Genomic DNA, 56,819 nt, shown 5'->3' with positions numbered 1-56,819 from the left:
CCCGTCCAGCCCGGGCATCCTGATGTCGAGCAGACACACGTCGGGCCGCAGCCGGCGCGCGAACTCGACCGCTTCGAGACCGTCGGCCGCCTGACCGACCACCTCGATACCGGGCTGGGCATCGAGAATCATGGCGAGTCCGGTCCGGACGAGATCCTGGTCGTCGGCGACGAGTACCCGAATCGTCATCGGCCGCCCGCCGTTCGCGGAAGCACCACGTCGACAGACCAGCCCCGGTCCGGGTCAGGACCCGCCGAGAGCGTGCCGCCGAGCAGCGTCGCGCGTTCGGTCATCCCCACCAGACCGTACCCGCCCGGGTTCCGCGAGGTCGCTTCCCCGTCGTCGCGGACGGTCAGTTGGACGGAGTCGTCGTACGACGCCAACCGGACGTCGATGCGCGTCGCCTGCCGGGCGTGCCGTACGGCGTTCGTGATCGACTCCTGCGCGATGCGATAGATCGCTGCGCCGACCGCGCGGTCGAGATCACCGAGGTCACCCGATACCTCGACGTCGACCCGCGGATGGTCCCCGGCGCGGCGGGCGAGCTGTTCCAGGTCTGCCACTCCGGGTTGTGGGGCGAGCTCCGCCGTACCGTCGTCACGCAGTACGCCGACCATCGCCCGCATCTCGGCCAGGGTCCGCGTGCCCTCCGCCTCGATGATGGCGAGGGCGTCGACCGCGGCTTCCGGGCGGGTGGCCGCGACGGCTCGGCCGGCCTGGGCGCGGATGACGATGGCCGAGACATGATGAGCGACCGTGTCGTGCAACTCGCGGGCCAGCAGCTCGCGCTCCCGGAGTCGTACCTGGCCCAGTTCGCGGTTCCGGGCGGTCCACCGATAGCGGACTGCGAGCCCGAGCGTCGCGGGGAAGAGCAGGAACATGGTGCCGCCCACCACTTCGCCCCACCCGGTGAAGTCACTGGCGAATCCCAGCACCATCGCCACGATGATCAACGCCAGCCCGCAGAGGATCTCGCGGCCGGATCCCCAGCGGGCGAGTGAGTACGGCAGCAGCACCACGCAGATCATCGAGTAGAGGCCGAAGGCCGCCTCTCCACTGATCAGGGTCGCGAGGTTGATCAGGATCAGGCCACCGAACACGGCGGCCACCACCGCGAACGGGCGGGTACGACGCCACAGCAGCGCACACGCGACCGCGACGGCGATCACGAGCGCGAAGGGCCTCCAGACGACGTCCTCGCGAAGTACGCCTTCGAGAACGGCCGCCGTCAGCAGGCCGGCGACGAGCACCCAGTCGCGCCACACCCGTTTGGGTGCGTCGAGTGCCCGAGGCTCGGCCAGCACCGAGCGGACCGCGTTTCTCAGCATGACCACAGCGTAGGGACTCCGGGCGCGGATCGGATCGGCTCAAAGTACGGGACGCGACCCAGCTGTTCGGCCGAGGGAAGTCCGGCTCATCGCCCGAGGTGGGGACCGCCTGCTCGACCACACCATGAGTCCAACTCTTGCTGAAAGGGACTCACTATGAGGTCGACTCTGTACAGAATGGGCCGGTACGCCGCGCGTCGGCCCTGGGTGGTGATCGGGGCCTGGCTGGTGATCGCAGCGCTCGTGGTCGCAGCATCCGGCGCCTTCGGAAAGAAGCTCGAGGAATCGTTCGGAGCGCCCGGCGTGGATTCGCAGTACGCGACCGACCTGCTGTCGGCCGCGGGCGCGGATCAGGCTGGGCTGACCGCGAAGGTGGTCGTGACCCCGCTCGATGAGAAGGCGACGCTCAACTCGCCCGAACTGCAGGCCGCGCTGACGCAACTACGCTCGGACGCGGCCACCCTGCCGCACGTGCTGGAAGCCGGCGAGCCAGTGATCTCGCCGGACGGCCGCGTGGGGCTGATCCGGCTTCAATATCCAGTGCTGGACGAACTGGAGCCGAGTGACCTCGAGCAGCTCAAGACCTTGTCCGCGGTGGAATCGCCGCTGCGGATCGAGTTGGGCGGGGATCTGTTCTACGCGTTCGAGGAAGCGACGACCGGGCTCGGCGAGGCGGTCGGGCTGCTCGCCGCGATGGTCATCCTGCTGCTCGCGTTCGGATCGATCATCGCGATGGGGCTGCCGATCGGGATGGCGGTGTTCGGCCTCGCGCTGGCGATCAGCTCCCTGTCCCTGGTCACGTACCTCATCGACCTGCCCAGTTGGGCGCCCGTCCTCGGCAGCATGGTCGGGCTCGGTGTGGGCATCGACTACGCGCTGATCATCGTCACCCGGCACCGCGAGTACCTGGCCCGCGGACTGGCGGTCGAGGATTCGGTCGGGCGTGCCGTCGCCACAGCGGGCCGGGCTGTGCTCTTCGCCGGCGGCACGGTGGTGATCGCGATCCTCGGGCTGGCGGTGGCCGGCGTACCGTTCATGACGGCCGGCGGGATCGCCATCTCGCTGATCGTGCTGACGATGGTGCTCGCTTCCATCACTTTGCTGCCCGCGTTCCTGGGTCTGGCCGGGCACTGGATCAACCGGCTTCAGGTACGTCGGGTGCGGGCCTCTCATGGTTTGGGCTGGGCGCGGTGGGCGGGTCACGTGTCCAAGCACGCCGTCGCGTACGCCGTCGGCGCCACCGTCCTCCTGCTGGCGCTGGCCGCACCCGTGCTCGCTCTCCGTGTCGGCACGCCCGACGACGGCGTGCTACCCCAGCAGCGCACCGAGCGCCGTGCGTACGACCTGGTGGCCGCGGGGTTCGGTGCCGGTAGCAACGGTCCGCTGGTGATCGCCGTCGACATCTCGCGCGATCCTGCCGTCGTACAACCGCTGTTCGAGGCCGTCCGCGCCGATCGGGGCATCGCGTCGGTCGCACCTCCGTCGGTGAACACCGCGGCCGGTGTCGCGTCGCTGATCGCCGTACCGACGACGGGACCACAGGACGCCGCGACGATGACGACGGTCGAACGGCTCCGCTCGGAGGTCTTTCCCTCGGTACTGCGGGACAGTCCGGCGAAGGCACATGTCGGGGGTCAGACGGCGACGCTCGCGGATGTGGGCGCGAAGGTCAACGATCGGCTGGCGTGGTTCATCGGCGCCGTGATCCTGTTGTCCGTGGTGCTTCTCACCGTGGTGTTCCGGTCGGTCGTCGTACCGCTGAAGGCCGCGCTGATGAACCTGCTCAGCATCGGCGCGTCGTTCGGCGTCCTGGTGATGATCTTCCAGTGGGGCTGGGCCGCGGACCTGATCGGGCTGGAGTCGACCGTTCCGATCCTGCCGTTCATCCCGATGTTCATGTTCGCCGTGGTGTTCGGGCTCTCCATGGACTACGAGGTCTTCCTGCTCAGCCGGATCCGCGAGGAGTACGTGCGGACCCGCGACAACACCGCCTCGACCATCCACGGCATCACCACCACCGGCCGCGTGATCACCTCGGCGGCGCTGATCATGATCGCGGTCTTCGTCAGTTTCTCCCTCGCCGACGACCCGACGGCCAAGATGTTCGGCCTCGGCCTGGCCACCGCCGTCTTCGTCGACGCGACGATCGTGCGACTCGTTCTCGTACCCGCCTTGATGAAACTCCTGGGCGACGCGAACTGGTGGACACCTGCCTGGGCCGCCACGAAGGTCCTACCTGAGGTGAGGGTAGACGTCGAGTCTCGTGCCGGTCTCGGCGCTGATGACGGGCTTGTCTCCGAGTGAGGCGGTGAGTGTGACGGTGGCTGGGGTGCTGAGGCCTACGTCCACGCAGGCGCCATCGAACGGGGCATGGCTTCCGCCGATGATCACCATGTCGTCGAGCTCGAGGACGTGGGCTCGCAGGTCGGGGTCGCACTTGCCGTGGTGGAGGTTGACGGTGAGCGTGTTGCCGTCGGCTCGGGTGAGGCTCCCGACCGAGAGCAGGTCGCGGTCCGGGTCGGCGAGCCCCGGCAGTGTGGTGGGCTGGGGCAAAGGCTTGAGCACCGCCGGGGAAACGGCCAGGGCGACGATCGGTCTCGACAATCCCTTGGCGGTGAAGGACCAGGCCGGCACCGTCGCGCGGCCGGCGCTCGTGTCCACCTCAACTGTCTTCAGGGAGCCGCCGGTGATCACGAGTATGCACTTCGCCGCCGGTACCGCCATGTGGCCGCAGTTGTCGTGCGTCGCTCCGATCGCCGCGGTCAGCGCCGGCCGGGGAGCGAGGACGTCGACCGAGACGCTCGGTCCGTCGGTGAAGTCGATGCGAGTCGTGCCGCCGGATCCAAGTTGTACCCCCGGTGCGATCGCGACGTACCCGGCTATCCACGCAACCTTCTGCTCGGTCGTGTCGAAAGCGAGGTCCGGCGTCCGGGTCCCGTACAGGAAGATCCCTTCCGGAGGCTTCGGGAGCCCTGCGGTCCGGACGGCTTGTGCGACAGCCCGCGCTCGGTCGAGAAACAGCGGGGTCGCGGGGCCCTGCGGGATCTGCGTGCCCACCGCGTCGCTAGGCCTCGGGGTGATCGGCGTTGCGCTGCTTGGACTGGAGGTTGGCGCCACCTCGTCCCCACAGGCCGACAGGGTCAGAGCGGCGAGCACGACAGCGGGAACCAAGTACGAGTGCCTCATAGCTGTAAGACGCACCGAGCGTCACGATTCGTCATGCACTCAGAATGCGCTCACTGTCCAGGTGAGGCTAGGGACGGAGTGGACCCACTAGTAGGCGGATTACTAGCGCAGCTAGGAGCAGAGCTACCAGGCCGGTCAGGGCTGTTAGGGAGAGGATGCAGGCGGCGGTTCTGACGATCGTCAGGGGACGGGTGGTCTTGGTGAAGCCGTCAGAGAGGATGGCGACTGCGGCAAGGGTGGTGAAGGCTGCGGCGGCTGTGGCCAGGACGATGTAGTGGTGGCCGCCTAGAGTCGCGGTGGCGGTGAACTTGGAGGCGTGGTCCAGCCACTCGCCCAGCGTGTACATCCAGATCACCGTGGCCAGGTCGGCGGCCATCAGGAACCACAGAACGATCGCGGCGCGTACGTCGGCGCGTCTGCGGACCACTGCGCGGTCTGAGGTGCGTGAGAGCACTGCCGGCACCAGATAGCGCCGGGTACTACGGGTCCGGCCGCGGGTGGGGCCGCGGCCGGCGCGGGGTGTGGTGCGGGTACGGCGGTTGTTGCCGGGGCGGGTGCGGCGGCTGGTGGCTCGAGAGACGACGGTCATGGCTCGCTCCTCGGGAGGTCGATCGGTCGCACGTTCCATTACGCGATGACCTGCGCACACAGGGCGAACATCGATGCCGCGACGGCACCACCTGGGTCAGTGGGGGTCGTACGCGGCGGCCAACTCGGCTACCAAGGGACCTCCGGCCGCAGCCGTGGTGCTGAACCACGGGTGGTTGCTGCCGCCGTTGACGAGGTCAGCGATGTCTTCGCGAGCAGGACCGCCGTGGAAGAGCGGTCCGGTGCTGGGAGCGAGTGCGTCGAGCAAGCGCACGAGCCGGCGGTTGCGGGCCCTCAGACTGCGCGAGAGCCGCGACTCTGCCGCCGTACGTCGCCACTCGCTCAGGACGAGCTGTGCGCGCCGCTGCCGCAGCAGGTCGGTGTCGGAAGCGGCCGGCTCCGCACTGTCGGCGTCGAAGACGTCCGCGCGCAGGTCATCCACCGACGCCCCGCGAAGCGGCACAACCTCAGTGAACACAGGCTTTCCAGCACCGCTCGTCTGGAGCGTCAACAGTGCCGGCACCTGAGCCTCACCGGAACGACGGTCGACGAGGCGCACCATCAGCCGATCGGCGACAACAGGCGACGGCAGCGGCGCGAAAGCGGGCACGACGACGCGTACCGCCGTACCTGTTGGGACCAGTTGTACGTCGCTACCGACGACACGAGCACGCACTCGTCGCGGGTCAACTCCAGAGCTCGCCAGCGCCGGGAGTGCCCCTACAACCGACGCCGCCGACTTCAAAGGCGCCAGAGACACGCGCTCCCAGGCCGTCTGTACCGCGGCCAGCGCCGCGTCCGGCCCGTCGACCTCACGAGCCAGCGACGCATACCCCGCGGCCAGCCGGGACAACCCCGAAGAGAGTGCCTTAGGCAACGATGCGCCGGCGATCCCGTTCAGGTACGTGCTGACCTCACCGGCCGACCGGCGAGCGAGCACAACGGCACGATCGACGAAGGTACGCCGGAGCGCCCCCGAGCGCAGGGATGTCGCGGCACGGGCGCGAACGATCGCGCGTTCCGCATCCAGCAGCCCCTGGTTCAACGGCAGCTGCAACCACCAGTCCAACGCGTCGACGACCGCGAGCCGCCGCCAGACCGTGGCCGGCGCGACCTCGAGCGGTACGCCGGCCTTCGCATCACCCGACGCGAGCAGCCCGGTCACCTCCCGTACCGCGGCCGGCCCGAGCAGCGCCTCGAGCAGATCCCGGTCCGCCGAGGCCCAGCGCCGTACGTCGACCGCATGCCAGCGCGACGGGTCGGCGAGATCGATCTCGACGGCGACCCCGGGCGCCAGCTCCACCGCCCGCACCAGGTCGGCCGGCGTCGATCTCGTCAGCCGTACGTCGGGGCGCCCGACGATTCCCGGGGCAGTCCGGAGGGTCAACATCAGGTCGAACCCCCTTCACGCGCGGCCGGCCGGCGCTCGCCATCGTTGTCGAAGTCAACGATCTCGAACTGCGCACCATCGGATGGAGACGATCTCCAAAGGTTATGACCCAAGTTCCGCCTGGTAAAGGGCACGTAAAGGCGATCAGCCCGCCTGGGCCAGCGTCCAGGCCATCCGCGCACCGGCACGGGCCGGGCAGCTCGCCGGCGCCGGTGAATCGGTCCAGGGCGGCTCCGGCCGCTCCGCCAGTTCCAGTAGGGCCAACCGGCGCAGACCGTGGTACCCGCCGGCTCGGCCCCAAACCGTCTTCGTCATCGTGCCCGCCCGCGGCAACGGCAACTGCCGCAGGTCGGTCGCGCTGCGCAGGAACCCCTCGCGGCGCCGGTCGCGCAGCTCACTGAGCTGCTGCCCGACGAGCGGCCGGGCCTCGTCGGTCGCCAGCTCGGTGAGGCTGGTGCCGAGATCGAGCTCCAGCCAGGACAGGTACTCGACGAAGGCGAGCACCAGGATGTGCCGGTCCTGAGGCATCCCACTCGGCCGGTCGGCAGCGAGGGTCCGCAGGTTGCTGAGTTCGCTCTGTTCCCGCCAGATCAGCCGGATCGTCCGGAAAGCAGGACCGGCATGTTCCGGCGGAAGCGCCAGCCGTACGACGTCGGATTTCACCATCGGAACGCCCGGCTGGTGGCGAGCAATACCGGCCGCGGCGACACCCAGCGTCTCCCAGGCCCGCCCGTGCTCACCGGCCGCGCGGAACGCCATCGCCCGCGCCACGGTCCGCAGATTCGTCCCGAGATACGCGTCCACGACCCGGCCCGCACCGAGCACCCGCAGGGCGGCTCGCCAGTTCCCCGACTCCAATGCGCCGATCGCCTCGAGATCGCCTGCCGCGATCGTCGGTGTGGCTGATGATCTGCGCATCGGGCACCTGCTCAGGTTGGTACGAACACCCCGTCCGGATCCTCGGGATCTCCTTATCTCCGCGCGTCGCGTGGTTTCAGTTGGCTTCAGGTCGACTTCAGTATTACGGTAGATCCACGGTGTAACTGCGGTCAATCGTCAGTTTGTCAGGAGCAATGGCGATCCAAGCCGTATAAGAGAGCCCTCCTTCGTAGGACAGCAGGTCGGCCGGGTGACCCCCGGCGGAGCGCGGTACAGCAGGGCTCGGTGAAGTCGGGTAGAGCGGGGTGTAGGATCAGCCGATCCGCCGCACCCGCAAGTTGGTCGACCATTTACGGGAGTGAGAGTGGCCCCTTCTCCAGAGGCCGTACGACTCGCCAGGCGACTCCGGGATCTTCGTGAGACCGAGCGACTGACCCAGAAGGACCTGTCGCACGCCCTCAGCACCGGCGACGCCCGCGTCGCGGTGGCGACCATCAGCTCGTGGGAATCGCAAACCAACCCCAAACTCCCACCGGAAGAGCGACTGCGCTCGTACGCACTGCTCTTCGCGATGTCCGACATACCGGACCGGCTGCCACGCGAGGGCGATCTGACCGGAGCCGAGCGCGAGCGCTTCGACGGCCTGCACCGTGAGTTGGTCAGGCTGCGGGACGACATCCGTCAACAGCAGACCGGCTCGCCGGCGTCCAGCAGCTCGTACACCTTCGATTTCGAATCCGGGCGAATCACTCTCATCTGTCCGGAAGTCCCGGAAGGGGGACGCTCTCCGCTCGCGGACGAGAAGAACCCGAACCACACCAAGCTCTACAAGTACGCCGACCTCGACGCGTTGATCGAGATGTGGGGTCACGTCCGCGCCTCCAACCCGGAGCTTCGCGTGCGGCACCGGCTCCCGACGGAGGTGAGCGCGGACCACCTGTCCGGCCATCTGATCCTGATCGGCGGTATCGCCTGGAACCGGGTCACCAGCCGGCTGTTGCGGGTTCTCGACAACTTGCCGATCCGGCAGATGTCGGTGCCGGATCTTGCCGACGGCGAGATCTTCCGCTCCCGCGACGGTCAGGAGTACCGGCCAGTCTGGGAGGAGAGCAAAGAACCCGTCTCCGAGGACGAGGCTCCGTCGCAGGAAGAGCTGGAGGCTGAACAGGCCCAGGACGCATGGCGCGACGAAACCCCTCGGGAGCTCGTCGAGGACGTCGCGCTGTTCGCACGACTGCCCAATCCCTTCAATCACAGCCGCACCATCACGATCTGCAACGGTGTCTACAGCCGGGGCGTGCTCGGCGCGGTTCGGATGCTGACCGACGACGCCGTCCGCGAGCGCAACGAGGCCTACCTGGCCAACAGGTTCCCAGGTGGTGTCTTCGGCCTGTTGATGCGGGTTCCGGTGATCAACGGCGAAGCCGTCACGCCGGATCTCGAAATCTCGGAGAACCGTCTCTTCGAATGGTCTCCCGAGGAGGATGGCGAATGAGCCGTCAGATCAGGCACGGTCAGTCGCACGCGGGACTGCTCCGTGACGGCTCCGCTCCAGTAGCAGCCTCTGCGAACACCCGCCTGGACGCGATCGTGGTCCCGGCCGCGCGCCCGGCCTTCGCACTGCAAGAGGTCATCAGCCTGTCCGCTGCGTTGTCCGTGCCGCTCGTCATTCTGTGCAGCCGGCAGGCGCAGGTCGAGCAGGTCGCGCGCCGCGTGGAGAAGACCTTGGGTGCGCAGGCGCTGGTCGTCGAGGTGCCCACGAACTACCGGCCTCCGTGTGACGCGCCGCTGACGTCGGGCGAGGACTTCCAGGCGGCTTCGGCCAATCGATCCAGTGATCTCAGCGCGAAGCGCAACATCGGTCTGCTGCTCGGCCGGATGTGCGGATGGAACAAGATCCTGTTCGTCGACGACGACATCAGGGGGTTCAGCCCGCGCGACGTTCGGCGTCTGGCCGGCTACCTCGACCGGCACCCGGTGGCGTCGATGGTCAGCCGGTACTTCCCCGACAACTCGGTGGTCTGCCACGCGCGGCGGCTCGCAGGCTTCAGGCAGGACGTGTTCGTCAGCGGCGCAACTCTCGGGGTGAACCTGCAGCACCCGGATCTGTCGTTCTTCGCCGATGTCTACAACGAGGACTGGTTCTTCTTCGCCCGGCATGCCGCGGAGCGGTCGTTGATGAAGATCGGCGAGGTCAGCCAACTGGAGTACCGGCCGTTCGCGGATCCGCAACGCGCGGCCCGGGAAGAGTTCGGCGACCTGCTCGCCGAGGGGCTGTACGCGGCCTTCGACCGCCGGTCAGGACTGTGCTTCGAGGAGCAATTGGCCATCGCGACTCGGGCGAGCTACTGGCAGCACTTCAAGGGCATCCGGCTCAAGACGATCGCCGAAACGATCGAAGCCCTTCCGCGCGCCCAGCTCAGCGAGGCGGACTACAGCGGTGCGAACAAGTCGCTGAAGATCGCGCAGGATCGGGCCGACAGCATCTCGCCGGACCTGTGTGCGGACTTCATCGTGAACTGGCAGGAGGACGAGCGTCGGTGGCAGAAGATGCTCGGCCATTTCCCGCAGGTCCGGAGGGACCGGGACGCACTGGCCGAGCTCCAGCTGCCGAGATGGATCTCCTGTGGCTACGGTCTACCCACCGAATCGGAGACGAATTTCGCGACGGCCGGAGCCGTCGGGTAGGAGTTGGCATTCTCCGGTGGCGTAGAAGCCCAGCCGTTCGTAGACGTGGCGGGCGATCGTGTTGGTGTCCAGGACCCAGACGCGCCACTCGGTGACGTCGGGTTCGACCGTTGCCAGGTGGCCGAGGACCGCTCGGAGTACGCCGTTGCGCCGGTATCTCGGGTCTACCCAGACCGACTCGATGTGGCGTTCGTACGGCGGGCGGGCGGCGACGCGGACCGAGCTTGCCAGGCCGATGATCCGGGTCTCGTCCCGGGCTACGGCCCACTGCATGCGGGTGAAACGTTCGCGCCAGCCGTCCTCACCGACGGCCACCTCGTCCTCGTAGTCGGCGATGTACGCCGTCGGCGAGTCCTTCAGGGCCCGGAGACGGACGTCCCGGGCGATCGGCCAGTCGTCGGCACCGAGCATGGCGAGTTCCAAGGTCCCGGACCCCTTCGGGAGATGGCAACAAGGCATCCATACCAGTGTCGCCGTTTCCCTCGATCACCAAACCGCCGAGCGGACAATGTCACATCCGGTGACCGGTTTCAGCGACAGATTGCCTGGTCCACGAAGGCGTCGACGGACTTGTCCGGGTTGTCCGGGAGGTGCGGGGTGACGGCGACGGTGACCTGCCGCCGGGCGTCCTCCGTGGAGAACGAGTAGGCCTGGTACGCGAGCGCGTCGCCGTCGTTGCCGTACACCCGGATCTTGCACGTGGTGTCGTGCCACGACAGCCCGAGGCCGTACGCCTTGTCCGGCGTACCCGGCGTCTTCATCGCGTCGAGCAGCCGGGCCGGGAGCAGGTGCCCGCCGAGCAGGGCCGCGAAGAAGCGGTTCAGGTCGCGGGTCGTGGAGATCACGTCGCCGCCCGCGCCGAACAGCGTCGGGTTCATCTCGGTGTAGTCGAGTTGCCCGCCGTCCTTCGGGATGTACCCGTGCGCGTGCGGTCCCTTGATGTACGGCGACGTACCGGGAAGCGTCGTACCGTGCAGCTTGAGCGGGCGGATCAGGCGGCGTTCGATCTGCTCGGCGTACGTCCGGCCGGTCGCCTTCTCGATGATCTCGCCGAGGAGCAGGTAATTGGTGTTCGAGTAGTCGTAGCGCGAACCCGGCGTGTCGAACACCGGCGGATGCGCGAGGGCGCGCTCGATCTGCTCCGCGGCGGTCCACGTGCGGTAGCGCAGCGCGTAGAACTCCGGGCTCGGCGGCATCGGCAACGTGTCCTTGAAGTCGTACAAACCGCTGGTGTGGTTGAGCAATTGGCGCACGGTGATGTTCGCGCCGTTCGGCACGACGCCCGGCAACCAGCGTTCCACCGAGTCTTCGAGACCTATCCGCTTCTCGGCGACGAGTTGCAGTACGACGGTGGCGACAAACGTCTTGGTGATACTGCCGATCCGGAACCGCCCGGCCACCGGAACCTTCCGCGAACTGCCGAGTTCCGCAACACCGCTGCTACCCCGCCACACCGCCCGACCGTCCCGCACCTCGGCAACGGCCCCGATCCCCACCACGCCATCGAGCTTCTCCTGCAACGGAGAAGCCACCCCCGGCGTCAACCCGACAACCGCCGCCGTCACCAATGCCACCAGCATCCCGATCTCCTCTTGTCCGTTCCGTTGCCTCAACCCTTCCGGCAGCGGACAGCACAAACATCGGGGATCGCCCCGGGTTTCACCCCGTCAGACGACTGGTCAGCGCCTTCAATTGCTCAGTGGTCACCCCTGAATTCAACAGATACTGCCGCGTCCCGCCGTACCTCTTCCGCACATGGGAAAGCAGACGCAGCATCGTGGCTGCGTCGACGTCGGAGTAGTCGGTGGCGATCAGGTCCTGCGGTACGCCGGCCAGGTCCAGGGTCAAGGCGATGACGACTCCCGTCCGGTCCTTGCCTGCGTGGCAGTTCACCACCACGGCACCGGGCGGTGCATCGGCGATGGCGATCACGGCGGACGCGACGCGAGCGTTGTAGTCGTCGATCAGGATTCGGTACATCTCGAACAGGTCCAGGTCCGACACGTCCGGGTCGCTCGGATCCCAGAGCGGAACGTTCCGCCACCGGGCGTCGTCGGCGTACGGGGACGGCCACGTCTCGCATTCCCAAGCGCTGCGGAGGTCCACGAATCTGCTGATGGCGAGGGATTCGACAGCGGCGCGTCCGGTGGGGTGAGTTGGTCGAGGTTGTCGCTGCGGATCAGGCGGCCCGGCTGAAGTTCGCCGGTTGTGGTCGGGAGGCCGGCCAGGTCTCGGACGTTGCGGCAGTCCGGCCAGATCAGAGGGGGCACGGCAACCACTCTAGATCGGCCGGACGTTGCCGCAGGCAACTTATGCTGCGGCGGTGGCTTCGGTGAGTTGTTCCGCTGTGGGCTGGAGTTGCGGGGTGGCGAAGGTCAGCAGGACGTTGGCTACGGCGAACGCTGCCGCTGCGAGCAGGCCGCGCTCGTACCCGGCCTGGAGAGCCTGGAGCTGGGTCGCGCCGTGGGTGAGTTCGTTGGTGGTGTGGGTGATGGACAGCGTCGTGACGATCGCCAGACCCAGCGCGCCGCCGACCTGGTACATCGCATTGACGACACCCGACGCCGCACCGGCCTCGGCGGGACGGACCTCGGAGACAGCGTTGATCTGACCGGGTACGCCGACGCCGATGATGCCGAATCCGAAGACGATCAGACCGGGAAGCAACTGCGAACTGTAGCTACCGGTGGCATCCGCCTGCGACAGCAACAGCAGCCCGGCCACACTGAGAACCGCACCCGCGAGCTGAACCGTCCGCGTCCCGAACCGCTGGACCAACTGTGATGCGAGGACCGCGCCGACGATCGCCGCGCCGCCCATCGGCAGGAAGTGGATGCCGGCGTCGAGCGCGCTGTCGCCGCGAACCTGCTGCAAGTAGATCGCCGTCAGGAAGAACATCGACAGGAACCCGGCACCGTTCAGCGCGAGCGATGCACCGGACACGCTCAACGCCCGCGACCGGAACAACCGCAACGGGACGAGCGGGGCCGCCGACCGGGTCTCGACCAGGACGAACGCCGCGAGCAGGACGACCCCTGCGGCCAGTACGCCGACGACCTCGAACGATCCCCATCCGGACGGCTCCGACCGCACGACGCCGTACACGACGGCCATCAATCCCGTCGTACCGAGCACCGCTCCGAGCGTGTCGAAGGTACGGCGACCTGTCGCGTGCCGTACGTCGGGCACGAACACCGGGATCAGTGCGACGAGTGCGAGCACGATCGGCACGTTGACGAAGAACACCCACTGCCAGCTCAGCGAGTCGACGAGTACGCCGCCCGCGACGACACCGAGCGTGCCGCCGAGGCCGGCCAGACCGCCCCAGACGCCCATCGCGATGTTGCGTTCCCGTCCGTGCGCGAAGGTCATGGTCAGGATCGCCAGCGCGGCCGGTGACAGCAGCGCGCCGCCGAGGCCCTGGACGGCCCGGGCGCCGATCAGGAACTCGGGCGAGTTCGACAGCCCCGCGACCAGCGAGGTGAGACCGAACAGCAGCAGGCCGGCGGTGAACACCCGGCGCGGCCCGAGCAGGTCGGCCATCCGCCCGCCGAGCAGCAGGAAGCCGCCGAAGAGCAGCGTGTACGCGTTGATCACCCATTGCAGGGAGTCGGCGGAGAAGTTCAGGTCCGCCTGGATGTGGGGCAGCGCGACGTTCACGATCGTCACGTCCAGCACCACGATGAACTGCGCGAGAGCCAGCACCGCCAGGGTGGCCCAGGGACTGCGTCGCATCGCCGTACCTCATTCGGAAGTCTTGGGTCTACGCCGTATGTATACGGTGTAAGCTTACGGAGTAGACACTAGGTGTACGGTGTAGACTTGTCAACGTGATCACCAAAGAGACCTCGCGCCGCCTCGACCCGGAGAAGGTCGTCGACACCGCGCTGACGATCGCCGACGACGAGGGACCGGCCGCGGTCTCGTTCCGGAAGCTGGCCGCGCAGCACGACGTCACGCCGATGGCGCTGTACCGGCACTTCAAGGACAAGGACGATCTGCTCGCGGCGCTGGGCGACCGCTTGCTCGCGAACGTCGTACTCCCGGAGCCGACCGACGAGCCGTGGGACGTGCAGCTGCAGGCGCTGCTGGGCGCGTTCCTCAGCGCTTTGCGCGCGCATCCGCGGCTGGCGGACCTGACGCTGTCCCGGATCCTGGTCACCGAGTCCGGACTCGCGCTGTCCGAGCGGGCGCTGGGACTGCTGATCGAGGGCGGGTTCTCCGCCGACGACGCCGCCGAGGTCGGCCGGCAGTCGATCTGCTCGCTGATCGCGCTGGTCACCACCGACCCGATCGTCCGCGAGGTGAGCGACCCCGAGGCCCGCGAGGCGTCGCTGCGACGCAAGCGCGCCTCGCTCGGCGCCCTCTCCCCCGAGCGCTACCCGCTGATCACGTCCGCGGCGAGCGCGCTGATCTGCCCGTCGTCCCGCGACCGGTACTACGACCTCGGCCTCGAACTCGTCGTCGCCGGCATCCGCGGCGTCGCCAAGTCGTAGGTCCTTGGGGCGTGTGCGGGCGGCGGAGGCGTCCGGAGAGGACTACGCTCCGAAGCGGAGCGATACCACTCTCTATGGAGGTACACCGATGGCGGGGAAGTTCGAGCTGTACAAGGACAAGTCCGGCGAGTTCCGGTTTCGTCTGAAGGCCGGCAACGGCGAGGTGATCGCGACCAGCAGCGAGAGCTACACGACCAAGGCCGCGGCCGAGAACGGCATCGAGTCGATCAAGAAGAACGCCGCCGACGCGAAGGTCGACGACCAGACCGACTGAAACCCCTGCAATCCCCTGTCGACCTGTAGGACCTCGAAAACCTCGTAAAACAAGGAGGGTTTCTCCACGAGTCCGTGGAGAAACCCTCCTTCGTCGTCTCAGAGACCGTCCGCGAACTCGACCCCGCGGACCTCGACACCCAGCCCCTCGATCCCGGCGTCCGGAATCATCGCGGCCAGCTCGCAGGCGCGCTCCCGGGAGGCCACGTCGACCAGGTAGTAGCCGCCGAGGAACTCCTTCGACTCCACGAACGGCCCGTCGGTGACGGCCGGGAGCCCGTCGCGGACCTTGACCACCGCGGACTCCGCCGGCTGCTGCAGCGCGACCGTGCTGTGGAACTCGCCCGACGCCTTGATCGTGTCCATGAACTTCTGATGTCCACTGCCGATCGCCTGCTGCTCCGCCTCGGGCAGTGCGGCGATCACGTCGGGGTTGACGTTCAGGACCAGTAGGTACTTCACGATGACTCCTTCTCGTACGGCGTCCGGTGGTGGGCGCCTCTCATCCATCAGTACGGAGCGGCCCCACGCACTTTGACATCGCCCGCGGATAACGTCGGATCGTGCTGAGTCTCACAGATGTCCAGGCCGCCGCAGAGCGCCTGAAGGGTGTCGCACACCGTACGCCGGTCCTCACCTCGCGGACGCTCGACGAGCGCGTCGGGGCGCAGGTGTTCCTCAAGGCGGAGAACTTCCAGCGGATCGGCGCGTTCAAGTTCCGCGGGGCGTACAACGCGATCAGCCGCCTCGGCCCGGAGCAGCTCGCCGCGGGCGTGGCGGCGTACTCGTCGGGGAATCACGCGCAGGCCGTCGCGCTGGCGGCACGCCTCGCCGGGACCTCGGTGGTGAACCTGATGCCGGAGGACTCGCCTCCGACGAAGCTGGCCGCGACCCGTGGGTACGGCGCTGAGGTGGTGACGTACGACCGGTACACGCAGGACCGGACCGCGCTGGCCCAGGAGCTGGCCACGGAGCGCGGGCGGACGCTGATTCCGCCGTACGACCACGAGGACGTGATGGCCGGGCAGGGGACGGTGGCGCTCGAGCTGATCGAGGAGGTCGGGCACCTGGGCGCGCTGATCGTCCCGGTCGGCGGTGGCGGGCTGATGGCCGGCTGTGCGACCGCGGCGACGATGCTGTCGCCCGGGATCCGGATGATCGGCGTCGAGCCGGCCGCGGGCGACGACCACGCCCGGTCGCTGGCGGCGGGTGAGCGGGTGGAGATCGCCATACCGCGGACGATCGCGGACGGGCAGGCGATCTCGACGCCGGGCGAGCTGACGTTCGCGGTGAACCAGCGGCTGGTGGAGTCGTTCGAGCTGGTCAGTGACGCGGAGATCCTGGAGGCGATGACGTTCGCGTTCGAGCGGCTGAAGATCGTGCTGGAGCCGAGTGGGGCCAGTGCGCTGGCCGCATTGCTGGCCGGACGGATCCACGGGATGCCGGAGCGCGTCGGAGTGGTGCTGTCAGGCGGGAACGTGGGGCTGGAGCGCTTCCTGGAGCTGCTCGGAACTAGCTGAAGACGCAAGGACTTTAGGGTGCCCTGACCACCCTCTGTGCCCGTTGTCACAGAAAGCCACCACCGAATGTGACCGGGGTCACACAGAAGCCCGCATTTGCCGTCCCAGCCCCGCTCAGACGCGCTCAGGACACCTGGTATTCACCACGGCTTACTGACCCGTCAGCGGCCCCCTCAGGGCCATTTGGGAGCGACTTTGTCGATCTGAGGGTTTGCGTCGTGATCGTTCTGTTATACAGTCGTCGGCGGTTCGGTAAACAACACGAACTGCACACGGGTCAACGCCGAGCCCTGCCAGGGCCCATGTGCTCCCCTCGAAAACCATGGCAGGGGTGGGGGACCCAGGAAGTTGGGTCTCGACCGTGAGTGGCCGAGACCCTGGGGTGAAGTCCGCGGGAGCGGACCGGGCTATGAATCCCAGCCCGAACCCGACAGCTAACTTCACAGGCGTCGGGAGACAACCATGCCCGTCACTGCCCGACGGACGTCGCTTCTGCGCGCCGTCAGCCAGACCGCTGAGTCCAGTACGAACCGGCCTACCGGCCGGACTCTGGCGAAGCACCGTAGGTCCACCAGCCGTCCGGGGACTCCCCGGGCTGCCGCCGCCGTCCTGACGGTCGGCCTCGCGGTGGGCGGTGGAGCTGCTCTCACCGTCACCACCACTCCTGCTGCCAACGCGGCGACCACCTCCACCACCGCGACAGCGACGCCGCGTGGGTACTGGAGCGTCGCCAGCAAGCCGCTGCTCCGGTTCCGCGACCGCGGACCGACCGTGAAGTACGTCCAGAAGGCCCTGCACCTGGGTCCGGACGGCTACTTCGGCACCAGCACCGTCCGGGTCCTGAAGAAGTTCCAGACGTCGTGGGGCCTGAAGGCCACCGGCTACATGGACAAGAAGACCTGGGGCCGGCTGACCTGGGCCGCCAAGCACAAGGTGCTCTACGGCAAGTACGGCGCCAGCAGCGGCACCACCACGTTCCGGGCCAAGGTGCTCCGCGAGGCGGCCAAGCTCAAGGGCACGCCGTACCGCTACGGCGGCACGACGACCCGCGGCTTCGACTGCTCCGGCTACACCGGCTACGTGTACAAGAAGGCCGGCAAGAAGCTGCCGCGTACGTCGCGCCAGCAGTACAGCGCGACCAAGCACATCAGCCGCAAGGCCGCCAAGCCGGGTGACCTCGTGTTCTTCCGCAATGGTGGCGGCGGTGTGTACCACGTCGGCATCTACGCCGGTGGCAACATGCTGTGGCACTCCTCGAAGCCGGGCGTTCCGGTGAAGAAGGGCAAGATCTGGACCAGCAGCGTGGCCTTCGGCCGCGTCTGAGTCCTGACCGGCGGCGCCCTTCCCCCCATTGGGCGTCGCCGGTCGTCAGCGTCCTATCCCCCCAGGCACGCTGACTTCGGAACCGGCCCGAACCGTCGCCCCCACCCCTCCGACGGATCGGGCCGGTTTCCTTTTGCCTTCTGTCCTCAGTCGTCGAGCAGACCGGCTTCGTAGGCCAGGATCGCGACCTGGACGCGATTGGTCGCGTCGAGCTTCACCAGGGCGCGGGAGACGTGGGCCTTCACGGTGGCCTCGCTCATGAAGAGCTTTCGGCCGATGTCGGCGTTCTGCAGGCCGCGGCCGACCGCGACCAGCACCTCACGCTCGCGGTCGGTGAGCTTGTTGATCCGCTCCTGAGCGGACCGTTTCCGGTCGGCGCGCGGATCGCCGGCGAAGTGCCCGATCAGCCGGCGCGTCACCGCCGGTGACAGCATCGCGTCCCCGGCCGCGACCACCTTGATCGCCTGCACCAGCTCGCGCGGTGGCGTGTCCTTGAGCAGGAACCCGCTGGCCCCGGCCTGCAACGCCCGGAACACGTAGTCGTCGAGGTCGAACGTCGTCAGGACGACGATCTTCGGCGGATCCGGCAGCGCCTGCACCTCCCGGGTGGCGGCCAGCCCGTCCAGCCGCGGCATCCGGATGTCCATCAGCACGACATCCGGCCGATGCTCCTTCACCATCCGCGCCGCGTCCGCGCCGTCCTCGGCCTCGGCGACGACCTCCAACTCGTCGTCGGACTCGAGGATCATCTTCAGCCCGGCCCGCACCAACGCCTCGTCGTCCACGATCAGCAGCCGAGTCATCGCTCTCCTTCGTCTCCGTGCAACACCGCGTCACCGCGCAACGCCTCGATCTGGTCCGCCACCTGGGTGTCGGAGGACTCGCGGCCGTCCGCCCACGGCAGCCAGGCTTCCACCCGCCAGCCGCCCTCCGTCGTCGGTCCGGTCCAGAGCCGGCCGCCGACCAACTGCACCCGCTCCCGCAGACCGACCAGGCCGGCACCGGCACCAGGCAGCAGTGAACCAGCAGCCACCGGACGAACGTTCGTCACCCTGACCGTCACACCTTCACCCCGTGCGCCATGGACCTGTACGTCGGTCGCGGCGCCGCGCGCGTGTTTGTGCACATTGGTCAGCGACTCCTGCACCAGGCGATAGACGGTCCGCCCGACCGACACCGGTACGTCGTCGGGCAGCGAGACGTCGTACCCCACGGCGACTCCCGCGTCGCGGGAAGCCATGATGAGCCGCTCGAGATCCGAGGCCTTCGGGACAGGGGTCAGGTCCGTCCCGTCGACGCTGACGTCCGACCGCAGTACGCCGAGGACTTCCCGGAGGTCCTCCATCGCCTGCCGTGCGGTCTCGCGGATCAGCCGGGCCGAGCCCTCGACCTTGTCTGGGCCGACGGACGGATTCACCTCGAGACCGCCCGCGTGCAGCGCGATCAGCGAGACCTTGTGGGCGAGGACGTCGTGCATCTCCTGCGCGATCCGGGCGCGCTCGCCCAGCCGGGCCTGCTCGCTGCGCAGTTCGCGTTCGGCCTCGGCACGCTCGGCACGGTCCCGCAACGACGCCATCAGGTCGCGGCGGGCCCCGATATAGGCGCCGATCGCGACGAAGGTCCCGATCAGGAACGGCGCCGTGAACACCGCGACCCAGAACGCGCCGCCGGTGCTCACGGTGTGCACGACGTAGGCGGCGTACGCGGCCACGCTGAGGAAGGCGAGGGCGAGGTCCCGGCGACGGATCGACAACGTCAGCAGGGCGAGTCCCATCGGGACGAAGATGCCCCCGGTCAGCATCGCGACGACGCCGACCGCGGTCACCGTCACCGGGAACCGGCGGCGCCAGAGCAGCGCGACCGAGGCGACGATGCCGGCGCCGAGGACATACCAGTCCTTGGGGCTCCAGCCGCCGCCACCGGACGCGGCCTGCGCGACGATCGTCAGCAGGCTGAAGCCGACGTACAGGATGTCGCGCAGCCGCGGGGCATGCCTGACCCACCAGGCGTACCACCGGCGCAACCGTCGCATTCCGTCACTGTAGTTCGACGGTCGACGCGATCACGTCCCCCTTCCGGGTGGGTTCCGGAGCCGATCTCACGACTTTCGTAGGGGGTGACGGCAGCCGCTCGTCCGATGTGCGACGGGGGTGCCTGACGGTTGACTCGATGTCATGATCACCGTCGAGAACCTGACCAAGCGGTACGGCAGCACCACGGCTGTCCAGGACGTGTCGTTCACCGTGCAGCCCGGCAGCATCACCGGCTTCCTCGGCCCGAACGGCGCCGGCAAGTCCACCACGCTGCGGATGCTCACCGGGCTGACGCCGCCGACCTCCGGCACCGCCACCATCACCGGCAAGCGGTACGCCGACCTGCCGAACCCGGGCCGCGTCGTCGGGGTCATGCTGGACGCCGCCGCGCAGCACCCGGGCCGCACCGGCCGCGAGACGCTGCTGCTGAACGCGAGCCTGCTCGGCGTGCCGAAGACGCGCGCCGACGAGATGCTCGAGGCGGTCGGACTCGGTCACGCCGCGAAGCGCCGCGTCGGTCAGTACTCGCTCGGTATGCGGCAGCGGCTCGGTATCGCCAGTGCGCTGCTCGGCGATCCCGCCGTACTGATCCTCGACGAGCCTGCCAACGGGATGGACCCCGAAGGCATCCGGTGGATGCGCGGGCTGCTGCAGGACTTCGCCTCCCGCGGCGGCACGGTCATCCTGTCCAGCCACCTGCTGGGCGAGGTCCAGGCGACCGTCGACCGGCTGGTCGTGATCGGCGGCGGCCGGATCGTCGCCAACGGCTCGCTGGAGGAGCTGCTGGCCGGATCCGGCACGCTCGTCCGCGGTCTCGACCCGATCGGCCTGAACCAGGCCCTGACCGCCGCCGGCCTGAACCTCGAGCCGCTGCACGACGGCGCGCTGCGCGTCGACGCCACCGCCGAACAGGTCGGGCGGGCTGCCGCCGCGGCCGGTCAGATCCTTCTCGAACTCCGCCAGAGCGACGGCGCCGGCCTGGAGGACCTGTTCTTCCAGCTGACCGCCACGCCTGCCGCCGCCTGACCTACTTCTTCTTCTGGAGACCTTCATGACCACCGTGACCGACGTCGCGCCCGCGACCACCGCCAAGCACCGCAGCGAGGTGGCGACCAGCCTGCCGCCCGCCCGCGGCCAGTCCTTCCTGAAGCTCGTGACCATCGAGCTCCGCAAGTCCGTCAACACCCGCAGCGGCCGGGTCCTGATCGCCGCGATCCTGCTGCTCGCGATCGCCGCGCTGACCTGGCAGATGACTCATCTGCCGAAGGGCGCCGCCGGTGTCGACGGGTTCCTCGGTGCCGCGTCCACCGGCGTGATGCTGCTGCTGCCGGTGATCGGCGTGATGGCGATGACGTCGGAGTGGACCCAGCGGACCGCGCTGACCACCTTCACGCTGTCCCCGCGCCGGGTCCGGGTGCAGCTGGCGAAGTTCGTCTCGGCCGTCGTGCTGAGCGTGGTCGTGATGACCGTGGTCGTCGCGCTGGCGCTCGCGAGCACCGCCCTCGCCGGTGGGATCACCGACCACGCGGCGTCGTACGCCGGGCTCGGCGGGCTGCTCGCCGGGGGCTACCTGACCGTCGCGCTGAACGTCGTGATGGGCGCCGCCTTCGGTGCGGTCATCCCGCAGACCGCGGTCGCGATCCTGGCGTACTTCATCGCGCCGACCGCCTGGTCGCTGGCCGGGCCGGCGCTGTTCAAGGACAACGCGAACTGGCTGGACGTGTTCGGCGCACTCGGCCGGATCGCGGAGCGTGACCTGCACGGGATGGTGCCCGAGACGCTGGTCGCGGTGGGCGTCTGGATCGTTCTTCCGACCGTCCTCGGACTGTGGGCAAGCTCACGTCGCGAGGTCAAGTAACGGGGGCGGAGGCGGCGGGGCGGGCTGGTTTGAGGGGACCGGCCCGCCCCGCCGACGCGGTGATCGGACCTCTGCGGGGTTCGGCCAGGGGGCGGTGCGTGTGTCGATCCGCCGCTCCGGGTATCCTTGAACCACGATTACTGACGACTGATCCGTGGGCGCCACGCAGCGTACCCGGTTGACTTGTGCGAGGGGGTCGACGCTATGGGGCGCGGCCGTGCAAAGGCCAAGCAGACGAAGGTCGCACGCGACCTGAAGTACCGCACCTGGGACACCGACTTGGACCAGCTCAAGCGAGAGCTGTCCGGTGACCAGGGTGGCGACCGTTCTGCAAACGGTGACAACGACGGCGACGGTGACGACGCCGACGACTACCACCCCCGTCGGTAAGCATTAGCCCGGCTGAGCTGCTCAGGTGCCCCTCGCGGGTGGCTGGGCGGTTCACCGTGTGCCGACGTGTTCCATCACATCAGCTCCACCTGTGACGGGACCAGCGATCCAGCCGCCCGAGGCGTCGGACGACTGGACTCCGGAACCGCTCGCAGGTGGTGAGCTGACCTACTTGGCGTAGGTGCCTTCGAGGGCGACCGTGCCGCCAGGCGTCGCGGTGACCTCGCCGCACACCCAGGCGGGGATGTCGCGCGCAGCCAGCTCCTGCACGGCTGCGTCCGCTGCCGACGGGTCCAGTACGGCGACCATGCCGGCGCCCATGTTCAGCGTCTTCTCGAGCTCGGGCAGCGCGACGTCGCCGAGCAGCCCGACGAGTCCGAAGATCGGCGCCGGCGTCCACGTCGAGCGGTCGATCCGCACGGACAGTTCGTCCGGGATCACCCGTGCCAGGTTCGCGGCGAAGCCGCCGCCGGTGATGTGCGACATCGCGTGCAGCGGCTTCTGGTCGCCGTTCAGCGCCTGGATCAGCTCCAGGCAATGCTTGGCGTACACCCGCGTCGGCGTCAGCAGCACCTCACCGAGCGTCGTCCCCAGCTCGGGCACGACCCGGTCCAGCGTCCACTTCGCGCGGTCGAAGAACACGTGCCGCACCAGGCTGTACCCGTTCGAGTGCAGTCCCGACGACGCCATCGCCAGTACGACGTCCCCTGCGCGCACCCGCTCCGCGCCCAGCACCTCGTCCGCCTCGACCACACCGGTCGCCGCACCCGCCACGTCGTACTCGTCCGGCTCCAGCAGCCCCGGGTGCTCCGCGGTCTCGCCGCCGACGAGCGCCGTACCGGCCTCGACACACGCCTCCGCGATGCCCTTCACGATCTGCGCGATCGTCTCCGGCACCACCTTGCCGGTGCAGATGTAGTCGGTCATGAACAACGGCTCCGCGCCGCACACCACCAGGTCGTCGACGACCATCCCGACCAGGTCGAACCCGATCGTGTCGTGCTTGCCCAGCTTCTGCGCGATAGCGACCTTGGTCCCGATCCCGTCCGTCGACGTCGCCAGCAGCGGCCGCCGGTACGACGTCAGCGCGGTCGCGTCGAACAACCCGGCGAAACCGCCCAGCCCGCCGACCACCTCGGGGCGGGTCGCCTTCGCCACCCACTCCTTCATCAGCTCGACGGCCCGGTCACCGGCCTCGATGTCGACGCCGGCAGCGGCGTAACTCGCGCCTTGACTCACGTTTCTGTTCTCCCTACTACGGACGGCTGAGGGCGTCCGCGGCGCCGGCACCGCCGGAGACCGTGGCCAGGCCGTCGACATCGGTGGCCACCGGCAGCTCGAGCAGGTGCTTGCCGAGGTGCTCCGGATCCGGCAGCGCCACCGGGTAGACCCCGTCGAAGCAGGCCCGGCAGAGCCGCTCCTTCGGCACGGTGGTGGCCTCGACCAGGACATCCAGGCTGATGTAACCGAGCGAGTCCGCGCCGAGCGAGCGGCAGATCTCCTCGGTGTTCAGGCCGTTCGCGATCAGTTCGGCGCGGCTGGCGAAGTCGATGCCGTAGAAGCACGGCCACTTCACCGGCGGCGCTGTGATCCGGACGTGGATCTCCTTGGCGCCGGCCTCGCGCAGCATCCGGATCACGGCCCGCTGGGTGTTGCCGCGGACGATCGTGTCGTCGACCACGACCAGGCGTTTGCCCTCGATCACCTCGCGCAGCGGGTTCAGCTTCAGGCGGATGCCCAGCTGGCGGATCGTCTGGCTCGGCTGGATGAACGTGCGGCCGACGTACGCGTTCTTGACCAGGCCCGCCCCGTACGGGATGCCGGACTCTTCGGCGTACCCGATCGCGCCCGGTACGCCGGACTCCGGGGTCGCGATGACCAGGTCCGCCTCGGCGGGGTGCTCGCGCGCCAGCCGCCGGCCGATCTCGACCCGGGTGGAATGGATCCGTTGACCGGAGATCTGGGTGTCCGGGCGGGCCAGGTAGACGAACTCGAACAGACAGCCCTTCGGGTCCGGCTCGGCGAACTTGGTCGACCGGAGACCCTCGGCGTCGATCGCGACGATCTCACCCGGCTCGACCTCGCGGATGAAGCTCGCGCCGACGATGTCCAGGGCGGCGGTCTCGCTCGCGATCACCCAGCCGCGCTCCAGCCGGCCGAGCACCAGCGGGCGGATGCCCTGCGGGTCGCGGGCGCCGTACAGCGTGTTCTCGTCCATGAAGACCAGGCTGAACGCGCCCTTGACCTTCGGGAGGATCTTCGCGGCGGCCTGCTCGATGGTCAGGTCCGGGTACCCGGCGAGCATCGAGGTGAGGATGTCGGTGTCACTCGACGCACCGTGCTTCGCGTTCGCCTTCGCGTGATCGACATCGGCGTCCAGACCGAGATCAAGGTCACCTTCGCCGTTCAGGCTCGCGGCGAGCTCACTGGTGTTGGTCAGGTTCCCGTTGTGACCGAGCGCGATCGACCCGGTCGCGGTGGACCGGAACGTCGGCTGCGCGTTCGCCCAGACACTGGACCCGGTCGTCGAGTACCGGCAGTGGCCGATCGCGATATGCCCGCGGAGCGAAGCCAGAGTGGCCTCGTCGAAGGCCTGGCTGACCAGCCCCATGTCCTTGTAAACGAGAATCTGACTCCCGTTACTGACCGCGATCCCGGCCGACTCCTGCCCGCGGTGCTGCAAGGCATAGAGCCCGAAGTAGGTGAGTTTGGCAACCTCTTCCCCCGGCGCCCAGACCCCGAAGACGCCACAGGCGTCCTGCGGACCCAGATCCTGCGGGTCGAGTTCATGAGTAAGCCGACCATCGCCACGAGCCACACCAGCAGTCTACGGGACGCGCTGAGAGCCAACGACCAGCGTCTACCAGCAGGCCGCGACAGAGCCACAGGCCGGCTCGGACACGTCAGCCGCCGAGGCCGGGATCGCTATAGCAGCTACTAGAAACAGCGTGGCGGCGGCTACACTCAGCAACTTCTTGATCACATTTCGACCTTTCGAAATAATCCAGACCCGACCGTTGTGTCCTCTTTGTCGACGCTGTCTGTATATGGTCGGTTCCGACAAGTTTCTGGAGGAGAAGGATCGTGCTGGAGCCGCTGGGGGTGGACGAAGCCACTTTTGCGGTCTATCACGCCCTTCTCAGCCATCCGGACAGTACGCCCGAGCAGATTGCCGCGCTAGTAGACCGCTCGACGAGCGACGTCCAGGAACTGATGACCAAGCTCCGAAACCTGGAGCTCCTGGTTCCGACCTGGACGAACCCGGAAGGTGAGCACGCGGTCCATCCCCGCGTCGGGCTGACCGGCCTGGCCGAACGGCGCAGGACCGAGCTGAACCAGGCACTCGGCGAACTGAAAGAAGCCGAAGCCTCCGCCGAAGTGATCGCCGAGCAGTACAACGAACTGCTCACGTCGCGAACCAGCGGAGACGTCGAGGTGCTCAAGGGCCGCGCGAACGCATCTCGCCGAATCGAGGAGCTCGCACTGAAGGCCAAGGACACCTTCTGGGGACTGGTGCCGGCGCACTTCGACGAATCGATCCCGCAATCCCTCAAGTCCCCCGACTTCGAGCTGCTCGAGCGCGGCATCAAGCTGCGAACCCTCTATCTCCAGAGCATGACGTCGTCGAGGCCGGCGCTGGAGTACGCCTCGACGATGCACCGGCTCGGCGGCGAGGTGCGGGTCACCCCGACGTTGCCGATGCGGCTCCTGATCTTCGACCAGGAGATCGCGGTCATGCCGATGGACCCGGAGAGCCCGACTGCCGGCGCGGTCATTCACCGGACTCCGGCTGTGGTCTCCGTTGCCCTCGCGCTCTTCGACGCCTACTGGTCCCGCGCGACGGAGATGTTCGACGCCGACGACCGCGACGACGAAACGCCGCTCACTCCGCACGAGGCCGAGGTACTGCGCCTGCTTGCCGGCGGCGCCAAAGATGAGCAGGTGGCCCGCCTCCTCGGCATCTCCCTCCGCACAGCCCGCCGCATCACCGCCAACCTCTCCGAACGCCTAGACGCCGCCAGCCGCTTCGAACTCGGAGTAGCAGCCGCAAAGCGCGGCTGGGTCTGACGGCTCGTGTTCGGTTCGCTCGGACTCACGGACGAGCTACTCGCGGTCTACCGCGCGCTGCTGCAGGATCCGGAGCTGACCCAGAGCGCACGTCACCAGGACCTTGCCGACCGGCTCAACCTGACCTCTGCCGCCGCTGAAAGCGCGCTGGAAACACTTCGCGAATTGGAACTTCTTGTGCCGGGCTGGATCGAAGGCTGGGAATATGCAGTGGATCCAGCCATCGCGTTCGAACGCATGAGTGGTCGCCGACAACAAGAGCTCGACGGCTTGGCCCAAGCTCTCCGCGCCGACCAAGACATGGCCGGGAAGTTCATTGCAGACTACGCAAATTTCGTGGTGCAGAAGTCGACTCGGGACGTCGAAATCCTGGAGGGCCGCGAGCGCGCCAATCAGCGAATGCAGCTGTTTCAGCCGAAAGAATCCATTTGGGGACTGCTCAGCGCAGAGTCGTCAACAGCAATGGACCCGGACAATCATCCTGATCGACCGAATCTTGAGCGCGGCGTCGAGATTCGATATGTCTATCCCGAGACGTTGCTCAGGAAGCCAGGTGGGCGCGATCTCGCACAACTGTTGTTCCAGCTGGGCGGAAAGGTTCGCATTGCACCTTCGACACCTTTCAGACTTGTCATTTTCGATGGCGACGCAGCGGTACTGGGGATCGACCCGGACGACAGCTCCGTGGGGGCTGTCGTGCATCACAGTCAGGCGGTCGTACGGATGGCGCGAGAGTTGTTCCTCAGTTACTGGACGCGGGGCGTGAACCCCTTCGAGGACCAGCAGCGGACCCGAGAGGGCGGCATCAGTAGCCAGGAGTCTGAATTCCTACGGTTCCTCGTCCAGGGGGCTACAGACGAACAGGTGGCTCGAAAGCTTGGGGTTTCGATGCGGACTGTGCGGCGGATGGCGGCTAAGTTGAGTGAGCAGGTGGGGGCTTCGGGGCGGTTTGAGTTGGGGGTTCGGGCGGCGCAGGGGGGGTGGGTGGATTAGCCCCAGTCCCAGGTGCGGGAAAGGGGCTTGGTGCGGCTGGTCAAGGGGTTCTCCTCTGTGGGGCGGGAAGGGCGAGAGGAATGGGTGCGCCGCCCGGCCTCTCGGGACCAGAGTCAAACAGAGCGAACGCGGCGCGGGCAACGGGCGGCACTGGCCGGGGGAGGTCGTTGGCCGGGGGCGGCCACCTGCTTGTGGGGCCGGTTTGCGGAAACTTTCTGCCAGTAGGTGCCAATTAGTTACCGGAAAACAGTGCGGCCGTCGGCGCACCGCTTGAGCGGGCGCCGACGGCCGTTGTATTTGGTGCGGGTCTAGACCGTTTTGAGGGCAGTGAGGAGTTTGGTGAGGGAGTCTCGGGCGTCGCCGAACAGCAGCGTGGTTCGGGGGTCGTAGAGGAGTTCGTTCTCGATTCCTGCGAAGCCGGGGCGCATGGAGCGTTTGAGGAAGATGACGCGCTGGGCCTCGTCGGCGTTCAGGATCGGCATGCCGTAGATGGGGGCGGACGGGGTGTTGCGGGCGGCGGGGTTGACCACGTCGTTGGCGCCGACGACCAGGACGACATCCGTCGTCTTGAAGTCGCCGTTGATGTCGTCCATCTCGCGCAGCTGCTCGTACGGGACCTGGGCCTCGGCGAGCAGCACGTTCATGTGGCCGGGCATGCGGCCGGCGACGGGGTGGATGGCGTAGTCGACCTTGACGCCGCGGCTCTGCAGTTCCTCGACCAGGTCGCGGAGTGTGTGCTGCGCCTGCGCGACGGCGAGACCGTACCCGGGCACGATGATGACCTTGTTCGCGTACCCGAGCAGGATCGCGACGTCCTCCGGTCCGCCGGAGATGACGGGCCGGTCGGACGCCGTACCCGCACCCAGCGTCGATCCGCCGCGCACCGCACCGAACAGGATGTTGAAGACGGACCGTCCCATCGCGTCCGCCATCAGCTTGGTCAGCAACGTACCGGCGGCGCCGACCAGCGTGCCCGCGACCAGGAGCAGCGTGTTGCCGAGGACGTAACCGCCCGCGGCGACGGTCAGACCGGTGAAGGCGTTCAGCAACGAGATCACGATCGGTACGTCGGCACCGCCGACCGGCAGCACCAGCATGACGCCGATCGCGAGACCGATGAGGCAGAGCAGTACACCGACCCACACGCGCGGATCCGACACGAGCCAGACCGCGAGCGCGATACCGCCGAGCAGCGAGGCGACGAACAGCACGGGCAGGCCCGGGAACGTCACCGGACGGGTCGTCATCAGCTCCTGCAGCTTGGCGAACGTCACCACCGAGCCGGAGAAGCTGATCGCGCCGACCAGGATCGTGAACGCCGTGGCGATCGCCGCGACCGTCGCCTCGGAGGGGACGTCGCCGAGCTCGAGCAGGGCGACCAGCGCGGCCGCGCCGCCGCCGACGCCGTTGAACAGGGCAACGAGTTGCGGCATCTGGGTCATCTGCACGCGCCGCGACCCGATCACACCGCCGACGGTGCCGATCGCCAGCGCGATCAGGATCGGCACCAGGTGGTCGGGTTTGTAGGCGGCGAACGTGATGATCACCGCGAGGACCGCTCCGGCGGCGCCGATCAGGTTGCCGGTCCGCGCGCTGCGCGGCGACGACAGTGCCTTCAGCGCGACGATGAAGCAGACCGCGGCGACCAGATAGCCGATCTGGGCCCAGGTGGGGATCACTTGTGCAGCTCCTTCTTGCGAGCCCCCGGACCTTTGAACATCTCCAGCATCCGGTCGGTGACCACGAACCCGCCGACCATGTTGACCGTCGCGAGGACGACGGCCAGCAGCCCGACGATCACCACGATCGCGGAGTCGGCCGCGCCGGTGACGATGATGGCGCCGACCAGGATGACGCCGTGAATGGCGTTCGCCCCGGACATCAGCGGTGTGTGCAGCGTCGAGGAGACCTTGCTGATCACCTCGACGCCGACGAACGCCGCGAGTACGAAGATCGTCAGCAACGCGATGGATTCCGTCATGCCTGGCCCTTCAGAAGCTCTCGGGTGGGCTCGTGGAGTACGGCGCCGTCGTGGGTGACACAGCAGCCGCGGACGATCTCGTCGTCGAAGTCGGGATCGAAGGCGGCGTTGCGGGTCATCAGCCGGATCAGGTTCGCGATGTTCTGGCCGTAGAGCCGGGACGCGGGCCCGGCCATCTGCGACGGTACGTTCGCGCCGCCCCAGACCAGTGCGTCACCGATCGTCAGCTCGGTCCCGGCGACGGATCCTTCGACGTTGCCGCCCTGCTCGGACGCCAGGTCGACCACGACCGAACCGGGCTTCATCTGCTCGACCATCTGCCGGGTCACCAGCATCGGCGCGGTCCGGCCCGGTACGGCGGCCGTGGTGATGAGGGCGTCCGCGGCGGCGACGTACGGCGTGAGCAGTTCACGCTGGAGCTGCGCGCGTTCCGGGGTCATCTCGCGGGCGTACCCGCCGGGGCCGTCGAGGGTGCCGAGTTCGAGCTCGATCGGTACGGCGCCCATCGACGCGATCTCCTCCGCGGCGGCCGTACGGACGTCGTACGCTTTGACTACCGCTCCGAGTCGTTTCGCGGTGGCGATCGCCTGCAGGCCGGCCACGCCCGCGCCGAGGACGAGGACCTGGGCCGGCGGGACGGTACCGGCCGCGGTCATGTTCAACGGGAAGAAGCGCGGCAGCCGTTCGGCGGCGACGATCGCGGCCCGGTACCCGGCGACGAGCGCCTGCGACGACAGGGCGTCCATCGACTGGGCCCGGGAGATCCGCGGGATCAGCTCCATCGCGAACACCGTCAGCTTGGCCCGGGTTGCGGTCCGGACCACGTCTGGCGGGTTCGTCGGCAGGAACGACATCAGCGCCGTACCGGCATGCAACCGTTGCAGGCGCTCGCGTTCGAGCGGCTGCACCGACGCCACGATGGTCGCGGCGTGGTCGGCGCCCCAGGCCACTTCGGCGCCGGCGTCGCGGTACTGGTCGTCGGAGAACAGCGCGCGCTCACCGGCGGCCGGCTCGACCGCGACCTCGTAGCCGAGCTCGATCAGTTTCGCGACTTGTTCCGGCACCAGCGCGACCCGGCGCTCCGCCGGTCTGGTCTCCCGTACGACTGCGATCTTCACTCGCCGAAACCTATGCCAAACACTGGGTCGCCGGAAAGGTGGGTCACGCCTGGTTTGCGAGGTTCTGCAGCAACAGGGCCTCGGCGAGGCAGACCTTGGTGAACTCCGCGAGGTGCAGACCTTCGTCGATGCCGTGGGCGCGGGTGTCCGGATCCTCCACCCCGGTGACCAGGATCGAGGCCTGCGGGAAGGTCTGCTGGAACTCCGCGATGAACGGGATCGAGCCGCCCATCCCCATGTCGATCGGGTCGACACCCCACGCCGTCCGGAAGGCCGCCCGGGCCGCTTCGTAGCCGGCGCCGCGCGCGTTCACGCTGCACGGCTGACCGTTCTGCCCCTCGGTGACGGTGACCTGGGCACCCCACGGCGCGTGGTTCTCGAGGTGCTCCTTGAGCGCCGCGCTGGCCTTGATCGCGTCGTCGCCCGGCGCGACCCGCAGGCTCACCTTGGCCCGCGCGACCGGCACGAGCGTGTTGCTGGCCTCCGCGACGGTCGGCGCGTCGATCCCCAGTACGGCGATCGCGGGCCGGGTCCACAACCGGTCGACGAGCGAACCCGAACCGGTCAGCCGGACGGAATCGAGCACGCTCGACTCGGCCCGCAGCCGATCCTCCGGGTACTCCACATCGGCCGCCCGGGACGCGTGCAGACCGTCCACCGCGACGTCGCCCTTGTCGTCGTGCAGGGTCGCGAGCAGCCGGCACAACGTCGACAGCGCGTCCGGGATCGGCCCGCCGAACAATCCGGAATGGACCGCATGATCCAGCGTCCGCACCTCGACGTACGCCTCGACCAGACCGCGCAGCGACACCGTCAGCGCCGGCCGGCCGACATCCCAGTTGCCCGAGTCCGCGATCACGATCGCGTCGGCGGCGAGGTCGTCGGAGTACTCGTCCAGCAACTGCAGCAGGGTCGGTGAGCCGATCTCCTCCTCGCCCTCGACGAACACGGTCACGCCCACCGGCAGATCGTTGCCGAAGGCCCGTACGGCGGCCAGGTGCGCCGCGATCCCGGCCTTGTCGTCGGCCGCGCCCCGCCCGTACAGCCGGTCGCCGCGCTCGGTCGGCTCGAACGGGTCCGACGTCCACTGCTCGACCGGTCCGGTCGGCTGGACGTCGTGGTGCGCGTACAGCAGCACCGTCGGCTTGCCTGCCGGCGCGGCCTTCTTCGCGATCACCGCGGGCGCGCCCTCACCGGCCCGGACGATCTTCACCGTGAAGCCCTCGGCCTCGAACAACGCCGCGGTCGCCTCCGCGGATCGCTGGACATCGGCCGCACGGGCCGGTTCGTAACTGACCGACGGGATCCGGATGAGGTCCTCGAGGTCGGCACGGACGCTGGGCAGAACGCGGTCGATCGCCGCTGACAGATCGCTCATGCGACAACCGTACGGCGTCCGTTCGCGAAGCTGACGCCCGGTGAACCCTCGCGCGTTACTCATTGCCGATTTACTCTGAAAATCTCGTAGGTTTCCGCCCAACCTCCGGAGGTCTTCATGCGCGTTCTTGCCATCTCGACCGCCATCATCACGACAGCTGCCGCTCTCACGAGCACGCTGCCTGCGCACGCCGCGATCAGCTGTGACACCTCGACCAGCGGCGGCTCCACGTTCTACGACGGACCGTCCGCGTCCTACAAGTACGACGCGCGGTTCAGCAACAGCGCGAGCATCCCCAACCTCGGCACGCACACCCCGCAGGGCGCCGGCACCTGGTACAACTGGGACGGCTCCGGCACGAACCTGATCCTGATCGCTTCGTACCGCGAGGGCGCCGACTCGCAGATCTACGGCATCAATCCGGCCACCGGCGCTACCGTCGGCGTGGTCGCGATCGCCGAGTCCCACGTCGGCGGGATCACCGTGAGCAAGGGCTGGGCGTTCGTGTCCGGCCAGGGCAGCAGCATCCGCAAGTACCGGCTGACGGAACTGCGGGACGCGTTGAAGGCCGCCGGTACGCCGTACCTCGCGCAGGTCGGTACGGCGCGTGACGTGGCCGGGTCGTCGTTCATCGGGAGCTACGGGGACTCGTTGTTCTCCGGGACGTTCAACGCGGACGGCCGCGGGACCATGTACGAGTACAAGATCGCGGACGACGGCACCCTGACCACACTGGCCGGCGCCTGGGAGATCCCGACGAAGACGCAGGGGCTGACGATCACCGCCAACCACTTCATCTACAGCACGTCGTACGGGCGTGGGAACCGCAGCAACATCTACGTGGTGAAGCGCGGTCAGAAGGACCTGGACGCGGCGGCGCTGAGCTGCTTCCGCGCCCCGAGCATGACCGAGGGCATCACGGAGTACAACGGCACCGCGTACCTGGTCTACGAGTCCGGCTCACACCTGTATGCGTCGGACCCCGCCACCCTGAACGTCATCCCCCGCATGCACAAGGCAACCATCTCGTCCCTGACGTCCCTGGTGCCTTAGGGCTCGTACGTCGCCGAATCCACTACCGCTTGACGCCCTTGCGGGTTGTCGTCACGGACCTGGACCCGGAGGAGGGTCGTGTCGTTCACCTTCTTGTACTGCTCCAGCACGGTTGGCACGTTGCTGCAGCTGTACCTGAAGGTGACGGCCCGATCCCCGTCCCGCTCCGGTTCACCTTCCGGGGCGCAGCCAGGAGGAGTGGGGGCAGTCGTCGGCAGGCTTGCGGAATCCACCAGCCCCACGTAGACGCCTTCGGTGTTCGGGTTGGTCTGCCACGTTGAGGTGTCCGTGCTGACAACCAGCGACTGGTCCCCGTTCGCCTGCTGTCCCCACTGGCGGGGGACCTTGACGGACAGGTTTCCGTTCTCCACCTTCACCGGGCGGGTCAGGACGTACTGATAGCCGCCGTACCCGCCGCCTGCTGCCAGCACCACCGCAGCGAGTGCTGTGAAGACACCTGCTCGCCTGCGGCGCTGGGGCTTCGCAGCCACGGTGGACTGGCTTGCGCTGGCCAGTGCGGTGGCCTGGTCGACCGGAGCGGTAGTGGCGGCCGGTGTGGGCATCTCCGCGGCCGGCACCAGCCCCGGCGGGATCTTGCCCGTGGTGTGGGCCTCGCGCAGGGCGTTGAGGAAGCTGTCGAGGTCGGGCCAGCGCTTGTCCCGGTCCGGCTCGAGAGCACGCCGTACGACGACGTCGACCGCGTCCGGCACGTCTTCGCGCAGTGTGGTCATCGAGGGCGGTGGTGAGTCGATCTGCATCACCGCACCAAGGCTCACCACCCCGTGCGGCGCCTGGCCGGTGAAGGCGGCGTACGCGACCGCACCGAGCGAGTACAGGTCGGCACGGTGGTCCAGCCGCTCGCCCATCACCTGTTCGGGAGCGACGTACGCCGGGGTGCCGCCGGGCATCGTGATTCGCGAGACCTCGGCGAGCGATTTGCCCAGACCGAGGTCGGACAGCATCGCGCGGTCGCCGTTCGGATCGGTGCGGAACAGGACGTTGGCCGGTTTCACGTCCCGGTGCAGGACGCCGCGGGCGTGCAGGTGCTTCAGGCCGCGGCCGACCTGGGTGATGATCCGGACGGCCTCGCCGAACTCGAGCGGTCCGGCCTTGATCCGGTCCGCGAGCGTGCCGCCGTCGGCGTAGGTGAGGACCATGAACGGGCGGCCGTCGTCGGCCTCGCCGATGTCGTGCACGCCGACGACGTACAGCGAGTCGACCTTGCGCAGGAACCGGCCCTCGGCCAGGAACCGGCGGCGGACGTCCTCGTCCTCGACCCAGTTGTCGGACAGGATCTTGACCGCGACCTCGGCGTCCAGTTGCTCGTCGCGCGCCAGCCAAACGGTCGCGAAACCCCCGGCACCCACCCGGCGGACCAGGGAGTACCGGCCGATCCGCGGTGGCTGGTCCATGGCGTAATTATGCTCGATCCGTTCTGCGACCCGTTCGCTGGAGTGAACAAAGCAGTATTTTCCGACGTCTCATGTTCGACAGCGGGACCATGATTCAGTTGAGGAGATCGACGATGCGAGTGCAGAACGGCCGCTTGGTCGCCCTCGTAGCGGCTGTTGCCGTCGCCGCCGTCACGGGCGGCGGGGCCCTCGCCTGGCGCCAGGGCCCGCAGGCCAACGCGGAGGCCGACGCGGCTCCGCTGTCCAGTTCCCCGACGACGGCCACGAGCACTCCGACGAAGACCCCCACGCCCACGGCAAAGCCCACGCCGACGCCGTCGGCCACTCCTTCGTCCAAGCCGACGGCCAGCCTGGTGAAGACGAAGATCGACCTGCAGAAGCTCACCCCCGGCCGGACCCCGCAGATCACCTACCTGACCGGCCGGACCATCCGCGGCGGCGCCGGCGAGGACGTCAAGGTCCCCGGCACCACCGACATCCAGGAGGTCGCGCGGCTCGGCGGGTCGTCGCTGGCGGTCGTCACCAAGGGCTTCGGTAACGAGATGCTGACCCTCGACAGCGAGGGCAACGTCACCCGCCGGACCCCCGACATCACCCAGATCGTCACCACCGACAACGGCAACGCCGCGGCGTACGCCGGCACCAAGCTGAAGGACACCGGCGAGGAGATCCCCGGTGCGACCATCTACGCCGAGCAGGCCGAAGGGCAGGGCGGTCTGCAAAAGACCACCGTTCCGGACATCTGGAACACCACGCTGGAGGCCTACGTCAACGGCAAGGTCTACTTCGACGCCTCCACCAAACAGGACGGTCCCTCCGCGCTGTACGAGTGGACACCCGGCGAGTCGAAGGCCACCCTGCTCAAGAGCATCCCGAGCGCACTGGCGGTGTCCAGTGCGGGTACGGCGGGTTCGCTGACGACTCTGGCGGACCAGAGCAGCTGCAGCAGCCTCCTCACGGTGCCCGCGGGCAAGCGGCTGTGGCGCACCTGCGACTACATGATCACCGGCTTCACACCGGACGGCGCCACCGTCATCGGCGGGTCGAAGTACCAGGACGGGTACGGCGACGGCATCGCCGTGGTTCTGGACGCGAAGAACGGCAGCCTGCTGCACGAATGGTCCGGTGTGTTCCGGCAGGCGATCCCCGAGGACGACCAGCACCTGCTCCTGCTGGCCGACACCGGCGATGAGACACCGGCCTCGATTGTCCGCTGCACCATCACCACCGGCGCGTGCGAGCTCGCCACGCCGCTCGCCAAGGGCCAGCTGCTGATCGGCGCCTGAGGTGACAACTCCGCCGGCGCGACAGGGCATCGGCCGGATGATCGTTGTCGTGGCGGTCACGGCTGTGGCAGCTGTTGCCGCCGGCGGAGCTGTTGCGGCCCGGCAAGTGCCACGGGCCGAGTCTCCGAACCACGCCGCACCACTAGGCGGCACTCCTAGTCCCACCCCGACGCCCGCAGTAACCCCGCGGACGGTCCCTTCGCCCACGCCGACAGCGACTCCGGTGAAGGCCACCCCGAAGCCGCCGCCACCGACGGCTCCGAAGCCCACCTCGGCTCCGCCTTCGACGCCGCAGCAGCCGTCCGGTCCGATTGCTCTGGAGGCGGCCAGACTGCCGCAGGGACAGGACCCTCAGGTGACCTACCGCTTCTGGCACACGGTGCGTGGAGCCGGAAAGCAGCTGACGGTCCCGGGGTCGGAGAGTCTCGGGGACATCGCTCGCCTGGGACAGGGCGTGCTGGCAACAACCACAGGCGGCGAGCTGACAGAGCTGAACTCGGCCGGAGCAGTGGTCCGGCGCGTCCCACATGTCACCACGCTCGCCGGGCGGCCCGACGGGTCGGCGGTCGCGTACGCGGTCACCGCGCCAGTGGAGTCCGGCGAGTACGGCGCCACGCTGTACTCCGACACCGGTGACTCCGAGCGGTCCGTGAAGCTCCCCGACGTACTGAGCATCCAGATCCTGACGTATGCGAAAGGCACGGTGTACTACCGAGCCACGGCCAAGGGCAGTGAGCGCAGCGGGAAGCTCTACACCTGGACGCCGGGCACCGCCGCACCTGTGCTGGTGATGACGGTCCCGGGCGAGGCACTCGCTGTCTCGGGCGACGGCCGGCTCGCCGCGTCCTTGCCTGCGAACAACGACGGCGACGGCTGCTCCACGGTCGTCGAAGTCGCCACCGGCAAGAAGCGATTCCAGACCTGCGACTACCGGATCAGCGGCTTCACGCCTGACAGTGCGGTCGCGATCGGCGTTCCGGCGTACGGGGACGGCTACTGCAGCAACATCGTGACCGCGCTGGACGCGGGTACCGGCAAGGTGCTGCGGCAGTGGAGCGGCTGTTTCTACCGGGTCGCCGCCGAAGACGACCGGAACGTCCTCATGGTCGCGGTCGTGTCCGGCGGCGGTCAGGCGCCGTCGACCAAGAGCACCATCGTCCGCTGCTCGCTCGACACCGCCACCTGTGAGCGGGCGACCGAGATCACCTCAGCCAAGGACGTCGCCTTCACCAGCTGATCTGCTCTGAGCAGATCAGCCCACGTCTGCTGGGGTTCTGGAGCAGACTGCGGGCATGACCACGGTTGCTGTGCTGGCTGATGTTCACGGGGTACTGCCTGCGCTGGAGGCTGTTCTGGGCGAGGCGGATGTGCAGGCGGCTGATCTGATCGTGCTGGCGGGGGACATTGCCAGTGGGCCGCAGCCGGTGGAGACACTGGATCTGCTGACTGGGCTGGGCGAGCGGGTGGTGTGGGTGCGCGGTAACGCGGACCGAGAGCTGGTGGAGATGGCTCGGGGGACGTACTCCGCAGAACCTCCGGATGCGGTGAGTCCTTGGGCTGCTGGGCAGTTGCGGGAGGACCAGGTCGAGTTGCTGGCCGGCCTGCCTACGACGGTGACGGTCGGGGACGTGTTGTTCTGTCACGCCACTCCGCGCGACGACGAGGAGATGGTGCTGGTGGACAGCCCGATCTCCCGGTGGGCGCAGGTGTTCACAGGACTGCCGGATGACGTCAGGACCGTCGTCTGCGGGCACACGCATATGCCGTTCGCCCGGCAGGTCGATCGGCGGCTGGTGGTGAACGCAGGCAGTGTCGGGATGCCGTACGGCGCTCCTGGCCCGAGCTGGGCGCTCCTGACCGAGAACGGCGTACAACTGCGGCGTGCACCGCTTGACGCCACCCGAGCCGCAGCCCGGATCGAGAGCGAGTCGACGTACCCGGGGCGTCCTGAGTGGGTTGCGGAGTACCTCCTGCACAACTACTCCGACACGGAGGCGCTGGAGGCGTTCAGGCCGCGCGCAGAGGGCTGAGCGGTTACCGTCAGGGGGTGTTCGCGCGGCGGCGGAAGCATTTCGGGACTCCGGCCGACAAGGCGACGTATGCGACCCTGCATACCGCCTCGTTGGCCAGCCCGCACCTGCGCGAGGGCCTGACACCAGCCGCGGCCGGCAAGGCCAGCCGCCACCTGAGAGACCTCCTGGGTACGGCGGCCATCGCGATCTGCGACTCCTCCGGCGTACTGGCGTGGGACGGCGTAGGTGGACCGTACGAGAGCAACCACCGCCGCGACGCCAAGGACCTCGCCGCTCCGACACTCCGCTCCGGCCGTACGGCGGTGCTCGGTGCGCATGACGTGGCGTGCGGCGACCCGCAATGCCCGATCCGTACAGCGGTCGTCACGCCCATCGTCACCGAAGAGCGCGTGGTCGCCGTACTGGTCGCGTACAGCAACAACACCTCCGCGGCACTCGTCAGAGCGACCGAGGAGGTCGCCAGGTGGGTCTCTGGTCAGGTAGAGCTCGCAGAGCTCAACAAGGAGCGCACCCGTGCCATGGAGGCGGAGCTGCGCGCACTACGGGCCCAGATCAGCCCGCACTTCATTTACAACGCTCTCGCGGCTATTGCGTCGTTCGTGCGCACTGACCCGGAGAGGGCGCGTGAGCTGCTCCTGGAGTTCGCAGACTTCTCCCGCTATGCCCTGCGGCGTGGTGGCGAGTACACCACGCTGGCGGACGAGCTACGCAACGTGGAGCGGTACCTGGTCCTGGAGCAGGCCCGCTTCGGCGACAGGCTCAAGGTGTCGCTGCAGATCGCTCCTGAGGTGCTCCCGGTGGTCATCCCGTTCCTGGTCGTCCAGCCCCTCGTGGAGAACGCCGTACGCCACGGTCTGGAAGGTACGACGGGAGTCGGCAACATCACGATCCGCGCCCGCGACCAGATCAACGAGGCGGAGATCAGCGTCGAGGACGACGGCGCCGGCAGCGACCCGGAGGTGATCCGGGCGGCCCTGTCCGGCGAGTCCGGCAGCGACTCGGTGGGCCTCGGCAACGTCGACGCGCGCCTGCGGCAGGTGTACGGCGACACGTACGGCCTGGTCGTGGAGACCGCCGTGGACGCCGGAACCAAGGTGACGTTCCGCATCCCCAAATACTCCTCAGGAGTGCATGCGTCGCCGTAGTGTTCGCCTTATGGCCGACACTCCCCTGCGCGCGCTGGTTGCGGACGACGAGGAGCCGGCCCTGGCCGAACTGGTGTACTTGCTGGAACAGGACCCCCGGATCGGCGAGATCCGGAGGGCCACCAACGGACCGGACGCCCTGAAGATCCTGCAGGCCAGCGACCTGGACGTGGTGTTCTGCGACATCAAGATGCCCGGGCTGGACGGTATCGACCTGGCCAAGGTGCTGTCCAAGTTCTCCAGGAGCCCGCAGATCGTCTTCGTCACGGCGTACGACGAGCACGCGGTGGCGGCGTTCGAGCTGGCGGCCACCGACTACGTGATGAAACCGGTGCGGCCGGAACGCCTGTCCCAAGCGATCCAGCGCGTGATCGCCCAGGGCGCACCGCCCGCGCCGCCGTCACCGGAAGAACCGGACGACGAGGTGATCCCGGTGGAGCTCGCCGGCGTCACCAGGTTCGTCCAGCGCTCCACGGTCCAGTACGTCGAAGCACAGGGCGACTACGCCCGCCTCCACACCGGCGAGAACTCGCATCTGGTCCGCATCCCGCTCAGCACGCTGGAGGAACGCTGGCGCGACGCAGGCTTCACCCGGATCCACCGGAGCACCCTGGTCGCTCTGCAGCACGTGGACGAGATGCGGGTGGACGGCGGCCGTTGCGCGGTCCGGGTCGGTGACGACTGGCTCCCGGTCAGCCGCCGGCACACGCGCGAGCTCCGCGACCTCCTGGTCCGTTCGACCTCGTTGAGATGACTTGAGTACGCCGGACGGACCGCGCAGGGTCCGCGTCACCAGTCCACGGACCAGTGCGGCCCGGCGACCCATCCTGCCCACTGGTGCGCGTGAGATCGACGAGCAGACCCGCCTCGGCCAGGTCTACATGCAGTCGCTGATCCAGTCCCAGCTGCGGCTCACCCTGGTCGTCATCGGCAGTGTGGTGCTCGTGCTCGGCAGCATCCCGCTGCTGTTCTGGCTGGTCCCGCCGACCCGCACACTGTCGGTGCTGGGTCTGCCGCTGCCCTGGGTCGTCCTCGGCATCCTGGTGTACCCGGTCATGTACGTCGCCGCGCGCATCTACGTCCGCAACGCCGAACGGATCGAAGCAGAGTTCACCGAGTTCGTGGGGCGGCAGTAGCGATGTCGCCGGCAATCAGCTTGACCGCGATCGGACTGGTGGTCGTGGCAACGATCGGGATCGGGCTGTTCGGTCTTCGGATCTCCCGGACCACCAGCGACTTCTACGTCGCCAGTCGCGCCGTCAGCCCGCGCTGGAACGCGTCGGCGATCAGCGGCGAGTACCTGTCCGCCGCGTCGTTCCTCGGCGTCGCGGGCCTGGTGCTGGTGAACGGCGCCGACATGCTGTGGTTCTCGGTCGGCTACACCGTCGGGTACCTGATGCTGCTGGTCCTGGTCGCCGCTCCCCTACGCCGGTCCGGTGCGTACACGCTGCCCGACTTCGCCGAGACCCGCTTCGAGTCCCCCGTCGTACGGCGGATCTGCGCCGGGCTCGTCGTCGGTATCGGGACGCTCTACCTCCTGCCGCAACTGCACGGCGCCGGCCTCGCCGTCCAAACCGTCACGGGCGCGCCACCGCAGGTGGGTGCGATGATCGTCGCGGTGATCGTGGTGATCAACGTGGCCGCGGGCGGGATGCGGTCGATCACGTTCGTTCAGGCCTTCCAGTACTGGCTCAAGCTGACCGCGCTCGCGACACCGATCTTCGTCATCCTGCTCGCCTGGCACCAGCCCGTCGGCGTCCTCGACTCGCTGCACGGCGCGGCCGCCGAATGGGCCGAGCCGCTGTCCCGCGCGGGCGGTCGCGACCACCCGCTGTACGCGACCTATTCGCTGCTCCTGGCCCTTTGTTTCGGGACGATGGGGCTCCCACACGTCCTGGTCCGCTTCTACACCAATCCCGACGGCCGCGCGGCCCGGCGTACGACCGTCGTCGTCCTGGCGTTGCTCGGGCTGTTCTACCTCTTCCCCCCGATGTACGCCGTCCTCGGCCGGACGTTCGCACCGGACCTGGTGGGTGCGGGCGGGGACACCGTCGTACTGGAGCTGCCCGGGCGAGTTTTCCCTGGTACCACAGGCGATCTGCTCGGTGCACTGGTCGCGGCCGGGGCGTTCGCGGCGTTCCTGTCGACGTCGTCGGGGCTGACCGTCGCGATCGCCGGAGTGATCGACCAGGACCTGTTGCGGAGCCGGCTGCACCGGTGGACCGGTGGCGACTACGTCGCGGTGAACAGCTTCCGGATCGCGGCGCTGATTGCGATGATCGTGCCGTACCTGGCGTTCACGGTGACCGGGGCGCTGAGCCTCGCGGACACCGTGGGACTCGCGTTCGCGCTGGCCGCGTCGACGTTCTGTCCCCTGCTGGTACTGGGGATCTGGTGGCGGCGGATGTCGACGACCGGCGCCGCGGCCGGGCTGGTCGTCGGCGGGATCGCGGCCAGTGCGGCCGCCCTCGTGAACGTGGCCGGCGCGCCAGAGGGCGGCTGGCCGCGGGCACTCGTCGGTCAGCCGGCCGCGTGGACGATGCCGCTCGCCTTCCTCACCGTCATCGTGGTCTCGAAGCTGACCCCGCACCGCATCCCGGCCGGCACCGCCCGCAGCATGGTCCGCCTGCACACCCCCGAAGCGGTCGACGTGGACCGCGGCCTGCCGAGCAGGTAGCCGTTCGTCGCGTGATTCCTACCGCTCGGCGCAGTTGAGTGATCCACCGAACGACTGGTGTGCTCCGCTGAGCGACGCGGTGCGCGCCGGTGCTGTTGAGAGTGCCGTGACCCGGGCCACAGTACGAGCCAGCACCTCGCCGGCTCCTTTCCGCCCGGCACTGTCCCCTCTGTGGAGGTCTCGCGATGAGTGATATGCGCGATTCGGACCTGACGTCGTACCGGGATGTCCAGTTGTCACCGGACTTCTCCGAGTTGCGTCGCCGGTTCCGGCGCTTCGTGTTCCCGATGACCGCGCTGTTCCTGGTCTGGTACTTCGTCTACGTCCTGCTCGCCGACTACGCGCACGGGTTCATGTCGCAGAAGGTCGGCGGGAACATCACCGTGGCCCTGCTGTTCGGCCTCGGGCAGTTCGTGTCGACGTTCGCGATCACGATGATCTACGTCCGCTGGGCGGACCGCCGGATCGACCCGGACGCCGAGAAGCTGCGCCACCAGATCGAGGGAGAACCGCAGTGACCGCCCCGCTCATGTTGCCGATGGCAACGGATATCGGCAACCCGACCGTCAACATCGCGATCTTCGCGCTGTTCGTGCTGGCCACGCTGGCGATCGTCTTCCGGGCGTCGCGGAACAACAAGACCGCGGCCGACTTCTACGCCGGCGGCCGGTCCTTCACCGGCCCGCAGAACGGCATCGCGATCGCCGGCGACTACCTGTCCGCTGCGTCGTTCCTCGGGATCGCCGGCGCGATCGCGCTGAACGGGTACGACGGCTTCCTGTACTCCATCGGCTTCCTGGTCGCGTGGCTAGTTGCGTTGCTACTAGTTGCAGAGCTGCTGCGGAACACCGGTCGGTTCACGATGGCCGACGTACTGTCGTTCCGCCTCAAGCAGCGGCCCGTCCGGATGGCGGCCGCGATCTCGACCCTCGGCGTCTGCTTCTTCTACCTGCTGGCGCAGATGGCAGGCGCCGGGGGTCTGGTCGCCCTGCTGCTCGGCGTGAGCAACCGGGCCGGGCAGAGCATCGTGATCGCGGTGGTCGGCATCCTGATGATCACCTACGTCCTCGTCGGCGGCATGAAGGGCACCACCTGGGTGCAGATCGTCAAGGCCGTCCTGCTGGTCATCGGCGCCGGAATCATGACGATCTGGGTGCTGGCGAAGTACACCTTCAACCTGTCCGGCCTGCTCGGTGCGGCCGTCGACAAGAGCCCGGCGGCCGGCGAGAAGCTGCTCAGCCCCGGTCTCCAGTACGGCGTCACTGGTGTCACCAAGCTGGACTTCATCTCGCTCGCGCTCGCCCTGGTGCTCGGCACCGCCGGCCTGCCGCACGTGCTGATGCGGTTCTACACGGTGCCCGACTCCAAGGAAGCCCGGCGCAGTGTCAGCTGGGCGATCTGGATCATCGGCATCTTCTACCTGTTCACGCTGGTCCTCGGGTACGGCGCTGCCGCGATCGTCGGACCGGACGCGATCAGGGCTGCGCCCGGCAAGGCGAACTCGGCCGCCCCGCTGCTCGCGTTCGAGCTCGGCGGCGAGGTGCTGCTCGGGGTGATCTCGGCGGTCGCGTTCGCGACGATCCTGGCCGTGGTCGCCGGCCTGACGATCACCGCGAGTACGTCGTTCGCGCACGACATCTACGGCCAGATCATCAAGAAGGGCCAGATCAGCGGCGACGGTGAGGTCCGGGTGGCGCGGTACACCGCGGTCGTGATCGGGATCGTCGCGATCATCGGCGGTATCTTCGCGAACGGCCAGAACATCGCGTTCCTGGTGGCCCTCGCGTTCGCGGTCGCGGCGAGTGCGAACCTGCCGACGATCCTGTACTCGCTGTTCTGGCGGCGCTTCAACACCCGCGGCGCCCTGTGGAGCATCTACGGCGGTCTGGCCTCGACGATCATCCTGATCATCTTCAGCCCGGTCGTCTCCGGCAAGGTGGACAAGAAGACCGGTGCGAGCCTGTCGATGATCACCGACACCGGCATCGACTTCCACTGGTTCCCGCTGGACAACCCCGGCATCGTCTCGATCCCGCTGGCGTTCGTCCTCGGCTGGCTCGGAACGGTCACCAGCAAGGAGCAGGTCGACGTCGACCGCTTCGCCGAAATGGAGGTCCGCTCCCTGACCGGAGCGGGCGCCGAGAAGGCGGTCTCCCACTGAAAGACCTGTCAGGCAGGCCCTGCTGAAGTGACGCGGACCTGCCTGGCAGCCCCACCCCCGCCCCACGAGACGGACCCGGCACCCTCCCGCCCGGGTCCGTCTCGCACGTTCCAGGCCTTGCCGGAAAGGTCAGTTGAATTTGAGGGTGGGCCAGAGTTTGTAGAAGGCTTCGCGGGAGGTGTTGCCGCGGAATTCTTCGACGGCGTGGAGGCGGCCGTAGGTGAAGGGGTTGCCGCCTTCGGCGTAGACCTCCAGGGCCAGGTGGTGGAGGAGTTCTCGGGAGACGACCGAGTCCTGGTGTTCGCCGAGGATCTCCTGGACCTCTTCGGCGCGCTCCGCCAGGTCGGCGGCGCCGGACAGGACGGGTACGGCGGACTCCGCGGCGTACCGCAGTCGTTTCGAGGACTTTCGTACCTCGTGCAGCTCGTGGTCCTGTTCCGCGACGGTCTCGGCCTGCTGCGAACGGCGTACTGCCTTGCGCATCCGCCGGTAGTCGTGGTCGAGGATTTCGCCGATCTGCTTGCTCGCCTTCCGGTCGTCGCCGGTCACGGGCGGCTTCGCGATCAGGTCGTCGAGCGCGTCGAGCAGCCTGAAGTACCGCGGACTCTCCAGCGCGGCCAGCGCCCCGGCACGCCCGTCCTTGTACACCCGCCGCAGATGGTCGTCGATCCGCCCCGCGACGCGTCCCATCACGAGCTCGACCGGCTGTTCCGCGACCTCGGCGGCGAAGTGCTCGCGCTGCACCTCCGCGTCCCGGGCGACCCCGAGCTCACCGGCCAGCCACTTCAACTCGGCCCGCAGCTCGTCCCCGGCCGTACGGTCGATCACCGGACGGTACGTCGCCAGCGCCGACCGCAGCCGCCGCGTCGCGACCCGGAACTTGTGGATCGAGTCGGGAACGTCCCGCCGTACCTCGGGGTCCCGTTCGCGGATCGCCTGCACCTGCGCGCCGGCGTACGCACGGAACAGGTCCGAGGTCCGCGGCTTCTTCGGCAAGGTCCATTCGTCGTACGCCGGAACGCGATCGCCGAGCGCCCGCGCCAGCTTGCTCGGACCGCTCGCCGGACGGGCGCCCGCGGACTCGAGCAGCTCACCCGCGTCCTCGAGCAGCAGGCGGTCGCCGTCGACCAACTCGACCTCCACCTCGCGCCAGCTCTCCGGCTCGCCGCCCTCAACCGTCGCGGTCACGTGGTCGTCGGCGACCTCCGCGAGGACGCCGCCGTCCGCGTCGAGCAACCGATGGACGATGCGCCGGGTCTGCAGTGTCACGACGGGCGTCAACGGCCGGTCGCGGACATGCACGCGGACCGTACGGACGACTGCGATCGGCACGCTGCGCACGGACCGGCCGAGTGGGTGCCGAACCTCGAGCCGTCCGCCGGAGGACCCCGGAAACTTCACGTGCCACCCGTCGTCTTCACCTCCGGTCCGCCGTCGAAGCGTCACCTTGTGAGCGGCCAGGTCGAGCTCGGCCGTGTCGTAGTACACCGCCTCCAGATCGAGCTCGACCGGTTGCGCGACGCTCGCGACCCCGGGCAGCTCGTGCAGCGCAGGCAGGACCACGCTGGTGCCGACGTCGTACTTCGTCTCGATCTCGAGCTGCTCAGTCGGGGCCATACCCAAGTGTTTACCAGGCGTTCATGAACAAGACCTGAGATCGGCGACGAGCCGTTCGAGGTCCCGGTCGGTGACGCCGCCGACCGTCGGCCGGATTTCCCTGCGCTGGTTGCGATTCAGGGCCCAGCAGATGACTGCGATCAGGACGAGAAAAGCGATCATGTCCGTCCCACTCCTTTGAAGAAGGTGTAGTGAAAGGTGCCGCCGGGCGCGGCGGACTTCTCGAGGTCGCGGATGCCCGCGGCCCATTCGGCCTCGGTCCGCAGACCGGCGGCGATGGCGCGGTCGCGGACCGACTCGACCATCGCGATGAAGGTCTTGCGGGTGAATCCGTCGACGAGCTGCGGGAGGTTCTGGTCGGCGTACACGGTGCGCGGCCCGACCTGTACGTCGTCGTACCCGGCCTGCTCGAGCAACGGCTGGAGCCGACGGCCGATCAGCGAGTCGCCGCCCGCGGCGGCCTGCAGGTCGACGAGGCAGTCGATGACGGCTTGGGCCTGCGCGCTGCGCGGGTGGAAGAACGCGGACTCGTGGTCGCCCTCGATCACGGTGATCGTGCCGCCGGGCTCGAGCAGGCCCCGAAGCCGGGTGAGCGCCGCAGCAGGGTCGGGGAGGTGTTCGAGGACGAAGCAGACGAAGACGTGGTCGAACTTCTCGCCGGACAGGTCGTGGAGGTCGGCGTGCCGCCAGTCGACCGTCGCGTGCGGCGCGTGGTCGGCGACCCGTGCCTTGGCCTGGGCGAGCGATGCTTCGGAGATGTCGATCGAGACCAGGTCGATGCCGGGGCTTCGAGTGACCAGCTGAACGGTTTGCGCTCCCACACCGCAGCCGGCTTCCAGTACGCGGCTGCCGGGTGCGTAGGTGGTGCCGCCGTGCAGCAGGTCGGCGAGCGTGCCGGCCTGGTCGGACAGCCGGCGGGTCTCCGCCGGGGTGTAGCCGTGGACGTAGTCGGTTCCCATACCTCCAAGGTCGCGCCACAATGGTCCTGTGAACAGGTCCAATCCGGCGATAAGTGGCAGGTCCAATGGCGGGGCGGACTTCCTTCAGCTGGACCCGTCCGAAGCACCGCCCGGCGGTCTGGCGGACTGGCTCACCGACCGCCTGCGGACGGCGATCTCCACCGGCCACCTCCCGGTCGGCACCCGCCTCCCCTCGACCCGGACCCTCGCGACCGACCTCGGCCTCTCCCGGGGCGTGGTGACCGAGTCGTACCAGCGCCTCACCGAGGACGGCCACGTCTCCGCCCACGGCCGCCGCGGGACCATCGTCATGGGCAGCGCGACAGTACGTACTCGTCTACGTACACGCCCTCGCCCGCCTAGCGTGCCTCCAGACGAGGAGGTTCTGGGCACTACCTCCTGTCGAGCTGCCGATCTCGATGACGAGATCTTCGACAATTTGCGGGCGGTCCCGGCGCGGATCGATCTGACACCAGGGGTCCCGGACCTGGCGGCGTTCCCGCGGGGTGCCTGGCTGCGCGCGGAGCGGGCCGTGCTGGCGGACCTGAAGTCGGCGGAGTTCGGGTACGGCGATCCCGCGGGTACGCCGACGTTGCGGCGCGCGGTCGCGGCGTGGCTGGCGCAGTACCGGGGGATCGCCGCTGACCCGGACGACCTGATCATCGTGGCCGGAGTGGCCCAGGCGATCGGGCTGGTGGCCCAGATGCTCGACCGGCACGGCATCCACGAGATCGCGGTCGAGGACCCCGGCTCGCTCGGGTCCCGTCAGCACCTGCAGAACTGGGGCATGCGGACGCCGCCGATCCCCGTCGACGACCGCGGCCTGCAGGTCGACGTACTGCGGAATTCCGGCGCGGGCGCGGTGATGGTGACGCCGGCACACCACTTCCCGACCGGGGTCGTACTGGACGGCGAACGGCGGCGCGAGCTGATCGAGTGGGCGAAGGACGGCGGACTGGTCATCGAGGACGACTACGACGCCGAGCACCGGTACGACCGGCCGCCGGTCCCGGCGCTCCGCGCGATGCTGCCCGACCAGGTGATCTACGCCGGCAGCGTGTCCAAACTGCTCGCCCCGGCGCTGCGGATCGGCTGGATGCTCGCGCCCCCGCAGTACAAGGACGAACTGATCGCTCGCAAGCGCCTGGCGGATCTCGGCAATGCCGGTCTCCCGCAGCTCACCCTCGCCGCCCTGATGGAGTCCGGCGAGCTGGAGCGCCAACTCCGCTTCCTCCGCCGCCGGCACCGCACCCGCCGCGACGCGATGGTCAACGCCATCCGCAACCACTTGCCCACCGCAACCATCCACGGCGCGGCCGCCGGCCTGCACCTCACCATCACCCTGACCAAGGGAGACGACACTGCCTTGGCCGCGGCCGCCTTGGAAGCAGGCGTGAAAGCACACCCACTCTCGTGGCACTGCCAGCTCCCGCACCCTCCCGGCCTGGTCCTCGGCTACGCGGCCCGCACCCCCACGGAGATCACCGAAGCCATCGCCACGATCGCAAAGGTCAGCTGATCGGACTCCACCAGTTCGCCCGCCCGGCGAGCTTCATGAACGCGGGCAACAACACGCCCCGGATCGCCGTCGCGTCCACGAGCACCGCGACGGCCATCCCGATCCCGATCATCTTCAGGTACACGACCCCGCCGCCGGCATAGACCGCGAACGACAGCGCGAGGACGGCGGCCGCGCTCGTGACCAACGGCGCCGATCGCTGCAGCCCCATCGCCACTGCCCGCTCGGTGTCCCCGGTCCGCAGGTACTCCTCCCGGATCCTCGAGACGATGAACACCTCGTAATCCATCGACAGTCCGTACACGATGCAGAACATGAGGGTCGGCATGCTCGCCTCGAGTACGCCGGTCGCCGTGAAACCGAGCGGCCCGGACAGATTGCCGTACTGGAACACCCACACCATGACGCCGAACATCACCCCCAGGCTCAGCAGGTTCAGCACCGTCGCCTTCAACGGCAGCAGCACACTGCCGGTCGCGACGTACAGCACGAGCACGCTGAGCAGCAGGATCAACCCGAGCACCAGCGGGATCCGTTCGGTGAGTGCCGCACGCCAGTCCGACATCTCGGCCGGCGATCCACCGATCATCGCGGGGTACGGCGCCTCCGCCGCACGGACCTGTTCGACGAGGTGCCCGACGTCACCCTCGAGCGCCTCGCCGGTCGGGATGACCGTCAGGTACGCCCCGCCGTTGCGGACGTAGGTGTCGACCTGCGCCACCCCGTCCAGCTGCCCGAGAGTCTTCACGTACGGCGCCAATCGCGCCGGATCGGTGATCTCGGGCATCACGACGTACAAGGCATCGGACTCCTCCTGGCCGAAGTTCTCGCGCACCTGGTCCGCCATGATCCGGCTGCTCGCGTCCGCGGGGAGGATCCGGGCGTCCGGCAGGCCGAGGCGCAGGCCCAAGGCCGGCGACGAGAGCAGCAGGATGAGTGCGAGGACGGCGCCGCCGATGAGTGCCGGGCGGCGCATCACCGCGGTCGCGAGTGCGGCCCAGCGGCCCGAGCCGGAGCCTGTCGCCACGGGACGGACCGCTCGGCGGCCGAGGAGCGCGAGCGCGGCCGGGAGGATGACGAGCGCACCGATCAGCGCGGACAGGACGACGAGTACACCGGCGTACCCGAAGGACCGGAGGAACGACAGGGGGAACAGCAGCAGCGCAAGCAGTGAGACCGCGACCGTCAGGCCGCTGAAGAAAGCAGTCCGCCCGGCCGTACGAACCGCGGCCACCACGGCGTCGTCGACCTCGGCCCCGGCCGCCAGCTCCTCGCGGAACCTCGCGATCACGAACAGGCAGTAGTCGACGCCGAGCGCCAGTCCCATCACCAGCGCGAGGTTGGCTGCGAACGTCGAGACCTCGGTGAACGTCGCGATCGCCCGCAGCCCGGCCAGCGCGCCGCCGACCGCGAAGAGGCCGACGCCGAGCGTCACGAGCGCCGGCGAGACCCTGCGATAGATGAGGATCAGCAAGCCGAGCACCAGCGGGATCACGACCAGCTCGGCACGCAGGAAGTCCGCACGGGCCTGGGCTCCGATCTCGCGGAACACCTCGTCCTGACCGCCCGACTGTACGGTGACTCCGTCGCGTGACCCGGCGTACTGCTCGGCGAGCTCACCGACCCGCTGACGCGCCTCGTTCACGTCGCCCGGCACGTGGACGAGGATCAGCGCCTGCCGGGAATCCTTGCTGCGCAACGCCGGACTGTCCGCGCGCGACCAGTACGACGCTGCTTCGGCGACCCCGGACTGCCGCGCGATGTCATTGGTCAGCCCAACACCAGCGGCCCGTACGGCGGGATCGTCGACCGTTCCCGTCTGCGCCGTCACGAGGAACGCGAGGTTCGGCGGACCGGTCCGGAACTGGTCGGCGAGCACTCGGCGGGCGCGATCCGACTCCGCGGCCGGATCGGCGATCCGGGACAGCGAGAGGGCGTTGAGCGCGCCGGCCGCGACCGCGAGCAGGAGCACCGTCAGGACGAGCGAGAGCAGCACGACAGCACGCCGGCGCCGAACCACCAACCGACCGAGACGCTCGAGCAAGCCGGGTTCCGGCGGGGTGGTTCGGGGCATGGCGGACCTCCGGGCGAGCGGGGGTAGGATGATCAAACACGAGCAGTTGCTCGCATACAGAAAATGCGAGCATTTACTCGCGTTTGTCAACGGAAGGTCCGCTCATGCCCGAGGAGCCGCGTCGCCAGGCACGCGGGCAGCGGCGGATGGTGCAGTTGCTCGACGCCGCCGCCGTGGTGTTCGCCGAGGCCGGATACGCGAAGGCGACCACCAACGCGATCGCCCGCCAGGCCGGTGTCTCACCGGGCACGCTGTACCAGTTCTTCGCGAACAAGGAGGCCCTTGCCGAGGCACTCGCCGAGCGCTACCGCAGCGAGCTCGCCGCCGCGCACCAGAAGGCCTTCGACCCGGGTACGGCGCAACTGCCGCTGCCCGAACTGGTCGACCGGATGATCCGCCCGATGGTCGAGGTCAACCTGGAGAACCCGGGATTCAAGGCCCTGTTCGGCAGCGGCGACCTACCGGACAAGCTGACCGCGCCGACCCGCGCGCTCCAGAAGGCCGTCACCGGTCGCGTCGCCGAGGTCCTGGCCGCGCGCTACCCCGGGCTACCGACGGATCGCCTCGAAACCACGGCGGCTGTCGCCACCCAGATCTTCGCCGCCCTGCTCGGCACCATCGTCACCACGCCCGCCGCCCACCGCGAACGGTGGATCACCGAACTCAACCAAGCCCTGGTCGGCTACCTCACCCCCTTGGAGCCGGCTAGATCCGGTTCGTGCGGGTGAGGAGGAAGAGCAGGTAGGGGGCTCCGAGGAACGCGGTGACCACCCCGACCGGCAGTGACGCCGGCGCGACCACCGTCCTGGCGAGCAGGTCCGAGGCGACCACGAGCAAGGCCCCGATGGCCGCCGGGACCAGTAGTCCGGGCCGTCGCGGGACGAGCCGGCGCGCCAACTGCGGCGCCACCAATGCCACAAACCCGACCGGCCCTGCGGCAGCAGTCGCTAGCGCTGCTAGCCCGACCCCGATTGCGATCAAGGCGGCGCGAGCGAGCTCCACACGTCCGCCTAGCGCCCGGGCCAGGTCGTCGCCGAGTTCCAGCAACCGCAACTGCCGCGTCGAAGCCAGAGCGGCCGGCAGGCCGACCGCGACCGTGATTCCGACCAGGACGACATGCGTCCAGGACCGCCCAGCGAGACTCCCGGCCAGCCACATGGAGGCGGCCTTGGCCGTGTAGATGTCCGCAAGCGTGAGCAAGTACGCCGTCAGCGAGCCGATGATCGCCGTCACACCGATCCCCACCAGCACCAGCCGATGCCCGGAAACCCCGTTGCGATAGGCCAACAGATACACAGCCATTGCCGCCAGCAACGACCCGGTCAGCGCACCGAGCGGGATCCAGCCGCTGCCGAGCACAGTGATCATCAGGACGGCGGCCAGCGCGGCGCCGGCGTTGATCCCGATCAGGTCCGGGCTGACCAGCGGATTCCGGGCGAGCCGCTGAAAGATCGCTCCGGACACCGCGAACGCCGTACCGACGCCGATGCCGACCAGGACGCGCGGCAGGCGGTTGTTGACGACGACGTCGTACGTGATCAGCGTGCCGTGACCGGCCAGAGTCCGCAGTACGTCGGCCAACGGCAACGCGTAATCGCCCCGGGTGAGCGCGAACGCCCCGATCACCGCGGTGAGCAGCCACCCGGCCGTCGAGACCACGACGCTCCTCACAGCCCGGCCATTCGCCGGCGGCGGACCAGCGCGATGAACAGCGGCGCGCCGATCACCGCGGTGACGATCCCGACCTGCAGCTCCGCGGGCCGTACGACGATCCGCCCGAGGATGTCGGCGAGCAGCAGCACGATCGGCGCGAGCACCATCGACCACGGCAGCAGGTGCCGATAGTCCGGACCGACGATCCGCCGTGCGACATGCGGTACGGCGAGGCCGATGAAGCCGATCGGGCCGGCGATCGCGGTCGCCGTACCGGCCAGGATCACGACCGCGAACCCGGCGAGCACGCGGACCAGGTGCATCCGCGTCCCCAACGCCTGCGCCAGCTCGTCACCGAGCGCGAGCTGGTTGAGCGACCGACCGAGCACGACGGCCAAAACGGTGCCGATGGCAACGAACGGGACGGCCTGCGCGACGATCGGGCCGGTGGCGAGCGACAACGACCCGACCACCCAGAACCGGTACTCGTTCAAGGTCGAGAGATCGAGCAACGTCGCGGCCGAGGTGATCGAGCCGAGCAGTGCGGAGATCGCCGCTCCGGCCAGCGCCAGCTTCACGGGGGCGGCACCACCGATCAGGTACACCACGACCGTCGCTACCAGCGCACCGCCCATCGCGAACCACACGTAGCCGGTCAGACTGTGCACCCCGAGCAGGCCGATCGCCCCGACCACGGCCACCGCGGCACCCGCGTTCACACCGAGGATTCCCGGATCGGCGAGCGGGTTGCGGGTGACGCCCTGCATCAGCCCGCCGGACAACCCGAGCGCGGCCCCGACGAGCAGCCCCGCGACGGTCCGCGGCACGCGCAGGTACCTGACCACGCGGTCGGTGTCGCTACCGCTGAAGTCCAGCAAGGCCCGGTAGACGTCACCCGCTCCGACCCACCGGTTGCCGACACACAAGGACAGCAGGACGACCAGCACCAGGACACCGACGCAGACCGCGAGGCCCGCGGCTCGCCTCAATTGACGAGGTCCGGATGCAGGATGTGGGCCAGGTTCTCGGTCGTGTACGCGCCCCGGACACCGGCGGAGTGGTTGGCGAACAGCCACGGGATCACACGTTTGCCCCGCACAGCCTTGAGGTTCGCGTACGCCGGATTGCCGAGGATCTTGTCGACGTCCGGTTGCGATGCCGCGGGCGTCAGGGACGCGTCGCAGCAACCGCTGACCAGCACGTAGTCCGGGTCCCGCTTGATGAACTCCTCGACGCTGATCTTCACGTTCCGCTTCGCCTTCAGGTCGGCGAACGCGTTCACGCCGCCCGCCTGCCGGATCAGCACGGTCCCGAAGTCCGGACCGCCCGAGACCGTGAGCTGTCCACCTTCCAGCCCGGGCCGGACGATCGCCACCGTCGGCCGCGGCGCGTCCTTCACCGCGGTCTCGACCGCCGCGATCCGGCGCTGCTGGTCGGCGATCACCTGCGCGGCCCGGTCCTCGACCCCGAAGAGCCGGCCGAGGTCCCGCAGGTCGGCGTACACGTTGTCCATCGAGACGGTCGACGGGTCGATCGCCTCGTCACCCTTCCCGTCGGCGGTCGGGCAGAGTGGGCTGAAGATCCAGGTCCGGACGCCGAGGTCGGCAAGGCTCTTCCGGCTCCCGAAGCTCGAGTCGCTGCCGGCGGCGCTGAACACGTCGTTGAAGCCGGACAGCACGAAGTCCGGGTTCAGACTGAGCAGTTCCTCGCGGCTCGGCAGGTTCTTGAAGTACTTCGCCTTCGCCTGCGCTCCGGCGTACTCCGGGAGCACTTCGGCGTCCAGGTACGCCGTACCGACCAGGCGGTCCGAGATACCCAGCGCGTGCGCCATTTCGATGGCCGGCTGGTACGCCGCGAACATGCGCTTCGGCGGACCGTCGACGGTGACGTCGATCCCGCAGTTCTGCACGGTGATCGAGCGCGCACCGGAATCGGCCTCGGCGGCCGGACCACAGCCGGCCAGGAGCGACAACGACAGGACAGCAGCAACTACACGTACGGCGGCCATGGGCGGACCGTGCCTCCAGCACCTCGTGGACGGGTCAACGCCGTGGCCGGTCTCCTGGCTGACGGGTACCGCGTCCACCGGCCTGACCTTCCCAGCCGCACGCGGCCAGTGGTCCCCTCACGGGTACGACAGGTGCACATCCCGATCACAGTGGCGAGGGCCGCGCCGGTACTTCACCGGCTTCCCGAACACCACGGCGCGGTCACCTTAACACCCGCGATCAGTGCCCTGGGTCGGAGGTTCGGCGTGAGATTTCGGTGGTCAGGTGCGTGCATCGGGGTGCTTGGTCAGTGGCCTCGATGCGGAGCATCGTGGGCGCTGGGCAAGTGCCGCGAGGTGCGTGCCTGAGCGCCGAAAGCGCCGTCGAACCTCCGGCCCAGGGCACTAAGTCGCAGGTAGCGCGGCTCAGCGGGTGTAGCGCGGGACGATCGAGAGGGCGAACTGGGTCATCAGGTCCGGGTTGAGCTTGCGGGCGGGGAGCGGGACCAGGTCGACGATCTTGTCGTCGCCGACGCGGATCGTCGTCCGGCCGGTGGCGGTGTCGACGTACCCCTCGTCGCCGAGCGGGATCGACTGCGAGGTCGCGGCCTTGCGGATCGGGGCCATCAGCGCCTTGGCGTCCTTCTCCCGGCGCGCGGAACTCGAGATCACACTCGTCGAGGTCACCCAGCCGCAGACCAGATCACCGGCGAGGGTCTGACCGTCGCGCCGGGCCATCGCCGGTACGCCCAGGACCTTCTCGGCCGCCGCCGTACTGCGGTCACACTCGGAGCGCGTGATCAGCCGATCGGCGTCCGGCAACCCGGGCGCCTGCCGCACAACCTCCTGAGCGAGTACGACGTACTTCGCGGCCGTCGCCTGCGGCCCGGAGAGCTTGTACAGCTTGCCGCCCAGCAGAAACACGATGAACGTCTTCGTGCCGTATCCGCCCTGGCCGACCTTGGCGGGCAGCGCAGGATCGCGCGGATTCGCGAGGTACGCCTTCTTGGTCGCCGCAAGCGTCGCCTGCGTGGCCGGAAGCACCGAGACCCCGACCCGCAGCACCGGTCCGTTGGGGCTGGCGCTGAGCGAGAACTGACAGACGTCGTACGTCGGGATGTCGAGCTCGGCCGGTGGCGCCTTGGGCTGGATGTTCGCGACGGGCACCCCGAGCGTCGTCTGCACCAAGGTGGGGTTCATCCGCACGCACAGGGTGTCCGCGACCTTGGAGGTCTCGGACGGCGCCACCGAAGGCGTCGCGGAAGGAGTCGGCGAGGGGGTCTCGGAGTTCGGTGCTGTGCTCATCGACACCAGCGGCGGCACACTCGGCGACGTCTCGTCCGCCGGTCCACTGCAGCCTGCGAGAAGTACGACGGTCAGCGCGGAAGCGGTCACTCGGCGGATACGCATGATGGCACGAACCTTAGCCCGCCGCCCGGAGCTCCCTTTCGCGGACCGCGTGTTCGTCGGTACGGGCGTCGTACCGCCAGAACTCGCGCAGCCAGACGGACGTCGCGACCACGCCGGCGACGCACAGCACGCCGCCGCTGACGATCGCGGTCCGGACCGTGGTGAGGTCGGCGACCAGCCCGGAGCGGGCCTGACCGCCGAGCGGGCCGAGCGAGTAGCCGAGCATCTCGATCCCGGCCAGCCGGCCGCGCATCTCGTCGGGGATCGTCTGGTTCCAGATCACCGAGCGGAACAGCACGGACACCATGTCGGCCGCGCCGGCCACCGCGAAGAACACGATCGCGAACCAGATGTTCGGCGCCAGGCCGGCGATCCCGACCGCGGCGCCCCAGCCGATCGTGGCCAGCACCACCGCCCGTCCCTGGTGATGGACGTGTTTCGCCCAGCCGCTGGTCAGGCTGGCGCACATCGCCCCGATCGCCTCCGCGCTGTACAGCAGGCCGAGCAGCTTCGGTTCCTTCAGGATGTCCGTCGCGAACGCCGGGAACAGCACGATCGGCATCGCCAGGAACATCCCGACCATGTCGACCAGGTACGTCGCCAGCAGGTCCTTGCGCCGGAACGCGTACACGATGCCGCCGCCGATCGCGCGCAGACTCGGCGCCGTGGAGTGCTCGCCGGCGCGGTACGAACCCAGCCGCGTGTAGAGCAACGTCGCGAAGACGATCCCGGCCAGCTCGACCGAGAACGCCCAGGTCACGCCGACCGAACCGACCAGCACACCGCCCAGCGCCGGGCCGGCGAGTTGCCCGATCTGCGAGGTCAGTGAGCTCAGTGCGACCGCGGCCGGGATCTCCGCGTGCTTCACCACCCGCGGGAGGAGCGCCTCCCGCGACGGCCGCTGCAGCGAGGTCGCGATCGCGTTCAGTGCGCCGCAGACGTAGATCAGCCAGACCTGCGGGTTCGGGAGCAGCGTGTTCGCGACCATCAGCGCGGAGATCACGACCTGCGCGAGGCCGGTGGCGACGAGCAGCGTACGGCGTTCGACGTGATCCGCGAGCGCACCGCCGTACAGGCCGAACACGACCAGCGGGACGATCGTCACCAGGCCCATCGCGCCGACCGCGAAGTTCGAGCCGGTGAGTTGGTAGAGCTGGTACGGCAGGGCGACGTACCCGACCATGCCGCCGAGGAAGAAGATCGACCCCGCGACGAGCAGGATGCGGAAATCGCGGGAACCACGCCACGGAGTCAGATCGACGCGCAACCGGGCCAGCCGCGCGCTCAGACTTGCTGCCACCGAGTCATAGTGACAGGCCCGACCGGCCTGGACGAACCTGTTTCCGTCAGGTGAGAGGGAGCAGCGCCGAGAGGTCGGTGCGTTCGCCGCTGGCGCGGAGTTTGCCTGTCATCCGGGCGTCGGGCCAGGTGGTGCGGCCGAGCGCAACGTCGATCCACAGCCCCGGCGGCATCTCGATGACCGCGCCCGGCGTACCGCGGGTGTGCCGCGGGCCCTCGATGCACTGCACGGCGCCGTACGGCGGGATCCGCACCTCCACCGCATGGCCGGGCGCCTTCGCGACCAGGCGTTGCAACAGTTCCTTGGTGAGCAGTTTCAGGTCGGCGCGTTCCGCCGTACCGTCGTCGTAGCGTTGCAAGGCCTGCCGGAATGCGGGGTCGAACATCTCCACGACGTGCCAGCGTACGCGGCAGTTTGCGGTGACGCCCCTCTCGTCGGCGATAATCAGGCGGGAGAGAGGGAAGCGAGGTCGGGATGCTCACGCCCAGGCACCAGGCGCTGCTGATGACGCTGGCGGGAATGACCGTCGGCGTAGCCGTTTTCGGCACAGTCGTCGCCGTGAACGGTGGCAATCCGTTCACCGCCCACGACACGCCGGTGGGGATCGTGAGTCCGACGCCGTCCAGCACCCCCAGCCGCGGTGACGGGCTGCAGGCAGACGGACTCCAGTACGTCGTCCAGAACTTCGGCACCGACGACGACCCGGTGTCGTCCGAGGTCCCGACCGGGTGGAAGAGCGCGCAGAGCGGCACCCGCCCGAAGTTCGTCGACTCGACCGGCGTCTGGCAGATCCGGTTCGACACCCGGGGCAGCAAGCAGAGCCCGGACGAGCTGGTCGCGAACCGTGAGCGCAGCATCGACGAGCCCAACCTGAAGGTGCTCAGCCGCGACAACGGCACGCTGATCTACACGTACGTCGACAAGAGCCGCGGTGCCCGGATGGGTCTGTCGCGCTGGGTCTCGCTCGACGACGGCAAGACGTCAGCGGTCGAGATCACCGTCGGCGGCCGCCCGCAGGACGAGGCCGGCCTCCGCGCCGTCCT

At 68.6% G+C, this 56,819-nt stretch carries 54 protein-coding genes, 1 pseudogene and 2 riboswitches (2 of these 57 running past the window's edge); of the genes and pseudogenes, 25 read left to right on the top strand and 30 right to left on the bottom strand.

Annotated elements, in window-relative coordinates:
• Together E0H50_RS26280 and E0H50_RS26275 are read right to left on the bottom strand one after the other, a co-directional pair.
• Window positions 1-189 carry the 5' end (the start) of a response regulator gene (locus E0H50_RS26280; protein ID WP_131293152.1) on the bottom strand. The gene continues 468 nt to the left of window position 1, outside the view, so only the first 189 of its 657 coding nucleotides appear in the window; the start codon lies at window positions 187-189; its stop codon lies off the left edge, out of view.
• Entirely contained in the window at window positions 186-1,328 is a 1,143-nt protein-coding gene (locus tag E0H50_RS26275; protein ID WP_131293150.1) for a sensor histidine kinase, read from the bottom strand. Before E0H50_RS26275 ends, E0H50_RS26280 begins: the two co-directional genes overlap by 4 nt.
• Window positions 1,329-1,484: 156 nt before the next feature.
• Between E0H50_RS26275 and E0H50_RS26270 the strand changes: the two genes are divergently transcribed.
• Entirely contained in the window at window positions 1,485-3,632 is a 2,148-nt protein-coding gene (locus E0H50_RS26270; RefSeq protein WP_131293148.1) for an MMPL family transporter, read from the top strand.
• On the opposite strand, the gene E0H50_RS26265 is transcribed toward E0H50_RS26270, so the two are convergent.
• The 4 genes from E0H50_RS26265 to E0H50_RS26250 form a co-directional block, all read right to left on the bottom strand.
• Entirely contained in the window at window positions 3,561-4,385 is an 825-nt protein-coding gene (locus tag E0H50_RS26265) for a hypothetical protein (RefSeq protein ID WP_131293146.1), read from the bottom strand. The genes E0H50_RS26270 and E0H50_RS26265 overlap by 72 nt on opposite strands.
• 196 nt (window positions 4,386-4,581) lie before the next feature.
• The gene (locus tag E0H50_RS26260) at window positions 4,582-5,103 is read right to left on the bottom strand and encodes a hypothetical protein (protein WP_131293144.1); all 522 of its coding nucleotides are present in this window, start codon (window positions 5,101-5,103) and stop codon (window positions 4,582-4,584) included.
• A gap of 96 nt (window positions 5,104-5,199) precedes the next feature.
• Window positions 5,200-6,492, bottom strand: a complete 1,293-nt coding sequence (locus tag E0H50_RS26255; RefSeq protein WP_131293142.1) for a hypothetical protein — start codon at window positions 6,490-6,492, stop codon at window positions 5,200-5,202.
• 144 nt (window positions 6,493-6,636) lie between these two features.
• A complete protein-coding gene (locus E0H50_RS26250; protein WP_131293140.1) occupies window positions 6,637-7,410 on the bottom strand; it encodes a hypothetical protein in 774 nt (257 codons plus the stop codon).
• A gap of 325 nt (window positions 7,411-7,735) precedes the next feature.
• Between E0H50_RS26250 and E0H50_RS26245 the strand changes: the two genes are divergently transcribed.
• Window positions 7,736-8,866, top strand: coding sequence for an XRE family transcriptional regulator (locus E0H50_RS26245; protein WP_131293138.1), 1,131 nt, complete (start codon window positions 7,736-7,738; stop codon window positions 8,864-8,866).
• The gene (locus tag E0H50_RS26240; RefSeq protein WP_131293136.1) at window positions 8,863-10,059 is read left to right on the top strand and encodes a hypothetical protein; all 1,197 of its coding nucleotides are present in this window, start codon (window positions 8,863-8,865) and stop codon (window positions 10,057-10,059) included. The genes E0H50_RS26245 and E0H50_RS26240 overlap by 4 nt, the downstream gene beginning before the upstream one ends.
• Here the strand turns inward: E0H50_RS26240 and E0H50_RS26235 are convergent.
• The 4 genes and pseudogenes from E0H50_RS26235 to E0H50_RS26215 all read right to left on the bottom strand — a co-directional run bounded on the left by E0H50_RS26235 (window position 10,009) and on the right by E0H50_RS26215 (window position 13,794).
• Window positions 10,009-10,482, bottom strand: a complete 474-nt coding sequence (locus E0H50_RS26235; RefSeq protein ID WP_165547305.1) for a GNAT family N-acetyltransferase — start codon at window positions 10,480-10,482, stop codon at window positions 10,009-10,011. The two genes, E0H50_RS26240 and E0H50_RS26235, sit on opposite strands and share 51 nt — an antisense overlap.
• Window positions 10,483-10,589: 107 nt before the next feature.
• Window positions 10,590-11,639 carry a serine hydrolase domain-containing protein gene (locus E0H50_RS26230; RefSeq protein ID WP_131293133.1) on the bottom strand — a complete coding sequence of 350 codons (1,050 nt, stop codon included), beginning with the start codon at window positions 11,637-11,639 and terminating at the stop codon, window positions 10,590-10,592.
• Window positions 11,640-11,718: 79 nt separating this feature from the next.
• A pseudogene (locus E0H50_RS43920) lies at window positions 11,719-12,329 on the bottom strand (tyrosine-protein phosphatase).
• 40 nt (window positions 12,330-12,369) lie between these two features.
• The gene (locus E0H50_RS26215) at window positions 12,370-13,794 is read right to left on the bottom strand and encodes an MFS transporter (protein WP_131293129.1); all 1,425 of its coding nucleotides are present in this window, start codon (window positions 13,792-13,794) and stop codon (window positions 12,370-12,372) included.
• A 95-nt stretch (window positions 13,795-13,889) separates the two neighbouring features.
• On the opposite strand from E0H50_RS26215, the gene E0H50_RS26210 reads away from it, so the two are divergent.
• Both E0H50_RS26210 and E0H50_RS26205 read left to right on the top strand, forming a co-directional pair.
• Window positions 13,890-14,555 (top strand): TetR/AcrR family transcriptional regulator, encoded by a 666-nt coding sequence (locus E0H50_RS26210; protein ID WP_131293128.1) that lies wholly within the window; start codon window positions 13,890-13,892, stop codon window positions 14,553-14,555.
• 88 nt (window positions 14,556-14,643) lie between these two features.
• Window positions 14,644-14,829, top strand: a complete 186-nt coding sequence (locus E0H50_RS26205; RefSeq protein WP_130387097.1) for a YegP family protein — start codon at window positions 14,644-14,646, stop codon at window positions 14,827-14,829.
• A 98-nt stretch (window positions 14,830-14,927) separates the two neighbouring features.
• Here E0H50_RS26205 and E0H50_RS26200 read toward each other — a convergent pair whose 3' ends face one another.
• A complete protein-coding gene (locus E0H50_RS26200; RefSeq protein WP_131293127.1) occupies window positions 14,928-15,290 on the bottom strand; it encodes a YciI family protein in 363 nt (120 codons plus the stop codon).
• A gap of 101 nt (window positions 15,291-15,391) precedes the next feature.
• On the opposite strand from E0H50_RS26200, the gene E0H50_RS26195 reads away from it, so the two are divergent.
• Entirely contained in the window at window positions 15,392-16,348 is a 957-nt protein-coding gene (locus tag E0H50_RS26195; RefSeq protein ID WP_131293126.1) for a pyridoxal-phosphate dependent enzyme, read from the top strand.
• A 295-nt stretch (window positions 16,349-16,643) separates the two neighbouring features.
• A riboswitch (cyclic di-AMP (ydaO/yuaA leader) is annotated at window positions 16,644-16,811 on the top strand.
• Window positions 16,811-17,671, top strand: a complete 861-nt coding sequence (locus E0H50_RS26190) for a C40 family peptidase (protein WP_131293125.1) — start codon at window positions 16,811-16,813, stop codon at window positions 17,669-17,671. It overlaps the preceding riboswitch by 1 nt.
• Before the next feature lie 146 nt (window positions 17,672-17,817).
• Here E0H50_RS26190 and E0H50_RS26185 read toward each other — a convergent pair whose 3' ends face one another.
• Both E0H50_RS26185 and E0H50_RS26180 read right to left on the bottom strand, forming a co-directional pair.
• Window positions 17,818-18,474 carry a response regulator gene (locus tag E0H50_RS26185; protein ID WP_131293124.1) on the bottom strand — a complete coding sequence of 219 codons (657 nt, stop codon included), beginning with the start codon at window positions 18,472-18,474 and terminating at the stop codon, window positions 17,818-17,820.
• Window positions 18,471-19,703, bottom strand: coding sequence for a sensor histidine kinase (locus E0H50_RS26180; protein WP_131293122.1), 1,233 nt, complete (start codon window positions 19,701-19,703; stop codon window positions 18,471-18,473). The genes E0H50_RS26185 and E0H50_RS26180 overlap by 4 nt, the downstream gene beginning before the upstream one ends.
• Window positions 19,704-19,845: 142 nt before the next feature.
• Here E0H50_RS26180 and E0H50_RS26175 point away from each other — a divergent pair, with 142 nt between their 5' ends.
• The 3 genes from E0H50_RS26175 (at window position 19,846) to E0H50_RS26165 (ending at window position 21,952) form a co-directional block, all read left to right on the top strand.
• Entirely contained in the window at window positions 19,846-20,730 is an 885-nt protein-coding gene (locus E0H50_RS26175) for an ABC transporter ATP-binding protein (protein WP_131293120.1), read from the top strand.
• 25 nt (window positions 20,731-20,755) lie between these two features.
• Window positions 20,756-21,562, top strand: a complete 807-nt coding sequence (locus E0H50_RS26170; RefSeq protein WP_131293118.1) for an ABC transporter permease — start codon at window positions 20,756-20,758, stop codon at window positions 21,560-21,562.
• 204 nt (window positions 21,563-21,766) lie between these two features.
• Complete coding sequence (locus E0H50_RS26165) at window positions 21,767-21,952, top strand: DUF3073 domain-containing protein (protein WP_131293116.1); 186 nt, start codon at window positions 21,767-21,769, stop codon at window positions 21,950-21,952.
• 168 nt (window positions 21,953-22,120) lie between these two features.
• Here the strand turns inward: E0H50_RS26165 and purM are convergent, their stop codons facing one another.
• Both purM and purF read right to left on the bottom strand, forming a co-directional pair.
• A complete protein-coding gene (gene purM / locus E0H50_RS26160; protein WP_131293114.1) occupies window positions 22,121-23,191 on the bottom strand; it encodes a phosphoribosylformylglycinamidine cyclo-ligase in 1,071 nt (356 codons plus the stop codon).
• 16 nt (window positions 23,192-23,207) lie between these two features.
• Window positions 23,208-24,770, bottom strand: coding sequence for an amidophosphoribosyltransferase (gene purF, locus E0H50_RS26155; RefSeq protein ID WP_131293112.1), 1,563 nt, complete (start codon window positions 24,768-24,770; stop codon window positions 23,208-23,210).
• Between the two features lie 266 nt (window positions 24,771-25,036).
• On the opposite strand from purF, the gene E0H50_RS26150 reads away from it, so the two are divergent.
• Both E0H50_RS26150 and E0H50_RS26145 read left to right on the top strand, forming a co-directional pair.
• Window positions 25,037-26,020: a helix-turn-helix transcriptional regulator gene (locus E0H50_RS26150; protein ID WP_238151215.1), complete on the top strand. Its 984-nt coding sequence runs from the start codon at window positions 25,037-25,039 to the stop codon at window positions 26,018-26,020.
• A 6-nt stretch (window positions 26,021-26,026) separates the two neighbouring features.
• Window positions 26,027-27,013, top strand: a complete 987-nt coding sequence (locus E0H50_RS26145) for a LuxR C-terminal-related transcriptional regulator (protein ID WP_131293110.1) — start codon at window positions 26,027-26,029, stop codon at window positions 27,011-27,013.
• Window positions 27,014-27,321: 308 nt separating this feature from the next.
• On the opposite strand, the gene E0H50_RS26140 is transcribed toward E0H50_RS26145, so the two are convergent.
• Genes E0H50_RS26140 through E0H50_RS26125 form a run of 4 tightly spaced genes read right to left on the bottom strand, consistent with a single transcriptional unit; the run spans window position 27,322 to window position 31,490 of the window.
• Window positions 27,322-28,692, bottom strand: coding sequence for an NAD(P)(+) transhydrogenase (Re/Si-specific) subunit beta (locus E0H50_RS26140; RefSeq protein WP_131293108.1), 1,371 nt, complete (start codon window positions 28,690-28,692; stop codon window positions 27,322-27,324).
• The gene (locus tag E0H50_RS26135) at window positions 28,689-28,994 is read right to left on the bottom strand and encodes an NAD(P) transhydrogenase subunit alpha part 2 (protein ID WP_131293106.1); all 306 of its coding nucleotides are present in this window, start codon (window positions 28,992-28,994) and stop codon (window positions 28,689-28,691) included. Before E0H50_RS26135 ends, E0H50_RS26140 begins: the two co-directional genes overlap by 4 nt.
• A complete protein-coding gene (locus E0H50_RS26130) occupies window positions 28,991-30,112 on the bottom strand; it encodes an NAD(P) transhydrogenase subunit alpha (RefSeq protein ID WP_131293104.1) in 1,122 nt (373 codons plus the stop codon). The genes E0H50_RS26135 and E0H50_RS26130 overlap by 4 nt, the downstream gene beginning before the upstream one ends.
• Before the next feature lie 43 nt (window positions 30,113-30,155).
• Window positions 30,156-31,490: a dipeptidase gene (locus E0H50_RS26125; protein WP_131293102.1), complete on the bottom strand. Its 1,335-nt coding sequence runs from the start codon at window positions 31,488-31,490 to the stop codon at window positions 30,156-30,158.
• Between the two features lie 117 nt (window positions 31,491-31,607).
• Between E0H50_RS26125 and E0H50_RS26120 the strand changes: the two genes are divergently transcribed.
• Window positions 31,608-32,543 (top strand): hypothetical protein, encoded by a 936-nt coding sequence (locus E0H50_RS26120; RefSeq protein ID WP_131293100.1) that lies wholly within the window; start codon window positions 31,608-31,610, stop codon window positions 32,541-32,543.
• On the opposite strand, the gene E0H50_RS26115 is transcribed toward E0H50_RS26120, so the two are convergent.
• Entirely contained in the window at window positions 32,540-33,955 is a 1,416-nt protein-coding gene (locus E0H50_RS26115) for a serine/threonine-protein kinase (protein WP_131293098.1), read from the bottom strand. The genes E0H50_RS26120 and E0H50_RS26115 overlap by 4 nt on opposite strands.
• Window positions 33,956-34,068: 113 nt before the next feature.
• Between E0H50_RS26115 and E0H50_RS26105 the strand changes: the two genes are divergently transcribed.
• The 9 genes from E0H50_RS26105 (at window position 34,069) to E0H50_RS26065 (ending at window position 43,257) form a co-directional block, all read left to right on the top strand.
• Complete coding sequence (locus tag E0H50_RS26105) at window positions 34,069-35,241, top strand: hypothetical protein (protein ID WP_165547303.1); 1,173 nt, start codon at window positions 34,069-34,071, stop codon at window positions 35,239-35,241.
• A gap of 355 nt (window positions 35,242-35,596) precedes the next feature.
• Entirely contained in the window at window positions 35,597-36,478 is an 882-nt protein-coding gene (locus E0H50_RS26100) for a hypothetical protein (protein WP_131293092.1), read from the top strand.
• Window positions 36,479-36,533: 55 nt separating this feature from the next.
• The gene (locus E0H50_RS26095) at window positions 36,534-37,271 is read left to right on the top strand and encodes a metallophosphoesterase family protein (protein ID WP_131293090.1); all 738 of its coding nucleotides are present in this window, start codon (window positions 36,534-36,536) and stop codon (window positions 37,269-37,271) included.
• Window positions 37,272-37,288: 17 nt separating this feature from the next.
• Window positions 37,289-38,419 carry a histidine kinase gene (locus E0H50_RS26090; RefSeq protein WP_131293088.1) on the top strand — a complete coding sequence of 377 codons (1,131 nt, stop codon included), beginning with the start codon at window positions 37,289-37,291 and terminating at the stop codon, window positions 38,417-38,419.
• Between the two features lie 10 nt (window positions 38,420-38,429).
• Window positions 38,430-39,173: a LytR/AlgR family response regulator transcription factor gene (locus E0H50_RS26085; protein WP_131293086.1), complete on the top strand. Its 744-nt coding sequence runs from the start codon at window positions 38,430-38,432 to the stop codon at window positions 39,171-39,173.
• A 1-nt stretch (window position 39,174) separates the two neighbouring features.
• Window positions 39,175-39,555, top strand: coding sequence for a hypothetical protein (locus E0H50_RS26080; protein ID WP_131293084.1), 381 nt, complete (start codon window positions 39,175-39,177; stop codon window positions 39,553-39,555).
• Window positions 39,556-39,557: 2 nt separating this feature from the next.
• Window positions 39,558-41,096, top strand: a complete 1,539-nt coding sequence (locus E0H50_RS26075; protein ID WP_131293082.1) for a sodium/solute symporter — start codon at window positions 39,558-39,560, stop codon at window positions 41,094-41,096.
• A 185-nt stretch (window positions 41,097-41,281) separates the two neighbouring features.
• Window positions 41,282-41,614, top strand: coding sequence for a DUF485 domain-containing protein (locus E0H50_RS26070; protein ID WP_131293080.1), 333 nt, complete (start codon window positions 41,282-41,284; stop codon window positions 41,612-41,614).
• Between the two features lie 11 nt (window positions 41,615-41,625).
• A complete protein-coding gene (locus tag E0H50_RS26065) occupies window positions 41,626-43,257 on the top strand; it encodes a solute symporter family protein (RefSeq protein WP_131293195.1) in 1,632 nt (543 codons plus the stop codon).
• A 129-nt stretch (window positions 43,258-43,386) separates the two neighbouring features.
• On the opposite strand, the gene E0H50_RS26060 is transcribed toward E0H50_RS26065, so the two are convergent.
• From E0H50_RS26060 to E0H50_RS26055, 3 genes are read right to left on the bottom strand one after another with little or no spacing between them, the layout of a single operon-like run.
• Window positions 43,387-44,874 (bottom strand): CYTH and CHAD domain-containing protein, encoded by a 1,488-nt coding sequence (locus E0H50_RS26060; RefSeq protein ID WP_131293078.1) that lies wholly within the window; start codon window positions 44,872-44,874, stop codon window positions 43,387-43,389.
• Window positions 44,875-44,895: 21 nt separating this feature from the next.
• A complete protein-coding gene (locus tag E0H50_RS43125) occupies window positions 44,896-45,036 on the bottom strand; it encodes a hypothetical protein (protein ID WP_165547302.1) in 141 nt (46 codons plus the stop codon).
• Window positions 45,033-45,833, bottom strand: coding sequence for a methyltransferase (locus E0H50_RS26055; protein WP_131293076.1), 801 nt, complete (start codon window positions 45,831-45,833; stop codon window positions 45,033-45,035). Before E0H50_RS26055 ends, E0H50_RS43125 begins: the two co-directional genes overlap by 4 nt.
• A gap of 28 nt (window positions 45,834-45,861) precedes the next feature.
• Here E0H50_RS26055 and pdxR point away from each other — a divergent pair, with 28 nt between their 5' ends.
• On the top strand, window positions 45,862-47,352 hold the full coding sequence (pdxR, locus tag E0H50_RS26050; RefSeq protein ID WP_131293074.1) for a MocR-like pyridoxine biosynthesis transcription factor PdxR: 1,491 nt from the start codon (window positions 45,862-45,864) through the stop codon (window positions 47,350-47,352).
• Here the strand turns inward: pdxR and E0H50_RS26045 are convergent.
• A complete protein-coding gene (locus E0H50_RS26045; protein WP_131293072.1) occupies window positions 47,345-49,426 on the bottom strand; it encodes an MMPL family transporter in 2,082 nt (693 codons plus the stop codon). The genes pdxR and E0H50_RS26045 overlap by 8 nt on opposite strands.
• Before the next feature lie 104 nt (window positions 49,427-49,530).
• On the opposite strand from E0H50_RS26045, the gene E0H50_RS26040 reads away from it, so the two are divergent.
• A complete protein-coding gene (locus E0H50_RS26040; protein WP_202868337.1) occupies window positions 49,531-50,154 on the top strand; it encodes a TetR/AcrR family transcriptional regulator in 624 nt (207 codons plus the stop codon).
• Here E0H50_RS26040 and E0H50_RS26035 read toward each other — a convergent pair.
• The 6 genes from E0H50_RS26035 to E0H50_RS26010 form a co-directional block, all read right to left on the bottom strand.
• On the bottom strand, window positions 50,132-51,097 hold the full coding sequence (locus tag E0H50_RS26035) for a FecCD family ABC transporter permease (RefSeq protein ID WP_131293070.1): 966 nt from the start codon (window positions 51,095-51,097) through the stop codon (window positions 50,132-50,134). The two genes, E0H50_RS26040 and E0H50_RS26035, sit on opposite strands and share 23 nt — an antisense overlap.
• The gene (locus E0H50_RS26030; protein WP_131293068.1) at window positions 51,094-52,068 is read right to left on the bottom strand and encodes a FecCD family ABC transporter permease; all 975 of its coding nucleotides are present in this window, start codon (window positions 52,066-52,068) and stop codon (window positions 51,094-51,096) included. The genes E0H50_RS26035 and E0H50_RS26030 overlap by 4 nt, the downstream gene beginning before the upstream one ends.
• The gene (locus E0H50_RS26025) at window positions 52,065-53,087 is read right to left on the bottom strand and encodes an ABC transporter substrate-binding protein (RefSeq protein ID WP_131293066.1); all 1,023 of its coding nucleotides are present in this window, start codon (window positions 53,085-53,087) and stop codon (window positions 52,065-52,067) included. The genes E0H50_RS26030 and E0H50_RS26025 overlap by 4 nt, the downstream gene beginning before the upstream one ends.
• A 27-nt stretch (window positions 53,088-53,114) precedes the next feature.
• A riboswitch (cobalamin riboswitch) is annotated at window positions 53,115-53,298 on the bottom strand.
• 194 nt (window positions 53,299-53,492) lie between these two features.
• Window positions 53,493-54,476 carry a hypothetical protein gene (locus E0H50_RS26020; protein WP_131293063.1) on the bottom strand — a complete coding sequence of 328 codons (984 nt, stop codon included), beginning with the start codon at window positions 54,474-54,476 and terminating at the stop codon, window positions 53,493-53,495.
• 13 nt (window positions 54,477-54,489) lie between these two features.
• A complete protein-coding gene (locus E0H50_RS26015; RefSeq protein ID WP_131293061.1) occupies window positions 54,490-55,776 on the bottom strand; it encodes an MFS transporter in 1,287 nt (428 codons plus the stop codon).
• Between the two features lie 46 nt (window positions 55,777-55,822).
• Entirely contained in the window at window positions 55,823-56,161 is a 339-nt protein-coding gene (locus E0H50_RS26010; RefSeq protein WP_131293193.1) for a sterol carrier family protein, read from the bottom strand.
• Window positions 56,162-56,250: 89 nt separating this feature from the next.
• Here E0H50_RS26010 and E0H50_RS26005 point away from each other — a divergent pair, with 89 nt between their 5' ends.
• On the top strand, window positions 56,251-56,819 hold the 5' portion of the coding sequence (locus tag E0H50_RS26005; protein ID WP_131293059.1) for a hypothetical protein. 61 nt of this gene lie beyond the right edge of the window; the window shows 569 of its 630 coding nt (coding positions 1-569); its start codon is at window positions 56,251-56,253; its stop codon lies off the right edge, out of view.

The organism is Kribbella sindirgiensis (assembly GCF_004331435.1).
Lineage (GTDB): Bacteria > Actinomycetota > Actinomycetes > Propionibacteriales > Kribbellaceae > Kribbella > Kribbella sindirgiensis.
Note: the sequence above shows the minus strand (reverse complement) of the source record. Positions and strands in the feature narration are given on the sequence as shown.

What these genes read in the sequence shown, in the direction of transcription:
- E0H50_RS26275 (WP_131293150.1), bottom strand. Translation starts at nt 1,328, where the DNA reads ATGCTGAGAAACGCGGTCCGCTCGGTGCTGGCCGAGCCTCGGGCACTC.
- E0H50_RS26270 (WP_131293148.1), top strand. Translation starts at nt 1,485, where the DNA reads ATGAGGTCGACTCTGTACAGAATGGGCCGGTACGCCGCGCGTCGGCCC.
- E0H50_RS26260 (WP_131293144.1), bottom strand. Translation starts at nt 5,103, where the DNA reads ATGACCGTCGTCTCTCGAGCCACCAGCCGCCGCACCCGCCCCGGCAAC.
- E0H50_RS26255 (WP_131293142.1), bottom strand. Translation starts at nt 6,492, where the DNA reads ATGTTGACCCTCCGGACTGCCCCGGGAATCGTCGGGCGCCCCGACGTA.
- E0H50_RS26250 (WP_131293140.1), bottom strand. Translation starts at nt 7,410, where the DNA reads ATGCGCAGATCATCAGCCACACCGACGATCGCGGCAGGCGATCTCGAG.
- E0H50_RS26240 (WP_131293136.1), top strand. Translation starts at nt 8,863, where the DNA reads ATGAGCCGTCAGATCAGGCACGGTCAGTCGCACGCGGGACTGCTCCGT.
- E0H50_RS26230 (WP_131293133.1), bottom strand. Translation starts at nt 11,639, where the DNA reads ATGCTGGTGGCATTGGTGACGGCGGCGGTTGTCGGGTTGACGCCGGGG.
- E0H50_RS26215 (WP_131293129.1), bottom strand. Translation starts at nt 13,794, where the DNA reads ATGCGACGCAGTCCCTGGGCCACCCTGGCGGTGCTGGCTCTCGCGCAG.
- E0H50_RS26205 (WP_130387097.1), top strand. Translation starts at nt 14,644, where the DNA reads ATGGCGGGGAAGTTCGAGCTGTACAAGGACAAGTCCGGCGAGTTCCGG.
- E0H50_RS26190 (WP_131293125.1), top strand. Translation starts at nt 16,811, where the DNA reads ATGCCCGTCACTGCCCGACGGACGTCGCTTCTGCGCGCCGTCAGCCAG.
- E0H50_RS26185 (WP_131293124.1), bottom strand. Translation starts at nt 18,474, where the DNA reads ATGACTCGGCTGCTGATCGTGGACGACGAGGCGTTGGTGCGGGCCGGG.
- E0H50_RS26180 (WP_131293122.1), bottom strand. Translation starts at nt 19,703, where the DNA reads ATGCGACGGTTGCGCCGGTGGTACGCCTGGTGGGTCAGGCATGCCCCG.
- E0H50_RS26175 (WP_131293120.1), top strand. Translation starts at nt 19,846, where the DNA reads ATGATCACCGTCGAGAACCTGACCAAGCGGTACGGCAGCACCACGGCT.
- E0H50_RS26170 (WP_131293118.1), top strand. Translation starts at nt 20,756, where the DNA reads ATGACCACCGTGACCGACGTCGCGCCCGCGACCACCGCCAAGCACCGC.
- E0H50_RS26165 (WP_131293116.1), top strand. Translation starts at nt 21,767, where the DNA reads ATGGGGCGCGGCCGTGCAAAGGCCAAGCAGACGAAGGTCGCACGCGAC.
- E0H50_RS26135 (WP_131293106.1), bottom strand. Translation starts at nt 28,994, where the DNA reads ATGACGGAATCCATCGCGTTGCTGACGATCTTCGTACTCGCGGCGTTC.
- E0H50_RS26125 (WP_131293102.1), bottom strand. Translation starts at nt 31,490, where the DNA reads ATGAGCGATCTGTCAGCGGCGATCGACCGCGTTCTGCCCAGCGTCCGT.
- E0H50_RS26120 (WP_131293100.1), top strand. Translation starts at nt 31,608, where the DNA reads ATGCGCGTTCTTGCCATCTCGACCGCCATCATCACGACAGCTGCCGCT.
- E0H50_RS26115 (WP_131293098.1), bottom strand. Translation starts at nt 33,955, where the DNA reads ATGGACCAGCCACCGCGGATCGGCCGGTACTCCCTGGTCCGCCGGGTG.
- E0H50_RS26105 (WP_165547303.1), top strand. Translation starts at nt 34,069, where the DNA reads ATGCGAGTGCAGAACGGCCGCTTGGTCGCCCTCGTAGCGGCTGTTGCC.
- E0H50_RS26095 (WP_131293090.1), top strand. Translation starts at nt 36,534, where the DNA reads ATGACCACGGTTGCTGTGCTGGCTGATGTTCACGGGGTACTGCCTGCG.
- E0H50_RS26085 (WP_131293086.1), top strand. Translation starts at nt 38,430, where the DNA reads ATGGCCGACACTCCCCTGCGCGCGCTGGTTGCGGACGACGAGGAGCCG.
- E0H50_RS26075 (WP_131293082.1), top strand. Translation starts at nt 39,558, where the DNA reads ATGTCGCCGGCAATCAGCTTGACCGCGATCGGACTGGTGGTCGTGGCA.
- E0H50_RS26070 (WP_131293080.1), top strand. Translation starts at nt 41,282, where the DNA reads ATGAGTGATATGCGCGATTCGGACCTGACGTCGTACCGGGATGTCCAG.
- E0H50_RS26065 (WP_131293195.1), top strand. Translation starts at nt 41,626, where the DNA reads ATGTTGCCGATGGCAACGGATATCGGCAACCCGACCGTCAACATCGCG.
- E0H50_RS26060 (WP_131293078.1), bottom strand. Translation starts at nt 44,874, where the DNA reads ATGGCCCCGACTGAGCAGCTCGAGATCGAGACGAAGTACGACGTCGGC.
- E0H50_RS43125 (WP_165547302.1), bottom strand. Translation starts at nt 45,036, where the DNA reads ATGATCGCTTTTCTCGTCCTGATCGCAGTCATCTGCTGGGCCCTGAAT.
- E0H50_RS26055 (WP_131293076.1), bottom strand. Translation starts at nt 45,833, where the DNA reads ATGGGAACCGACTACGTCCACGGCTACACCCCGGCGGAGACCCGCCGG.
- E0H50_RS26045 (WP_131293072.1), bottom strand. Translation starts at nt 49,426, where the DNA reads ATGCCCCGAACCACCCCGCCGGAACCCGGCTTGCTCGAGCGTCTCGGT.
- E0H50_RS26040 (WP_202868337.1), top strand. Translation starts at nt 49,531, where the DNA reads ATGCCCGAGGAGCCGCGTCGCCAGGCACGCGGGCAGCGGCGGATGGTG.
- E0H50_RS26025 (WP_131293066.1), bottom strand. Translation starts at nt 53,087, where the DNA reads ATGGCCGCCGTACGTGTAGTTGCTGCTGTCCTGTCGTTGTCGCTCCTG.
- E0H50_RS26020 (WP_131293063.1), bottom strand. Translation starts at nt 54,476, where the DNA reads ATGCGTATCCGCCGAGTGACCGCTTCCGCGCTGACCGTCGTACTTCTC.
- E0H50_RS26010 (WP_131293193.1), bottom strand. Translation starts at nt 56,161, where the DNA reads ATGTTCGACCCCGCATTCCGGCAGGCCTTGCAACGCTACGACGACGGT.